The sequence below is a fragment of the Mesorhizobium sp. P3_A2 genome, assembly GCF_056403115.1.
In genome coordinates, this window is sequence record NZ_JBFUGC010000005.1 from 228,011 (window position 1) to 284,720 (window position 56,710).

The following is a 56,710-nucleotide window of genomic DNA, read 5'->3' on the forward strand; positions in this document are numbered from 1 at the left end:
CCGCTGTCGAACAGGCTCTTGACATCGGAAGGCTTCACCGGCCCGTAAGCGACACGGCCCTCGGCGGTCGCGACCTCGACCATCGGTTCGAGGAAATAGGCGCCGCGCGAGCCGTTGCGCACGATCTTGGCCTCGATGCCACGTTCGGCCAGTTCAGCGCGAATCGCCTTGGCGACCTTTTCGGCGCCGAGCGCCAGCGCGCCGGAGTCACCTGGAACGTAGATGCGCGGGATCATGAGCGTACCTCCGCGACGATCTCTTCGATCTTCTCGTCATCGAGCCGCCCGATCACCTCACCATCCAGCATCGCCGACGGTGAACAGGCGCAAAGCCCGAGGCAATAGACAGGTTCCAGTGTAACCGATCCGTCACGGGTGGTCTCGTGGAAACCGATGCCGAGCAGTTGCTTGATCTTGGCGGCAACCGCATCCGAGCCCATCGACTGGCAAGCCTCCGCCTGGCAGAGCTTGAGCACGTGCCGGCCGGCCGGGCGAGCGCGAAAATCATGATAGAAGGTGACGACACCGTGCACCTCGGCCCTGGAGAGGTTCAGCCCATCGGCGATAACCGGGAGTGCTGCCTGCGGCACATGGCCGAACTCTTCCTGGATCTCGTGCAGGATCGGCAGCAGTGGACCCTCGAGGTCCTTCAGCTCCTGGATGATCGCGGCCGTGCGCGACTGGATCTCGGTACTTGCAGGCTGCATCGTCATGCAGCGCCCTCCCTGGTCGATAGCGGTCTCGCGCTAAGTGCTTACGAAATCAGAGGAAACCCCCGAGATCAATAAAGCTGATCCGTTGCTTGATAGAAATTTTCTATCGAAACCCGTCAGCCTGCATTGTCTAGCCTAGCGGCGGTTGCGGAAATCGTCTGCCAGCGCCATCGCCTCGTCCAGCAGCGCCTGCACCAGCGGCGTGTGCGGCTCGCGCGGTGCGGCCACCAGCCCGACGGTGTGGCTGGCATCCGGCTCGACGATCGGGATGGCCCGGATCGGCTCGGAAAAGCCGAATGTTTCCGCAAGGTTGAGCGGCATGATCGACGACCATTTGCCGGTCCTTATATGCGAGAACAGCACGATCATTGAATTGGATTCCAGCGTCGGTCGCATCTCGACGCCGGCCTCGGCCAGATGCTGGTCGATGATGCGGCGGTTCTGCATGTCCGGCGTCAGCAGGCAGAGCGGCAGCTGGCTGAGTTCGGCCCACGTCACTTTGTCGCGGTCGGAGTACGGATTTCCGACAGCGGTGATCAGCTGGTAGCGCTCGTCATAGAGCGGCACGCTGGTGACGCGGCCGAGCGGCTCGTTGTCGAGGTAGGTGATGCCGGCATCGACGTCGAAATTGCCAAGCAGCGACAGCACTTCGATCGAGGTGCGCGACAGGATGGAGAAGGTGACGCCGGGGTGCTTTGCCCGGAATGGCGTCGTCAGCCGCGCCACCATCGCTAAAGCGGTGGGGATCGCCGCGATGCGGATGCGCCCCGAAAGGCCGTGGCGCGCCGCCCGCATCTCTTCCTTCATGGCACGGCTGTCGCCGACGATGCGGCGCGCCCACGCCAGCACCTGCTTTCCTTCCGGCGTCAGCCCCTGAAAGCGCGAGCCGCGCAGCACCAGCATGACGCCGAGCTGCTCCTCCAGCTGCTTGATCGCCGCCGAAAGCGTCGGCTGGGTGACGCCGCACACCTCCGCCGCCCGGCCGAAATGCTCCTCCTTGGCCAGCGCGATGAAAAATTCCAGCTTGTCGATCATTGGCGCAAGCTAACCGGCGCCGGGCGGCGACGCCAGACGCAGTTGGGCACCTCAGCCATTCCGTCGATTTCCGGGCAGAGCACGCCGGCTGTTGCGCCACGACTTGGTTCTGCCGGGAAACTGCATTATCTCAGGCGCAAGCTTGCATAAGGAAGACCTGATGTCCGTCACCAAGGAAATCGTCACCGAGCGTCTGAAGACGGTCAATGGGCCGGACTTCACCGGCAACATCGTTGACCTCGGCATGGTTTCGGAGATTTTCATCGCCGATTCGAAAGTATTCTTCTCGATCACCGTTCCCGCTGCCCGCGCGCAGGAGATGGAACCGTTGCGCGCCGCCGCCGAGCGCGTCGTCAAGGCGATTCCCGGCGTCGCCGGCGCCGTCGTCGCGCTGACGGCGGAAAAGAAGGGTGGTGGCATGGAAGCGCCGGTTCCGGCGCGCCCCGCACCCAGACCGGCACCACCGGCTCGGCCAGCCGCGCCGCGTCCCGCACCACACGCCCCGGCCTCGCAAAGCTCGGGCAAGCGTGGCGTGCCCGGCATCGAGGCGATCATTGCGGTTGCATCAGGCAAGGGCGGCGTCGGCAAGTCGACCACCGCCGTCAACATCGCGCTTGGTCTCGCCGCCAATGGCCTGCGGGTCGGCGTGCTCGATGCCGACATTTACGGGCCGTCCATGCCAAGGCTGCTCAACATCCATGGCCGGCCGCAGACGGTCGACGGCAAGATCCTGAAACCGATGGAGAATTACGGCCTCAAGGTGATGTCGATGGGCTTCCTCGTCGACGAGGAGACGCCGATGATCTGGCGCGGTCCGATGGTGATGTCGGCGCTGACGCAGATGCTGCGCGAAGTAGAATGGGGCCGGCTCGACGTGCTCGTCGTCGACATGCCGCCCGGCACCGGCGACGCCCAGCTGACCATGGCCCAGCAGGTGCCGCTGGCCGGCGCCGTCATCGTCTCGACGCCGCAGGATCTGGCGCTGATCGACGCCCGCAAGGGGTTGAACATGTTCAAGAAAGTAGACGTGCCGCTGCTCGGAATCGTCGAGAACATGAGCTATTTCGTCGCCCCGGACACCGGCAAGCGCTACGACATTTTCGGCCATGGCGGCGCCCGGCGCGAAGCCGAACGTCTCGGCGTGACCTTCCTTGGCGAAGTGCCGCTGGAAATGGGCATCCGCGAAAGCTCGGATGAAGGCGCACCGGTGGTGGCATCCAAGCCCGATAGCCCCGAGGCGAAGATTTATCGCAATATCGCTTCGAAGGTTTGGGAGCGGGTCAACGAAGAGCGCGGCGCGGCGGAAGCGGCAGTGCCGAGCATTGTGTTTGAGTAGTGCGGATACCCCTCCCCCTCGAGGGGAGGGTGCCGCGCGAAGCGCGGCGGTGGGGTCGCCTCAGCTGCCTCAACCTGCGTCGAGTTGCCTCGACCTTGTGAAGAAGTAATGCCGAGCGCGCCACCGCGGACCCCACCCGGCCCTTCGGGCCAGCCTCCCCTCAAGGGGGAGGGGAACCCACCTTTTCCCCAAACGTCGAGAAAAACTGCCCAGCAAGTTTCTTCGACGTCGATTCGATCAGACGGCTGCCGAGCTGGGCGATCTTCCCGCCGACATCGGCCTTGGCGGCGTATTTCAGCACCGTCGCATCCGGCCCGTCCGCCGTCAGCGTGACATCGGCGCCGCCCTTGGCGAAGCCGGCAATGCCGCCCTTGCCTTCGCCCTGGATGGTGTAGGCATGCGGCGGCTTCAAATTCTTCAGCGTCACTTCGCCATTGAAGGTCGCCTTGATCGGCCCGATCTTCACCACCACCGTCGCCGCCATTTCGGTCGGCGATTTCATCTCCAGGTTCTGGCAGCCGGGAATGCTTTCCCGCAGCACGTCAGGATCGTTCAGCGCTTCCCAGACTTTCTGCAGGGGGGCGGCAATGCGTTCCTCGCCTTCGATCACCAAAGCCATCGATACCCTCCCGCGTTGCTCCGAAAAGGCCTAACGCAGGGTCCGACACCTGTCTATCGCACCAAAGTCTGGGTGCGCTTGTGTGACCTCTTGCCTGCCAAGGCGCGTTGCCATATCGATTTGTCTTACAAATACGGAGACCACGATGGCAGGCGCCCCCACCAGAAAAAAGAAATTTCGCTCGCAGGAGTGGTTCGACAATCCCGACAATCCGGGCATGACCGCGCTCTATCTCGAGCGCTACCTGAATTACGGGCTGACGCGGGCCGAACTGATGTCCGGCAAGCCGCTGATCGGCATCGCCCAGACCGGTTCGGATCTGTCACCCTGTAATCGCCACCATATCGAACTGGCCAGGCGCGTGCGCGAAGGCATCGTCTCGATGGGCGGCATCCCCTTCGAATTCCCTTGCCATCCGATCCAGGAAACCGGCAAGCGCCCGACCGCAGCACTCGACCGCAACCTTGCCTATCTCAGCCTCGTAGAGGTTCTCTACGGCTACCCGCTCGACGGCGTCGTGCTAACCATCGGTTGCGACAAGACCACGCCGGCGCTTTTGATGGCGGCGGCCACCGTCAACATCCCGGCCATCGCGCTCTCGGTTGGCCCGATGCTCAATGGCTGGCACAAGGGCAAGCGGACCGGGTCCGGCACCATCGTCTGGGAATCGCGCCAGCGGCTGTCGGCCGGCGAGATCGACTATGACGAGTTCATGGACATCGTTGCCTCCTCGGCGCCGTCCACCGGCTATTGCAACACCATGGGCACCGCCACCACGATGAACTCGCTGGCCGAGGCGCTCGGCATGCAACTGCCGGGCTCGGCCGCCATCCCCGCACCCTACCGCGAGCGTGGCCAGATTTCCTACGAGACGGGCAGGCGCATCGTCGAGATGGTGCATGAGGATCTGAAGCCGTCCGACATCATGACCCGCAAAGCCTTCGAGAACGCCATTGTCGTCAATTCGGCGATCGGCGGCTCGACCAACGCGCCGATCCATCTCAATGCGATCGCCCGCCATCTCGGCGTGCCGCTCAACAATGACGACTGGCAGACAATCGGTCTCAACGTGCCGCTGCTCGTCAATCTGCAGCCGACCGGCGAGTATCTCGGCGAGGACTACCACCATGCCGGTGGCGTGCCGGCAGTGGTGGCCGAGCTTTTGAAGGCCGGGCTTTTGCCGCATCCCGACACCGTGACCGTGAATGGCAAATCGATCGGCGACAATTGCCGCGGCGTGGCCAACGAGAACCAGGATGTCATCCGCAGCGTCGACAAGCCGCTCAAGGTCAATGCCGGCTTCATCAACCTCAGCGGCAATCTGTTCGATTCGGCGATCATGAAGACCAGCGGCATCTCGCCGGAATTCCGCGAACGCTATCTGTCCAACCCGAAGGACCCGGAAGCCTTTGAAGGCAATGCCATGGTCTTCGACGGACCGGAAGACTATCACGCCCGCATCGACGATCCGGCGCAAGGCATCGACGAGCATACCATCCTGTTCATGCGTGGCGCCGGTCCCATCGGCTATCCCGGTGGCGCCGAGGTCGTCAACATGCAGCCGCCTGCCTATCTCATCAAGAAGGGCATCCACGCGCTGGCCTGCATCGGCGACGGCCGCCAGTCAGGCACGTCGGGCTCGCCGTCGATCCTCAACGCCTCGCCCGAAGCCGCCGTTGGCGGCGGCCTGGCGCTGCTCAAGACCGGCGATCGTGTGCGCATAGACTTACGCAAAGGCACCGCCAACATCCTCGTCAGCGACGACGAGATCGCCAAGCGGCGCGCCGCGCTGCAGGGCAATGGCGGCTATCACTATCCCCAGCACCAGACGCCGTGGCAGGAGATCCAGCGCTCCATGGTCGATCAGTTCTCGGAAGGCATGGTGCTGAAGCCGGCGGTGAAGTATCAGGACGTCGCGCACACCAGAGGCGTGCCGAGGGACAATCACTGAGCGACAGTGCTTGGCAAAATCAAAGGCGGCTTGCCATCGGGCAGGCCGCCTTTTCTCTTGGCGGCGCTCTTGTATCGGTCGGGCCGGACCTACAGATACGTCATCTCGAAGCGTCCTGCACAAGGGACACCATCATGGCGAAACGGCGCTCTTCCCTCGGTTTCCTCGGCATGTTCGGCCGCTCGGGTGATTTGCGGGAACTCGACAACGCGCTACGCGGTGCCGACCTTCATCCGGCGCTTGTTCCCGAGGGCGTCAAGCTCACCATCGTCAATCTGATGAAAGACCATTGGCCGGACGAACCGCCGCCGGAGGCCTATCGGTCCGTGGCGCAGCTGTTCGGCTATTGTATCGCCGGGCGGCAAACGTTCGAGCAGGCCAACGGCCCGGAGCGACGGCTGGACGCGGAGCGTCGCATCGAAGCAGCGCTTGAAACCGGCGACAGTCTGGATGCGCAGATCGTGCTGATGGCGCTGCATGGCAAATTGATCAGCGCCGAGGTCGTCGAGCGATTTGGGCTAAGCGCGGACTGACTTCGTAAGGTTAGGCTTACCCACCCATGCCGCTGCGCGGCAGCTTGATCATCTCGCCGAAGCGAGCGCGCAGTTTGTCGTCGAGCAGCTTCGGCACATGGCGGGGGAAACGCTCGGCAAGCACGCGCTTCTTCTCGATGATCGCCCGCTGCAAGATGTCGGGCCGACCCTTCTCGTTCCATTCCTTCGGCGAAAAGCGGTCGCCGACGGCCGGATAGAAATATTCGGTCTGCATCAGCCGCAGCGTCTGCTCATTGCCGAGATAATGGCCGGGGCCATTCATGCAGACTTCGGTGATGGTGTCGATGGAAAGCGCTTCATCGGTCACCTCGATGCCGCGCACGCAGCGCAGGCAATGGCCCAGCATGTCGTTGTCGATGATCAGGCTTTCCAGGCAGAAGCCGAGCAGCGAGGCATGCATCCCCGCCGATTCATAGACGAGGTTGAGGCCGGCCAGGCCAGCCATCACATCGGTGATGCCCTTTTCATAGCCGGACTGGATGTCGGGCAGTTTCGAATCCGTCATGCCGGCGGCCGAACCGCCCGGCAGATCGTAGAATTGCGCCATCTGCGCGCAGGCCGAAGTCAGCACCGCCTGCTCGGCCGAGCCGCCCGACATGGCACCGGTCCTGAGGTCGGAGACGAATGGCCAAGTGCCGAAGATCGCCGGATGCCCCGGCTTGATGGCGTTGACATAGATGAGACCGACGAGCACTTCGGCCACAGCCTGGACCACTGCGCCGGCAATCGCCGCCGGGGCGGTGGCGCCGGCCTGGCCGGCTGACAGGAGCAGGATCGGAATGCCGCCTTCGACACAGGCTTCGAGCACGCCGCAGGCGTCCTCGGCAAACTTCATCGGCGGCACGACAAAGCAGTTGGAGTTGGAGACGAAGGGCCGGGCGCGGAAATTCTCCTCGCCGCCGGCGATCGCATAAAGCATTTCCAGCGCCGGCTGCACGTTCTCGCGCACCGTGAACGAGGTGCCGACATGCTTCGACGTTCCCATCACGCAGGCGTAGAGCGTGTTGAAGTCCATTTCGAGCGGATCGGGAATGTCGCGCGGTACCATCGGCCGCTGGAAGAAATGGATGTTGTCGAGCCCTTCGACGAGGCGGGCGGCGTCGTAAATGTCCTGCACCAGCGACTCGCGGTATTCGCGCTTTTCGACATCGACCAGATGCACCGCGGCGCCAGCCGTGCCGTAATGCACGCGTTTGCCCTGGATCAGCATGTCATGCTTCGGGTCCTGGCCGTGCAGCGTAAAATTCCGCGCGGCTTTCTTGATCGTGTCCAGCACCAGGCCCCGCGGGAAGCGGATGCGGCCGTCGTCGCCATAGACGGCGCCGACCCCGGTCAGCGCTTCGATACAGGAGGGAATGGCATTGGCGAAGCCGACGGTCTCCAGCAGCGTCAGCACCGCTTCGTGGATGCGCTCCTGGTCGTTCCTGTTGAGCGGCCCGTAGCTGCCGCCTTCGAGGCCGGCGCGCACCGGCCTGATATCGTCCGCCAGCGGTGCTGCCCGCATGGCGCGGCGCGCTTCGCGCCCGCCGGATCGCCGCGAACGCTGATCGGCCGATGTATCCTTAAGAGCCGCATCCTGCTTCTCAAGAGCCACTGACATGGGAGGCACTCCACCTTTAGCTTGCGAAACCGGACGCGGTGATTGGTCCACCGTCGGCCTGCTTCGTCCCCTTTATCCGCCGACTATGCCGCCGGCATTGGCACAGCCTATGGGCCAGTGGACCCCGTCGCATATGCCAGGGAACTAAAGAACAGTGCTGGGAAGTATGTCGGGGACCGGGGCCCTTCAGGGCCCCGGCACGAGGAAATCAGGCGGCTGCCGGCCTGCGGCCGGCCGCGGTCGCCAGCTCGCGGATGCCCGGCTCGATGTGCTGCAGCGCGATCGAGGAAATGCCCAAGCGCATGAAACGCGAAGGCTTTTCGGTGCGGTCGAAGAAGCGGTCGCCGGGCTCGATGATGACGCTGCGCGACGCGGCGGCCTCGGCCAGTCCGCGCGAATCGGTGCCGCGCGGCCCTTCCAGCCAGAGCGATGTGCCGCCGGCTGAATCGGTCGAGCGCCATTCCGGCAGGAATGCGGAAATCGCATGGACCAGACGCTTGCGCCGCTCGTCGAAAGCAGACGACAGCCGCCGCACCAGGGCCTCGTGATGGCCGAGCGACAGGAACAGCGCGACGGCGCGCTGGTTGTTGGCCGGCGGGTGACGCAGCATGAAGCGGCGCAGCGCCCGGAGCTCAGCGATTAGTCCAGCAGAAGCCACGATGTAGCCAAGCCGCAGGCCCGGAGCCAGCGTCTTCGACATCGAGCCGACATAGATGACGCGTCCCGAGCGGTCGAGGCTCTTCAGCGCCTGCTGCGGCGCCTCGTCGAGAAGCTGGCTGTCATAGCCGTCCTCGATGATGATCTGGTTGTGGCGGTTTGCGCGCGCCAGAAGATCCTGCCGCCGCTCCGCCGACAGCGGCACCATGGTCGGGCAATGATGGCTGGGCGTGACGAACACGAAGCCGGAATCATTGGGAATGGAAGAGGTTACGATGCCGGACTGGTCGACCGGAACCGGCTGGATGTCGGCGCCCGCAAGCCTGAAGATCGAGCGTGCGTCGGGGTAGCCGGGATCTTCCATCGCCACCTTCGAGCCCTTGGTCATCAGCAGCGTCGCCAGCATATAGAGCGCGTTCTGCGCGCCGAGCGTCACGATGATCTCATCCGGATTGGCGAAGATGCCGCGCCGCGGCAGCAGTCGCGCCTGGATCTGCTCGATCAAGAGCGGATCGTCGCGATCGACCATGTCGGAGGCCCAGTTACGGATCTCGAGCACTGCCAGCGCCATGCGGTTGCACTCGCGCCATTCGGCGGTCGGGAACAGCGCCGGGTCGAACTGGCCGTAGACGAAGGGGTAGGACGACTTGATCCAGTTGTCGTGCTTGGCCGGAGGCGGCATGTCGCTGGCGGCGATCTGCCGGCGTGCCTTCCAGTCGATCTCGTTCTGCTGGTCCGGCGCCTTCTGGTGCGGCTTGGCGGGGGTGGCCAGCACATCGGGATTGACGAAATGGCCACGACGTTCGCGCGCCACCAGGAAACCCTGGTCGACCAGTTGCTGGAACGCCAGCACCACGGTGCCGCGCGCAACGCCGAGTTTTTCGGCCAGGATTCGGCAGGACGGAAGCGGCATCGAAGCGGCGATCTGCCGGTCGAGGATGGCGGCGACGATCGCCTGGCGAATCTGCGCCTGCAGGGTCTGGCCCGATTCCGCCGAAATCCGGAACAGGCCGGACCATATGGCCGTGTCGTTACGCTGTGGCATGGGAGATGTTCCTCGATGGCCAAACTTTTTTGCTTGGCTGGACCAGCGGAAGGTAACCGTGGCACAAGGGGTTGCGCCAATCAATTTTTCTGATCGCTGGGATTTATGCCAGTGATCCTTCGCGCGACGCGCAGCGTCGTCGCGTTATGCTGCACCACCGCAATACTGCGCCACACGGCCGCTATGTTGCACTGCGTCATCCCCACGCATTGAAAGAAATGGAATTCGGCTCAATAACTCCAGCGCGACACGCGCCGGAAACATCCGGTCTGATAAGATGTCATGAAAAAGTATCAGGAGCCGGCAGTGGATCATTCCTCCTTCGACAAACAGCTTGTCGCCTTGCGTGCTGCGCGCGCGGCGGCATCGGGCACGATGCGCGAGGCTTTTGCCGCCGACCCCAAGCGCTTCGAGACGTTCTCGGCCAGCGACGACGACCTTCTGCTCGACTGGTCGAAATGCGCGGTCGACCAGCACACCATGGAGCTGCTCGAAAAGCTCGCCGGTGCGGCCGACCTCGAAGGGCGCCGCGCAGCAATGTTTTCCGGCAAGAAGATCAACATCACCGAGGACCGCGCCGTGCTGCACACGGCGCTGCGCAACCTCTCGGGCAAGGGCGTCACCGTCGACGGCCAGGACGTCAAGGCGGATGTGCTTGCCGTGCTCGACGCCATGGGCGCCTTTGCCGACGCCATTCGCTCGGGTAAGGCCGCCGGCGCCACCGGCAAGAAGATCACCGACATCGTCAACATCGGCATTGGCGGCTCCGATCTCGGCCCGGCCATGGCGACGCTGGCGCTGGCGCCCTATCACGACGGCCCGCGCGCGCACTACGTCTCCAACATCGACGGCGCCCATATCCATGACACGCTGAAGGGCCTATCCGCCGAAACCACCCTCTTCATCATCGCCTCGAAGACCTTCACCACGGTCGAGACGATGACCAATGCCGAGACGGCGCGCAAATGGGTGCAGAAGGCGCTCGGCAAGGAAGCTGTCGGCAAGCATTTCGCCGCCGTCTCGACCGCACTCGACCTGGTCGCAAAGTTCGGCATTGAGGCCGATCGCGTGTTCGGCTTCTGGGACTGGGTCGGCGGCCGCTATTCGCTGTGGGGCGCCATCGGCCTGCCGGTGATGATCGCCATCGGCCCGCGCAACTTCCGCGCCTTCCTCGACGGCGCGCACGAGATGGACGAGCACTTCCGCTCAGCCCCCCTGCAGAGGAACCTGCCGGCGCTGCTGGGACTGGTCGGATGGTGGCATCGCGTTATCTGCGGTTATCCCGCGCGCGCCGTCATCCCTTATGATCAGCGCCTGTCCAGGCTGCCGGCCTATCTCCAGCAGCTCGACATGGAATCGAATGGCAAGGGCGTCACCCTTGACGGCACGCCGGTGACGACGCCAACCGGACCGCTGGTCTGGGGCGAGCCCGGCACCAACGGCCAGCACGCCTTCTTCCAGCTGTTGCACCAGGGCACCGATTTCATCCCGGTCGAGTTCCTTGCCGCCGCCGTCGGCCATGAGCCTGACCTCAAGCATCAGCACGATCTGCTGCTCGCCAATTGCCTGGCGCAATCGGAAGCGTTGATGAAGGGCCGCACGCTTGAAGAGGCGCGCGCGCAGATGCTGGCCAAGGGCATGAAGCCAGCCGATGTCGACAGAATAGCCCCGCACCGCGTCTTCTCCGGCAATCGTCCATCGGTGACCATCCTCTATCGCAAGCTCGACCCGCGCACTTTCGGCCGGTTGATTGCGCTCTATGAGCATCGCGTCTTCGTCGAAGGCACCTTGTTCAACATCAATTCCTTCGACCAGTGGGGCGTCGAACTCGGCAAGGAACTGGCGACCGGCCTGTTGCCTGTTGTGGAAGGCAAGGAGAGCGCCGCCAAGCGCGACGCATCGACCGCCGGGCTGGTGGCGCGCATCCAGCAGCTGCGGGGTGCGGCATGAAAAACCCGGCCGACATCAAGGGCATATTGTTCGACAAGGATGGCACGCTCGTCGATTTCAACGCGACCTGGCTCAGCATCGCCGATTTCATGGCCATGGATGCTGCCGAGGGCGATCGCTGGAAGGCCGACCGGCTGCTGTCGGCGGCAGGCTTCGATTTCGTCAACAAACGTTTCAAGCCGGATTCCATCTTCGCCTCCGGCACCAACATGGATGTTGTCGAACTGTGGTTCCCGCGCCTGTCCGACGAGGACCAGATGCTGGCCGTCGCCCGCTTCAACGAGATCACCTCCGTGCAGGGCTCGTCGATGGCGGTGGCGCTGCCGGGCATCGTCGGGGCGCTGACGGCATTGCACAAACGATCCTACCGACTCGGCGTCGCCACCAACGATTCCACCGCCGGTGCGGAGAAGACCATGGTCACGCTCGGCGTCGCCCAGCTCTTCGACGCCGCCTATGGCTATGACGCGGTTGCCAATCCGAAACCGGCGCCCGACACCATCCTCGCCTTTTGCGACCTGACCGGGCTGAGGCCGGCCGAGATCGCCATGGTCGGCGACAACCGTCACGATTTGGAGATGGCACGCGCCGGCGGCTGTGGGCTGGCGATCGGCGTGCTCTCCGGCACCGGCACGCGTGAATCGCTATCGACGATCGCCGATTTCGTGCTGGATTCGGTTGCCGACTTGCCGGACTTTCTGTCGGCACGGGTCAAGGAGACGATCTGACGGGAAGTTTGGGGGCAAAACGGCACTTTGCCGCCAACGGGGCCGAGAGCGGAATGGCGGCTTTTGGCGTCGGAAGAACGATAGCCGACGCAACTGTCAGAAGGACTGATGCCTTGGCCTGACCTAAGCGGTCATTCCGGCAAGCCCGCTTTGCGCATGCCTTCAGCTAGATGCTGGCGGTCTTCGATGCGAAACAGCGGCTCCTTGGCCACGTACCTAGCAGTGGAGAATTCGGGGATCCGGCGCAGCAAACCAGCAACGCAATCTCTCGCAAGATCGGGCTTGCCAGCCATTGCGTAGCTTGCGGCGAACCAAACCTGTTTCGAGAACGACAAAGAACTTGATCGGCGCATGTTGGCAATGGCGTCGTCATAGCGGCGCGCGTTGAAGTAGACGGCGGCGAGTTCGCCCCAATACCAAGAAGGGTTGAAGAATGGGTCGAGGCGCTTCGCTTCCAGCATCCCCTCAATGGCTCTCTCGGTTTCGCCGCGATAGTTATAGAACATCGCCAAGTCGGTGTGATTGACCGGATGGTTTGGATTTAGCGAAATGGCCTTGGCGAAATGCTGTTCACCCACTTCGTAGGCGCCGCGATCGACTTGTGCCCAAGCCATTACTAGTTGGCAAAGATGGTCGTTTTCATCGAGCGCGACGGCTTTCCGCGCCATCTCGAACGCCTCGTCGCGCAAGCGGTTCGAATCACTCATATCGAGAAACCACTCTCGCTCGATAGCTGACGACAATAATGCGTAGGCACGAGCGTAGCTGGGGTCGAGTTCGATGGCCCTTTCGAAGTAATGCCGTGCCTCTGCCTCGATCTCCGGCGTACCCATTGGCAACGCATCGCCGCGCAGGACACATTCATAGGCCGCCAGGCTGGCTGGCGGCTTGCGCAGGACCAAGTCGGTGCGTGCGGCCGTCATTCGTCCTACAAGTGTTCCGACGATAATGCGAACGACGCGATCCTGGACATCGAATATCTCGTCTTGCGCACTGTCATAACGCTCTGCCCAGACGTGATTGCCCGTCGTGGCATCGATCAATTGGGCCGTTATCCGGATGCGCGTTCCCATACGGCGGACACTGCCCTCGACGAGGTACTGCACGCTGAGTTCGCGTCCTGCTCGTATCATGTCAACGTCGGCTCCGCGGAAACGGGAGGACGAATTGCGCGACGCAACCTGCATCTGCCGGAAGCGTGAAAGCTCCGTGATCAGGTCCTCTGTAAGCCCGTCGCAGAGGTATTGCTGCTCGACATCGCCACTCATGTTCTGGAAGGGGAGGACGGCGATCGAAGGCTTGTCTTGGTGGACTAGTCTCCCTCGTGCGACTTCCGGTTCCCTCGATGCGGCACCGGACAGCATGTGATAGGCGCGCACTGGCCTGGCGATGTTTTTCAAGGTTTGCTCGCCCAGATCGACAAACTGTTCCTTGAGCTTTTCACGCACCTGCTCGTAGGCCGAACCCGACAAGCAGATTCCGTTCGGCTGCGCCAAGCCTTCCAGGCGGGCGGCGATGTTTATTCCGTCACCCATCAGGTCTCCGTCACTCTCCTCGACGACATCGCCGACGTGGATGCCGATGCGGAATTCAATGCGCTCATCGTGAGGCAGTCCTGTGTTCCATTCGACCATGCCTTCCTGCATCTCAGCAGCGCAACGCACGGCCTCGACAACGCTGCGGAACTCCACGAGAGCGCCGTCTCCAGTACGCTTGACCACTCGTCCATCGTGTGCGGCGATCGTCGGATCGAGCAAGTCGTTCCGCAGAACCCGCAGCCGCGCAAGTGTCCGATCCTCATCCACTTCTGCGAGGCGGCTATAGCCAACCACATCCGCGACCAGAATCGCTGCGATCTTCCGCATTTGGTTCATCACCTCACTTCGAACAAGAAAGATAGCATGTAACTCGATTTTTGGGCGTAGCTCACGTCTCAGGAATTGTGCTGCAATGGAGCGGCGAGCCAATGTCAGCTTATGGCGCAAAGCTGCCTGTGGCCTCTGCAATAGCGATGACCGCTTTTGGTGAATGGACGGGATCGCAGGAACGACTGCCATGAGGCGCAAAGCAGTCGTTCACGTCAGACCGGCGCAAATCAGCGTTGAGTCGAACCTGGCCATTCAGCGATCGGGCTTGCCGCGTCAGCGATCTTCCAGCTTAAACGAAAACACCCCGCTCGGCTTGGTCGCAACGCCCTTTGCGTCGCCGAAGTCCGGCACCTGATATTCGGCGAGCAACCGCAGCCGCGACAGTGGTAGGTCGGCGCGACGGGGATCGCCGATCAGCACCTCGATGCCGGCTGCCAGGCAGCGGTCGAGGAACGGGATAACCCGCAAAGCAACCTCGCGGCCGTAGAACACGTCGCCTGCAAGCACGAGGTCGATCGCCGGCGGCGGGCCTGTGGTGATATCCTGGTCGAGAATGGTGATCGTGACGCCGTTGGCTGCGGCGTTGAGGCCGATTGCGACGACGCCGTTGCGGTCGATCTCGGCCGCGATCACCGCGCTGGCGCCGGCTTTCGCGGCCGCGATGGCGACGAGGCCCGAGCCGGCGCCGAGGTCGAGCACGCGGCGGCCGGCCACGCTTTGCGGATGGTCGAGTATATGGCGCGCAAGCACCGCGCCGCCGGCCCAGGCATAGGCCCAGTAGGGTGGCTGCGTTTCGGGCACATCGTCGTCCGGCTCTACCGCATCGTCGTCCGCGCTTTGATGCGGATCGACCAGCCGCCTCAGGCCACTGCCGGGATGAGCCGTATAGAGCTGGATTTCAGGAAGCGCGGGGACCGGCACAAGCCGCAGGTTCGCCTTAATAAACATCGCCGGATCGGGACGTCGATTGTCCTCCGCGATCCCGGCGCAACCTGTGCCCTTGGTCAATCGCGCCTATTCCCGCAATGCCCGGCGCAAAATCTTGCCCACTGGTGTCTTCGGCAATTCGGTCCGGAACTCGATGTATTTCGGCCGCTTGTAGCCGGTCAAGTTCTCGCGACAATAGGCGGTCAGTGCCTCGACGGTCAGCGCCGGGTCCTTCTTGACCACGAACAATTTTGGTACTTCGCCCGAATGCTCGTCCGGCACGCCGATTGCCGCCACTTCCAGCACGCCCGGATGCTGGGCGACGACTTCCTCGAGTTCGTTCGGATAGACGTTGAAGCCTGAGACCAGGATCATGTCCTTCTTGCGGTCGACGATCTTGGTGTAGCCGCGCTCGTCCATGAAGCCCATGTCGCCGGACTTGAAGAAGCCGTCCTTGGTCATCACCTTGGCGGTCTCATCCGGCCGGTTCCAATAACCGGCCATCACTTGCGGCCCGCGGATGCAGATCTCGCCGACCTCGCCCAGCGGCAGATTGTTGCCGTCGTCGTCGCGGATGGCGATCTCGGTCGACGGCAGCGGCAGGCCGATCGTGCCGGTGAAATTGCTGTCGCTGAACTTGTTGGCGGTGGCCACGGGCGAGGTCTCCGACAGCCCGTAGCCCTCGGTGATCGAGTTGCCGGTCAACGCCTTCCAGCGCTCGGCAACGCCCTTCTGCACCGCCATGCCGCCGCCCAGCGTCATGATCAGCGGTTTGAAGTCGAGCTTGCGGAAGTCCTCATTGTTGAGCAGCGCGTTGAACAGCGTGTTGAGACCGGGGAAAATGTGCGCCGGGTATTTCTGCAATTCCTTGACGAAAGCCGGAATATCGCGCGGGTTGGGAATGAGCACGTTCTGGGCGCCTTGCTGCATGCCCATCAGCGCGTTCACCGTCAGCGCGAAGATATGGTAGAGCGGCAGCGCGCAAATGAAGTTGAGATGCGCCGGCTTCGGCTTGATCGCGTAGGCGTCCTGCAGCCACAGCGTGTTCTGCGCCACATTGGACAGCACATTGGAGTGCAGCAGCACAGCACCTTTGGAAATCCCCGTGGTGCCGCCGGTATATTGCAGAAAGGCGACGTCGCTTGCTTCCATCTTGGCTGGCTTGAAGGCGATACCGGCGCCGGCCTTCACGGCCGCATTGAACTTGACATGGCCGGGCAGCGACCAGGCCGGCACCATCTTCTTCACCCGCCGCACGACGAGGTTGACGATCGTGCCCTTGAGGCCGCCGAGCATGTCGCCCATCGCCGCGACCACCACATGCTTGACATCAGTCCTGGCGATCACCGCGTCCAGGGTGCTTGCAAAATTCTCCAGAATGACGATCGCCTGCGCGCCGGAATCCTTGAGCTGGTGTTCGAGCTCGCGTGGCGTGTAGAGCGGATTGATGTTCACCACGACATAGCCGGCGCGAAGCACGGCCATCATCGCCACCGGATATTGCAGCACATTCGGCATCATCAGCGCCACGCGGGCGCCCTTCTGCAGGCCCTTCGATTGCAGATAGGCGCCAAAGGCGGTCGAGTGCCGCTCGAGCTCGGCATAGGAGATCGACTTGCCCATGCACACGAATGCCGGCTGGCCGGAAAACTGTTTGCAGGCGCCGACCAGGAAGTCGCCGATCGAACTGTAGGGCAGGGTGCCGATCTCGGCCGGCACGACTTTCGAATAGCTCTTGAGCCACGGCTTTTCAGGCAAGCCTGCGGCAAGCGCTGTCAGCGTCTTCGGCAGTTTTTTGGCCGGGCTCGGCGCCGGTTTTGAGGCCGGCTTTGCCGCCGCCGTTTTCGCTGCGGGGCTGGCGGCGGGCTTTGCAAAAGGTGCTGTCTTCGCGGCCGCGGGCTTGGTCGCAGGTTTCGCTGCCGGCCTGGCGCTTGCCTTCGCCGGCGCGCTGGCTGCCTTAGGCTTGGCGGCGGTCTTGGCCGGTGGCGCTTTCGGCTTGGCGGCAGCGGCGGCGGGTTTTGAAGCGGTTGCCGCTTTTGCTTTCGCCGGGGCCGTTGTCTTTGTTGCTTTTGCCACCTCTAGCCTCCCTCAGTCGTTCGTTGCCTGCTCCATGCTGCACCGCCTCTCTATGGTGAGGCGTCCTCCGCTGCAGCGATGTCGCGTATTCCCGGGAAATCCGGCGTGTCATCTATCTATTGCGACTATCGGCGGCCGTGCAAGTCTTGCCCCAGCGGCAGGACGGCAAAGATTTGCCGTCAAAATCTGTCCCGCGCTGCTGTCTTAGGCACCAGCTCGTCGCGATGGCCTTGAGGGACCCGGGCCCATGGATCATTGTTCCAGCGATATCGGTTATCAATGAAAAAATGCGGTCGTTAACAATCCCGTGATTAGCAGATTTTGCTATTTCTTTCTGAAATCGAGCAAAAGCCGAGAAATATTTTCTGCTTACGGTGGGGTAGGCAAACAGGGTGTTCCAAAGCCGGAAAAACGGTGCTTATATGCGCGCTTCGCGAGCCTGATAGAGGGGCTTGGAAGAACATCAGGGAGTGCTCAATGAAAAAGAAACTGACTTTTGCAGCCGCGTTGCTGGCTGCAAGCGTCCTCGGCGGCGTGGCCAATGCCAAGACGCTGGTCTACTGCTCGGAGGCCTCGCCGGCCAACTTCGACCCGGGTACCACGACGGGCGGCAACGACTTCGACGCCTCGTCGCGTACCGTTTATTCGCGCCTGGTCGAATTCAAGCATGGCGGCACCGAGATCGAGCCCGGCCTCGCCGATAAATGGGAAATCTCCGACGACGGCCTGGTCTATACTTTCCATCTGCATCCGGGTGTGAAGTTCCAAACCACCGACTATTTCAAGCCGACCCGTGACTTCAATGCGGACGACGTCGTCTTCTCCTTCGATCGCCAGTTCAACAAGGAAAACCCCTGGAACGGCGAAAAGTACCTGCCGAACCTGACCTGGGATTACTACACCGGCATGGATATGCCGAAATATGTCGCCAAGTGGGAAAAGGTCGACGACCTGACCGTGAAGCTGACGCTGACCGAGCCGAACGCGCCGATGCTGGCCAATCTCGGCATGGACTTCGCCTCGATCGTGTCGAAGGAATATGCCGACCAGCTCGAGAAGGAAGGCAAGATGGCCGACTTCTCGACCAAGCCGATCGGCACCGGTCCGTTCCAGTTCGTCGACTATCAGCTGGATTCGGTGATCCGCTATGCGGCCAACCCGGATTACTTCAAGGGCAAGGAAAAGATCGACGATCTCGTCTTCGCCATCACCCCTGACGCGACCGCACGCATCCAGAAGGTGCTCGCCGGCGAATGCGACATCGCGCCCTATCCGAATCCTGCCGACATCGGCACGATCAAGGCCAACGCCGACGTGACCCTGATGGATCAGGCCGGCCTGAACATCGGCTATATGAGCTACAACACCACCATCCCGCCGCTCGACAAGCCTGAAGTGCGCCACGCACTCAACCAGGCGATCGACCGGGCGTCGCTCATCAAGTCGCTGTTCCAGGATGCCGGCGCCACGCCGGCCGAAAACCTGATCCCGCCGACCATGTGGTCATGGAACAAGGACGTGAAGTCCGACGCCTATGATCCGGAAGCGGCCAAGAAGGTGCTGGCCGATGCCGGGCTGAAGGAGATCCAGCTCTGGGCCTCCGATCGCGTTCGTCCCTACAACCCGAACTTCCAGCGTGCCGCCGAGCTGATCCAGGCTGACTGGGCCAAGGTCGGCGTCAAGGCGGAGATCGTCAGCTACGAGTGGACGAAGTATCGCGAGGAAGGCAAGAAGAAGGAACGCCCCGGCGCCTTCCAGATCGGCTGGACCGGTGACAATGGCGATCCGGACAACTTCTTCGCCACGCTGTTCGCTTGCTCCGCCATCGGCGTGTCGAACTACTCCAGCTGGTGCGACAAGGACTTCGAGGACCTGATCCAGAAGGCCAAGAAGACCAGCGACCAGGCCGAACGCACCAAGCTCTATGAACAGGCGCAGGTTGTCTTTGCCAAGCAGGCTCCGGCCTTCCTCATGGCACACAGCCAAGTCTACTCCGTCGTGCGCAAGAATGTCAGCGGTTACATGATGGATCCGCTTGGCATTCATCGCTTCGACGGCGTCGACAAGGCCGAATAGAACTGTTAGGCGGGCGGCGCGCAATCAAGCGCCGCCCCCTTTTCAAGATGCTCCGATATCTCCTCAACAAAATCGTCTTGGTGCTTCCGACGCTGATCGGCATCACCATCTGTGCCTTCGCTTTTGTCAGGCTGCTGCCCGGCGATCCCATCCTTGCCATGGCCGGCGAGCATGGCGTGTCGCCCGAGCGCTACGCGGAACTGAAGGAACAGTTCGGCTACAATCTGCCGATCTGGGAGCAATACGCGCATTATGTCCGCGATGCCGCGACCGGTAATTTCGGCGTGTCGATCTCGTCCAAGCGCCCGGTCATCGAAGATTTCATGACGCTCTTCCCGGCAACCATCGAGCTCTCTGTCTTCGCCATGATCTTCGCCATGCTGCTGGGCATTCCCGCGGGCATCTTCGCTGCGGTCAAGCGCGGCTCCTGGTTCGACCAGGGGCTGATGGGCACAGCCCTTGTCGGCTATTCCATGCCGATCTTTTGGTGGGGCCTGCTGCTGATTATCTTTTTCTCCGGCTATCTCGGCTGGACCCCGGTTTCCGGCCGCATCGGCCTGCAGTTCTTCATCAAGCCTATCACCGGCTTCCTGACCCTCGACAGCCTGCTTTACGGCAAATGGGATGCTTTCCGCTCGGCATTGAGCCATCTGGTGCTGCCTACAATTGTGCTCGGCACCATCCCGCTGGCGGTGATCGCCCGCCAGACGCGTTCGGCCATGCTCGAAGTGCTGGGCGAGGACTATGTCCGGACCGCCCGCGCCAAGGGGCTGTCGTCGTCCCGCGTCATCGGCGTGCACGCGCTGCGCAATGCGCTCATCCCGGTGGTCACCACCATCGGCCTGCAGGTCAGTACGCTCCTCGCCGGCGCCATTCTCACCGAAACCATCTTCGCCTGGCCGGGCATCGGCAAGTGGATGGTCGATTCCATATCCAAGCGCGACTATGTCGTCGTGCAGTCGGGCTTGCTCTTGATCGCCCTTATCGTCATGGCCGTGAACCTGATCGTCGACGTGCTTTACGCCGTCATCAACCCGCGCATCAGGGCAGCGTGATGAGCCAGTCGACCGAAATCGCCCCGATGGCCGCCGGCAATCCTGATCGCCTGACCGGCTTCAGGACCTTCTGGCACTATTTCTCGGTGAACCGCGGCGCCGTCATCGGCCTGTTCGTATTCATCCTGCTGGTGCTGGCAGCGCTGTTTGCGCCGCTGCTGGCGCCCTATGCGCCCGACATCCAGGACAAGACCGCGTTCCTGCGGCCGCCGGCATGGCAGGCGGGCGGCAGCGCCGAATATCTGCTCGGCACCGACGCGGTCGGCCGCGACATGCTCTCGCGCCTGCTCTATGGCGCGCGTTTCTCGCTGCTGATCGGCGCCGTCGTCGTCACGCTGGCACTTACCGGCGGCATCATGCTTGGCCTGCTGGCCGGCTATTTCCGCGGCTGGGTCGACGTGGCGATCATGCGCGTCATGGATTTGATCCTGTCCTTCCCGTCGCTGCTTTTGGCGCTGGTTCTGGTCACCATCCTCGGCCCCGGCCTGTTCAACGCCATGCTGGCCATTGCGCTTGTCCTGCAGCCGCATTTCGCGCGCCTGGTGCGCGCTGCTGTCATGGCCGAAAAGAGCCGTGAATATGTGGTCGCCGCCAAGGTCGCCGGCGCGGGACATATAAGGCTGATGCTGCGCACCATCCTGCCCAACTGCTTGGCGCCGCTGATCGTCCAAGGCACGCTGTCCTTCTCCAACGCCATCCTCGAGGCGGCCGCTCTCGGCTTCCTCGGCCTCGGCGCCCAGCCGCCCACGCCGGAATGGGGAACCATGCTCGCCTCGGCGCGTGAATTCATCCTGCGCGCCTGGTGGGTGGTGACCTTCCCTGGCCTCGCCATCCTCATCACCGTTCTGGCCATCAACCTGGTCGGCGACGGCCTGCGCGATGCGCTCGATCCGAAGCTGCGGAGGTCGTGATGGCGCTGCTCAACATCCGCAATCTCGTCGTCGAGTTCCAGACCGCATCCGGCCCGTTCCGCGCGGTCGACGGCGTCTCGCTGCATGTCAACGAACGTGAAGTGCTGGCCATCGTCGGCGAATCCGGCTCCGGCAAATCGGTGTCGATGCTGGCGGTGATGGGCCTTTTGCCGTGGACCGCGACGGTCACTGCCGACGAGATGAGCTTCAATGGCCGCGACCTCCTGAAGCTGAGCCCGGCCGAGCGGCGCAAGATCGTCGGTAAGGACATGTCGATGATCTTCCAGGAGCCGATGGCCAGCCTCAATCCGTGCTTCACGGTCGGCTTCCAGATCGAGGAAGTGCTGCGCTTCCATATGGGCATGGACAAGGCCCAGCGCCGCGAGCGCGCCATCGAGCTTTTGACGCAGGTCGGCATTGCCGAGCCGGCTGAACGGCTTAACTCGTTCCCGCACCAGATGTCGGGCGGCCAGTGCCAGCGCGTCATGATCGCCATTGCCATCGCCTGCAATCCGAAGCTCCTGATCGCCGACGAACCGACCACCGCGCTCGACGTCACCATCCAGAAACAGATCCTCGACCTGCTGGTCTCGCTGCAGGTCAAATACGGCATGGGCCTGATCATGATCACCCACAATATGGGCGTCGTCGCCGAGACCGCCGACCGCGTCATCGTTCAGTACAAGGGCCGCAAGATGGAAGAGGCCGACGTGCTGTCGCTGTTTGAATCGCCGAAGAGCAATTACACCCGCGCGCTTTTGTCGGCGCTGCCGGACAACGCCGTCGGCGACAGGCTGCCGACCGTCTCCGACATGCTGTTCGAACCGGCCGCCGGAGTCGCCTGATGAGCATCAAGGTCGTCGAAGGCAAGAACATCAAGCGCGACTATCACGTCGGCGGCGGCCTGTTTCGCGGCGCGCGCACCGTGCATGCGGTCAAGGGCGTTTCGTTCAGTGTCGACAAGGGCAAGACGCTGGCCATCGTCGGTGAAAGCGGCTGCGGCAAGTCCACGCTGGCCCGCATCATCACGCTGATCGATCCGGCGACGTCCGGCGAACTGTTCATCGACGGCAACAAGGTCGACATCGCCCGGAACGGCCTGACCAAGGAAATGCGCCGCAAGGTGCAGATCGTCTTCCAGAATCCTTACGGCTCGCTCAATCCGCGCCAGAAGATCGGCGACGTGTTGGGTGAACCGCTGCTCATCAACACCGACAAGCCGGCCGAAGAGCGGCGCGACCTCGCCATGAAGATGCTGAAGAAGGTCGGCCTTGGAACCGAGCACTACAATCGCTACCCGCATATGTTCTCGGGCGGCCAGCGCCAGCGTATCGCCATCGCGCGCGCGCTGATGCTGAACCCGAGCCTTTTGGTGCTCGACGAACCGGTCTCCGCGCTCGATCTGTCGGTGCAGGCGCAGGTGCTCAATCTGCTCGCCGACCTGCAGGACGAGTTCCAGCTGACCTATGTCTTCATCAGCCACGATCTGTCTGTCGTGCGCTACATCGCCGACGACGTGATGGTGATGTATTTCGGCGAAGCCGTCGAATACGGCTCGCGCGAGGAGGTCTTTGCCGACCCCAAGCACAACTACACCAGGACGCTGTTCGCCGCGACGCCGCGCGCCGATGTCGCCTCGATCAAGGCAAGGCTGGCGAAGAAACAGGCCGCCTGACCTCTCTGGCAATTGCTTTCGCATAATCGGGAATGCGTCGCGGCGTTGGTTTGCCGGCAGGATTCGGGTGCGCCCCGTTACTCACCCGCTCCGTGTTGGTAAAGCTCGTCCATGCTAAGCTTTGCCAGCGTTGCGAAGGGGGCCTGTTTCTTCACCCGGCCGCGGCTCAAGATCACAACGTCGTCGCAGAACGAGATGGTGCTGTGGTGATGGCTGATGACAATGGTGGTGCGGCGGCCGGCCCGCGACTTCAGCGTCTCGACAATAGCGGCTTCCGACAACCCATCCACCGCACTGGTGGCTTCGTCGAGGATGAGGATATCGGGATCGCGCACCAGCGCCCGCGCTAGCGCAATCCTTTGCCTTTGTCCGGCTGACAGATTGACGCCCCGGTATCCGACAAGTGTCGCGTAACCCCGCGGCAGGTGCTCGATGAATTCATGTGCCTCGGCCAGCTTTGCGGCGTGCATGGCATCGCTGGCCGACGCCGTGTCGTGGCCGTAGACAATGTTTTCAAAAATGGTGCCGTCGACCAATTCCAGCTCCTGGCTGGCCAAGGCAATGTTCCGCAGCCACTGCCTTGGGTCGATTTCACCCAGCGGTGCCCCATCGACGAGGATCCTGCCGCTGTCGGGTTCGATGAAGCGGCACAGGAGATTGACGATCGTCGTCTTGCCGGCGCCCGAGCGGCCGATCAGCGCCGTCGAGCGGCCGCTGCGGATGTTGAACACCGCCTGATGCAGCACCGCCTCGCGCGCGTCGGGGCCCGGCAGGGCACCGGAATAAGCGAAGCTCACATCGTCGAAGCTGATCCCTTGGCGCAAACCGTCGAACGGCAGGCTGCCCTGCGGCGCCTCGGGCTTGTCGGAAGGATCGAGCAGCCATTGCACCTCCTCCAGCGAGCCGCTCATGCCTTGCAGCTGACTCCACGACATCTGCAAGGCGCGCATATGCGGCTGCAGCCGGTAGAGCAGGATAAGGAAGGCAACGGTCAGCGGGAAGCTCACATTCGCCAGCCAGGCTCCGATCACCACCGCCAGGAACAGCATCGCGTGCAACACCTCGGTCAGCGGCGGCAAGACGCCCTGGCGGATTGAAAGCGCGAAAGCCGCCCGCCGCACCCCGTCGGACGCTTTGGCGAAAATCGCCTTTTCGCGGCTCTCCTGCCCGAAGATGCGGATCAGGCGCCCAGCATGCACCAGATGCAGCATCTGCGACGCGAGTGCGCTGTTGCGCGAGACGACGCTGCGGCTCGGCGCCTTCAGATTGGACGACAAGATCCCGTGCGCCAGCTGGACAAGCGCCAGCCCCAGCGTCACCAGCAGCGTCATCTGCCAGGACAGGAGCAGGAGGAAGGCGAGCAGGATGACGGCGGCCGAGGCACTGACGATCGCGCCGAGGAGGGCCTGGATAGCGTCGGACGCTCGCCAGGATTCGTTGGAGATGATGTTGAGCAGCCGCCCGGGGCTTTGCTGCAGGAAAAAAGGGTAGCCGACCCTGAGCAACTGCTCCGACAGTGCGCTGCGGATCGAATACCCTGCCTTGCCGTAGATGAAGCTGGTCAGCAGCGTGTTGGCGAAGGCAAAGACATTCTTCAGCACGATCGAACCGAGGATCGCGGCCGAAATGGCGATCAGCCGCTCGCGCTCGCCGAGGTCCGCTCCAACCTGCTGGAGGAGGGCGGAGAAACCGGCCATGCCTGATGTTTCGCCACGCCCCATAATGATGCCGAGCAGCGGAATGATGAGGCCGATACCGAGGCCTTCCAGCGCGGCGCCCGCAAGCCCGAGCCCCACCACGATGGGAACGAGCCGCAACAGCCTGCCACCAAGCGCGCGGCGCAGCATTGGCAGGGCTGACGGAATCCGTGACATTATCGCGCTCTGGCCTCCGCATTGGCTTCGCTGGCTTGCCGGTCCTGGCGCAGCGGCAGCCGTTTTGGCCATCCCATCATGACGAGAAGCGCAAATCTGGCGGCACCTGCCAGATTCATGACGACAATAGGCCAGTGCGACAGATCGAGGTCGCGGTCGAAGCGAGGACGGCCCGCCAGTTCCTTGAATGCGGCCCGCGCCGACCAATAGACATGGCGAAGCAGCCAAGGGGCGTGGCGGACATGTTTCAGGCACAGCGCACCATTACCGAGGCTATAGTCGCGGTGCAGCCTGTCGATCGATTTGCGGTCTCGCCGGCCGTGATGATGCAAGACGATCATGTCGGGCACGTACTCGACCGGCATGCCGAGCAGCATCGCCCGCACGAGATAATCCGTATCCTCAGCCGAGCGTAGCGGGCCGCCAGCGCCGAAGCGTTCGTCGAACGGCCCGATGCGGGCCGCGACGTCGCGGTGCATGGTCATGTTGCAGCCGAGCACGAAGCCGCCCGGGTGGACCGCCGGGGTCAGCCGCTCGCGCGCCTCGCAGCGCTTGATGGTGAAGGGCAGGTCCCGGGCATCACCGAGCTCGACGCGGCCGCCGCGGATCAGCCACTTCTCGCCGTTCCGGTAGTGCCGCTCGAGGTCGCGGAGATAGTCGCGATCGAGCTTGCAGTCATCGTCGATGAAGACCAGCACACGGCCTCGCGCTCGCGCCAATCCGGCATTGCGGGCAGCGGCTAGTCCGGGACGGGGCTCCGAGACGGCTGTGACTGGGATGTCTGACGTTTCGGCGATACCGGCCAGCCGCTTTGACGTGCCGTCCCGTGAACCATTGTCGACCACCACCAACTCAGCCGCGAAGGCGGCGTGCGCCCGGCATGCAGCCTGGATCGAGGCTATGCAGGCCTCCAGCACAGCGGCGCGGTCGCGCGTGCAGACGATGAAGCTGACCTCAAGCGACGGCCGCTCCGATCGGGGAGATGCCGGGACAGGCGCACTCGCAAACGGGTGATCGCGCAGGAGCGGGTGGGGCCTGTCGGTCATACTATTCCCCGCTGATAACGCGCCAGCACCGCTTCGGCCGGCGTAGTTTTGAAGAAGTACTCCACCGCGTCCGCCCGCTTTCCGGCCGCTATCGAGGCCAGGCTGAGCCAGGGCGCCCAGACGCCGGGACGCAGCGCATATTGTTCGCGGCGCCGGATGAAGTTCCATCTCGCTGTCCGCGTCAGCAATTCATGCGTCAGCGGCGGTTCTCTTTCATCGCTGACGAGCTGGTAGAGGAAATAGAACAGGTTCAGCGCGCCGGCCTCGAAGCTTGGCCGTGTGTCGGCCGGCAGCGTGGAAATCCGCTCTTCCAGCGCACGGATGAAATCGGCTGCGCGCGCAACCGTGTCGAAAGAGACGGTCTCGCCGACGTCGCGCAGATCCGCGGTGGCTTCCGCGAGCCCCTCACGTTCGAGATTTTCGGCCACGATGCGCAAATGCGTCCTGCGCATTTCCTTTGCATGCCGCATGGTCACGCTTCCAGCATGGATGCGATAGACGAGCAGGTTCTCGGGTGAGATGGTCGCCGGGAAACGGCGAGCAAGCCGCCTGAAGAGATCGAAATCCTCGGCGTGCCTGTATTCGGGATCGTAATAGAGATCGTCGTTCCCTATGACCTTCCTGTTGTAGACCACCGTCGGATGCATGAATATCGTAAAGAACATCGACAATATGTCGAGCCGGCCGGATCGGAACGCCGGGTCGAGCCTGCCCTTGGCGATACGGCCGTGAAGCAAGGTATCGACGCCGGCGCCGCAGAAGCCGAGCTCGGGCCGCCGCTCGAACAGTGCCACCTGGCGCGAGAGGCGCCGGGGATAGGCGACATCGTCCGCGTCCATTCGCGCAACCAGCTCGCCCTGGGCCAGTCGGAGCCCTTCATTGAGGGTGGCGACGAGGCCGCGGTTTTCACGTGAGATGACAGAAACGCGATTGTCGGCCCGGCGGTATCGTTCGAGGATCTCGAGCGAATTGTCAGTCGACCCGTCATCGATAGCGATGACCTCCAGGCGATCGTAGTCTTGCCGCAGGATGCTCCCCAGCGCAGCGGCGAGATAAGGCCCGGCATTGTAGACCGGCAGCAGGACGGAGACGAGCGGTGCGGCGGTCATCTCTGCGCATCCGTTCGCTGGAGGTCGAGCGCGGCGCGGCCATCGGGGGATCCGCTGGGCGCCCTGCCGAGCCAGCCGGCATCGGCGGCGCGTGCCTGGGAGCGGCGGCGCGCGACATAGGGGAAGCGGCGCTTGAGGCCGTTGAGCGGCCTTTCGAAAACCGTCCACGAGATCGAAGCGACGGCGATCGTGGCGGCGCTCGCGACCAGGAACCTCCCTGGCCCCTGCTCCGAGACATTGAATGGAATCCAGGGCTGTGACTTGACGGCGATCGACAGAAGGATCGGATGGTAGAGATAGACGCCGTAGCTGATGCGGCCCAGTGACAGCAGCGGCGGCAGCTCGAAAACCCTGCCGAGGGCGCCGCCAAGGCCGGCTGAACAGGCGGCGACAACGGCCACCAGCGGCACCAAGGGCAGGATCTGCAGCAGCGCCCAGCGGGCCCATTCCAGCATGGGATCGGCCGGTGCCGGGATAAGCCATTCAATCGCCAGGAAGATGGCCGCAAGGACTGGCCAGCCTAGCCGCATCCATTGCGGCAGGCCAACGCCTCTGGCCCGCCGGCAGGCAAGCAGAGCACCCAAGGCCAGCGCATCCATCGATGCCGGCGGCAGCAGGTCGCGCGCCAGTGCCGGGGTGGCGGTGATCGGCCAGTAGAAGCGATAGGCCAGCGACAACAAGATGACACCGATAGTGATCGCTTCCACGCGCCGGCGCGGTGCGAGAAGCACGACCAGCGGCCAGGCGATGTAGAACTGTTCCTCGATGCTCAGGCTCCAGAAATGGCAGAGTAGCCAGGGCGTCCATTCGTTGCGCAGCGCGTACCAGAAATTCGACAGGTAAAGCGCATGCCAGACGAGCGATCCACTGGACTGCTCCAGATCGGTCAGCCAAACGAACCCGAGCACGGCGAAATAGGGCGGGAATATGCGCAGCGCGCGCCTCATGTAGAAGGATCTCAATGCAGGGCCGGCTTCGAATTCGACCGCAGCGCGGGCTTCGAGCAGCAGTCGGGTGATCAGGAAGCCGCTCAGCACGAAGAACAGCCGCACGCCGATATGGCCCCAAAAGGAGGACCCGTTGGGTGCCAGGAAATGAGAATAGAGAACCATCGTGACAGCGATGGCGCGCAGCGCGTCCAGCTGATTGTCGCGCGCGACCATCAGCCATTTCCGCCGGTCTGAGATCTCCGATGAAGCCGGCGGCCCGCCATTCCGGGTCTCAGGTCTGCCAGCGTTGACAGTGCGCCGACAACAGCAAACCCGCGCCTTGTGCGCGAGGCAGTCTCGAAATCGGTAGTGGCCAGCGAAAAACTCAAGCTGGTCACCTTGGCGGAATCCTCCACGGCGCACGTCCCGGTACTGAATCCCCCCGGGAAATGGTGTAGCCGGGCAATGGTGCGGTGCAACACAATATATCTTCCGAACTGTAATATTTATGTGAGTGAATGCTAAAAATGGATATGTTTGGCAAATGCGCTGTGTCGTCGACGGACTTTCTCGCGCGCCATGCCCGTCGGGCGAGTTGTATCATATCACGAAGACCTGGTTTAATTACATGTCTCGAATCTGCATGGCTTGATGTCTTCAGTAGGCTAACAAAATAGCTTAAGAAGATAGGTGTTGTATTTTATGACTGAAGTTTATATTGCCGAATAATCGGCAAAATGGAAACTATCGATTTTGCGCAACGCAGCATAGTCGATGGCCAAGCGCCTGACGACGCAGTCCTTCCCGATGGCGCGATCAATCCCGGTGCTGGGAGCTGACAACCGGAGACATCCGCAGCTGTGGCGGCGGCCATAGGGCGCATGTCGACGCGGGCCGGAAGTTCCGGCGTTTGCGTAGGGAGTCCGGGCCGGGTTTCCGGGCCCGGACCAAGTGCCCAGTGATCATGCGTGGTCGTCCAGCGATCAATCAGATTACTTTGCAGCCTGGATGATCAACTTTGCCACGACGTCCGGGTGGGACAGCATGACCACGTGGCTCGACGCCACTTCGACTGCTATCGCCTTGAGACGCTTGACCTGGTCGCGCTGTAGCTGTGGCTGGATGATCTTGTCATCGGTAGATACGACCTCGAAGGACGGAATTGTGTGCCAGGCCGCCTGTGTTACAGGCGTCGAGACGGCCTTAACGCCAAACGGCCCCTGTGTCGCTGCGATCAATGCACGCTCATTACGAGGCACATCGGGTGCGAAATAGTTGAAGATACCTTCGTCGGTGAACCTCAGATAGCCGGCGTCATCCTTCTTGATGAATGACCTGCCGGGCGCATCCGGGTATGGCTTTTGCGTGTCAAGCACCGACTGCCCAACCTCCGGGGCGTAAGCGGCGACGTAGACTAGTGAATGCACCTTCGGATTGACGCCCGCCTGCGTAATGACAGCGCCTCCATAGGAGTGTCCCACAAGAACAACCGGACCTACGGCATCGGCAATCGCACGATCGGTGAAAGCAACGTCATTTTCCAAAGTGTCGAGGGGGTTTTGAACGGCCACGACCTTCAGGCCAGCCTTTTGGAGAAGCGGAATGACCTTGTTCCAAGATGACCCGTCGGCGAAGGCGCCGTGGACGAGTACCACGGTTTTGGCGGTGAAGTCCGTGGCCTTGGCCGGCAGGGCAATTGAGATTGCGATCGCAGCACCCGCAGCGGCCGACTTAACTGAGTCGAGGAATTTCATTTCGTACATCCTTTTTGACAATTGTTGTGGAAGGGTCTCTTGCTTGCCCGATGATCAGGCAGGGTATTTCGTTCCGTCGCGGCTAATCGGACGTGCGCTTTTGGCGTCCCGACCCAAACTGAGCTGGGATCGGGCGCTGCTACCGGTCTGGAGCTGAAAGATTGAAGGGGCCGATAGCAGCCTGTTGGGTTTGGGTCAGTGAGGGGGCAAGGTAGATTTCGTCGCCTCCGTCAGTTTGAACCAAGAGCGCGCGTACAGGTAAAGTCGGCATTGACGGTCAGCCACCGCTCGTCGGCGGCTGACGATACTGAATGGTCAAGCGGCCTTGGCTTGTGCCAGTCTCAGGGCGGCGACCAGAGCTTCGGCGGCCTCGCCAGAAGATGCCGGATTCTGACCGCTGATCAGCTGGCCATCCACGACAGTGTGGACGCCCCAGTCCTTTACTTTAGAGAACACTGCCCCCCGGCTGATAAGCTCGTCTTCCACCAGGAAGGGCACGACCTTGGTCAAGCCAACACCTTCCTCTTCAGTGTTGGTGAAGCCGGTGAGGTACCGTCCCTCAACGAATGGCGAGCCGTCGGCATTCTTGACATGGCGCAGCACACCCGGAGCATGGCAGACCAGCGCGATCGTCTTGCCGGCCGCGATGAAGGATTCGATTAGGCGAATGGAATTCGCGTCTTCAGCCAGATCCCACATTGGACCATGGCCGCCGGGATAAAAGACCGTGTCGAAGTCCTTCTGGTCGACGCTGTCGAGGCGTACGGTGTGGGCGAGCTGGGCATTTGCCTCTGCGTCGGTTTTGAAACGAGCTGTCAGCTCGGTCTGGAACATTGGCTCATCACTCTTCGGGTCCAGCGGCGGCTGGCCGCCCTTGGGCGAAGCAAGGGTGATTTCAGCGCCGGCATCCTTGAAGACGTAGTAAGGCGCTGCGAGCTCCTCGAGCCAGAAGCCGGTCTTCCGACCGGTATTGCCGAGAGTGTCGTGCGAGGTGAGTACCATGAGAACTTTCATCGCCGTATCCTTTGATGTCGCGGCCAGTCTGGCCTGAAGTTCGATCAGCCCCGCTGGCTTTTCGATAAGGTGATCATCGCATCCGAATAGATATTTGAGAAATTTACTTATTGGATTTTAGATATTCACATACCATTATATCTGGATGAAATACGATCTGAACCTTCTGCCCGTCTTCTTGGCCCTTATGGAAGAACGAAGTGTCACGCGCGCTGCCAGCCGTCTTGGCATTACGCAGCCTGCACTCTCGAATTCGCTCAACCGTCTTCGCGACATGCTCAAAGATCCACTGTTCATTCGGGAAAGATACGGTATCAGGCCGACACAGCTTGCAGAGGAAATCGCGCCGACGATCGAGGCGGCATTGGCCCAGCTGGACGATCTGGTCGCTCATCAGCAGGATTTCGATCCGTCAAGCGCGGAGCGCCTGTTCATGATCGCGCCGAACAGCTATGTCGAGCTGGTCCTGATGCCCGCGCTGGTTGCCAGGCTTCGCGAGCAGGCACCGGGGATCAAGCTTCGCATGACACCCTTTGGCAATGATCTTGCTGAGACCGGCGTGATTTCGGGAACGACTGCCATGGTGCTGGGAAGGGTCATCGATCCGCCAGACAACCTTATGGTCCAACATCTGATGGACGACGGGCTTGCGTGCATCGTGCGCAGGGACCATCCCGATGTCGGTCACGTCCTGACTCGGGAATTGTACGAAGGCCTGAAACACGTCAACGTGCTGCCTCCCGGCCGAATTCGTGCGGGCGTTTTCCAGGCGTTGGGGCACCAAAATCTCAAGCGCGACGTTGCCGTGTCCGTGACGCACTTTCTGGCAGTTCCGGAAATGATTGCCGTCACCGACTATTGCGCCACGCTCCCGCGCTTGATCTGCCGCAGCCTCGAACGTGATTCTCGTCTGAAGGTCATTCCGGCACCTGTTGATCTCGGTACCTTCCCCGTCGAGATGGCCTGGCATGTCCGATACCGTCATGATCCCGCACATCGTTGGCTCAGGGGCGTGGTGAGCGAACTCGCTAAGGACCTCGTGACCCTATGAAATTGCGCAGAGTTCGCCGCTCCGCTGAGGAGTCCTTTGCCGAATAATGCGCAAGGCGGACCGGGCGAAATCCGCAGTGACCAAGCACGGCGCTAGAAATCCATCGCCAGAACAGGTCTCCTCGAAAGAGCCAGCCGACGATCCGTAGCGAGTTCTGCGTGTAGATCACTCGCGCTGACCGGCCGGTCAGGAGCGGCGTCACATAGGGAAAGCGCGCGCGATAACGCATGGCAAACTCTGGCAGGAAAACGCGATCAACATAGCCCTTCAGCAATGCCGGCACCGCCCACCACCAATTGGGCGACGCCACGACGAGGGTGCTGACACCACCGAATGAACTGCTGCTGTTCAGCGATCTCGGGCTCTAGCGGCTTGGCGCTGTGAAAGCCGCCGCGCAGAACCAGATCAAAGCGCAGCTCTCTCAGTGCGATGCTGCGGTGGCCTGCCGCCCGTGCGCCGTCCACATACGCCGCCGTCACCGCATCACAGAAGCTGCCTTCGTCAGGGTGGGCGTTCAGTACGAGGATGCGCATGAAATCATCCCGAAATTCGCCGCCTCCATGTTAGGCGCCCGTCCGGTAATTGCTGAATGAGCTGAATGATCAGTCCCGCCATACTGAGCAAGCATATCGCATTTTGCACACGGTCTTATGACTCAGGTCAAATACGCCTCACGGCTTTGATGCTTTGATACTGCCATCGCTGGTTCAGGAGCCAATCGATGGCTTGCGAAATCACTACGCTGCGTGGAGTGGTCGATGGCGAATTTGTTTCAGTCTTCAGACATCAGATTCACAATCGGATGAGGTCGCCATGACAAGCCAAAGTCGCAAGGTCATTGTCATTGGCGGCGGCGTCGCCGGGCTGTGCGCGGCCGTCTACGCACGAAAATGCGGCTACGAGGTCGAGCTTCTCGAACAGCACGACGGTCCAGGCGGACTAGCGACCAGTTGGAGACGGGGCGACTACACCTTCGAGACCTGCCTGCACTGGCTGCTCGGCTCCAATCCTGCCGGCACCTTGCACGCGCAATGGCAGGAAGTGTGCGACATCGCCAGCTTACGCTTTGTTTATGCCGAGGAATACCTGCGTTTGGAAGACGAACACGGCGGCAGCATGAGCATCTATACCGATGTCGATCGGCTGGAAGCGGAGCTGCTGAACGCCGCGCCCGGCGATGAAACGGAAATCCGCCACCTGGTCGGGGCCATTCGCCAGCTCGGCGACCTGCCCATGCCGGGCCTGGACGAAGGCTGGTCGCACAAGTTGCTGGGCCTGGTGCGCACCCTGCCCGACCTGCCCTTGCTGTGGCGTCTGTCGCACATCAGTGTCGAAGAGTACGGCCAGCGTTTCAACCACCCCCTGCTGCGGCGCTTTTTCGGGGCGGGAGCTATGGGTCGCCTGTCTGTTCTGGCGCTGATCCTGTCCCTGGGCTGGATGAGCACGGGCAATGCGGGCTACGCCATCGGCGGGGCGCAGGCGCTGATCCGGCTGATTGCCGAAAGGCTCGCGGCCCTGGGAGGGCAGGTGCGTTACGGCGCGAAAGTCGAGAAGATTCTGGTCGAAGACGATGCGGCGGTGGGCGTGCAGCTGGCCGGGGGCGGGATTGTCAAGGCCGACTGGGTCCTTTCCGCCGCCGACGGCCATGCCACCATCTATGAAATGCTTGGCGGCAAGTACAAGGACAAGGCCGTCGACGCCGCCTATGGCAGCTTTGAGACTTTTCCATCCTACCTTCAGGTGTCTTTGGGTGTGGCCCGCGATCTGTCGGATCAGCCCGGCTATGTGACCCGCGTGCTGGATGAACCGCTTCAGATCGACCCAGAGACGGCGCTTCCCGACGTGTCTTTCCGCTTCTTTCACTTCGATCCGACCTTCGCCCCAAAGGGCAAGACCGCCGTCACCTGCTTCCTACCGACACATAATTTTAGCTATTGGGCGGATTTGCGTGACCGTGATCAGAACACCTATCAGGCGGAAAAGCACCGTGTGGCCGACGAAGTCATCGGCATTCTGGAACGCCGGATGCCAGGCATCAGAGCCGACATCGAAGTCACCGACATCTCCTCGCCCGCCTCGGTCATCCGCTTTACCGGCAACTGGAAGGGCAGCATGGAAGGCTGGCTGATGACGCCCGATACCGGCCTCAAGTCCTTGCCGCTGACCTTGCCGGGGCTGCGCAATTTCTTGCGGGCTGGGCAATGGGTGCATCCCGGCGGCGGCCTGCCGACCGGTTTGATGACTGCCCGCGCCGCCATTCAAGCCATGTGCCATCAGGATCACATATCGTTTCCGGTATGAAAGTCCTGGTGGGAGGAAGTCAGGTGACGAACCGAACCCAACCCGTTTCTTTAGGTCTTGATCGATGAACAGGCGGCAAGTGCTGATCGGTGCGGGTGCATTGACGGCAGGCGCCGTTGGCGCGGCGGCATTCAGTTTCTCGCGCACCGGCTCGATGGCCGACTACGCCGCCGCGGCCTCCGCGATGCGGGCGACGCTCTCCGAACGTCCGGAACTCAAAGACCTCGTTCGCTACGCCACATTGGCTGCGAACGGCCACAATACCCAGCCCTGGCGCTTTCACTTTGCCGATGGCCGCATTGCGATCCTTCCGGATTTCGCGCGGCGCACGCCCATGGTGGATCCCGATGACCACCATCTTTTCGTCAGCCTCGGCTGCGCCGCCGAGAACCTCGCGCTCGCCGCCGCTGCGCGCGGCCGCGGCGGCGAATTGCGGTTCGATCCGGCCGGTAACGGCTTCGTGGCCTTCGAGCTTGGCGCCGGGCCGGCGGAACGTTCCACCCTCTTCGAGGCGATCCCTACGCGCCAGTCGACGCGCGCCGATTATGACGGACGGCCGGTCGCCGTCGACGACCTGGAGGTCCTGGCCGCGGCGGCACGCATTCCCCGAGTCGATCTGATTCTGACGACCGATCGGCGGCAGATTGAGCGCGTGCTCGAGTTCGTCATCGCGGGCAACAGCGCGCAGATGGACGATCCCGCCTTCGTGCGCGAGCTGAAGGATTGGCTTCGCTTCAATCCCCGCCAGGCGCTCGAAGCCGGCGACGGCCTCTTCAGCGCGGCGAGCGGCAATCCGACCGCGCCTACTTGGCTCGGCGGTCTGATGTTCGATCTGCTCTTCCGTGCTGGCGCAGAGAATGACAAATACGCCCGGCAGCTGCGCTCCTCCGCTGGGGTTGCGATCTTCGTGTCGGAGCGCGACGACAAGGATCACTGGGTCCGCGCAGGACGCGCCTGCCAGCGCTTCGCCCTGCAGGCAACAACGCTCGGCCTCAAGCACGCCTTCATCAACCAGCCCGTCGAAGTCACGGCCCTGCGGACACAGCTCGCAAGCCTTCTGGGGATGCCCGGGGGTAGGCCTGACATCGTGATGCGCTTCGGCTACGGACCCACCTTGCCGTTCTCGCCGCGCCGGCCGGTGGAAGCGGTCCTGTCGTGACGTCACGCCAAACATGGGCACGGCCGGATAGGCGATATTCGCGAAGCGGGAGTGCCAGATTCCCGATGCGCCGCTAAATTCCGCAACACTGACGAGCGGAATGAACGCGCCCGCCAGCACAGCACCGCCGCTGACAAGTTCAACCAGCGTTGTCAACCATGCTAGCGCTTGAGGCTCTGGGACTCCCAGTGTCTGAAGCACGACGCCAAAGCTTCCCGGCCCTCTGCTGAGTTTGGCATAGCCATGAGCAAGGAAGCCAAAGCCCACGATCAACCTTATCGGTAACGGCGCCCATCCGCTGGCAGAACTTGAAGGGTAGAGTGACGTTTTTGAGAGAAGTCGACTGAAAGACGTGCTGGCGAACTTTCTTTTGGATCCGGTGCGCGAGAGCTCAACATCGTCCGAAGAGGTGAGAGAACTTGCATGAATCCGTATTCGCCGCGCGGCGAGTGCCCGTTACGGTCTCACAGCAACGTGACCGCTGCCGGAATTCTTGGCCATGGCAAGACCGAAGACCGCCACGTCAACCCTTGAGGTGCACCTAGCTCAGGCGGGAACGGCGGCCTGCGACGCTGTGTCCAGTGGGTTGGACTTCATTCGGCTTTCAAAGCATGGGTGAGGATGCACGTCAGGTCAGCCTCCCCGGGGCTGAAATGTTCAGGTTTTGGAGGCCAAAGAGATTCGATCGGCTACATAGTCGAGTGAGAAAACCCCGGCACCACGCGTAAGCACCAGCAACAGCAGCGAGGCCCACAGCAGGTGTTCCGCCCAGTTCTCCGGAAAAACAAAGATCTGGATCACCGAAACGACACCGAGCAGCATCAGCGCGCCGAGACGCGAGAACAGCCCCAGAAAAAGCAGCACCGCCCCGGTGATCTCTGCCGTTGTCGCCAGCGGCGCCGCGATCGACGGATCGATGATTGGTAGATTGTATTCGCTGGCGAACAGCTGCAGCGTCACCGGCCAGGACGCCAGCTTCGATTGTGCGGACTGCCAGAAGACATGCGCAATCGCCACGCGAGCTGCGAGCTGGACCAGCGAAAATGGGATGCGCTCCGGCAACTTGATCACTCGTCGGTAAAGACCAACAAGGCCGGCAGGGCGAGGAGGGGAATATTCCGGTATCGCAGTCATGATCGTTTCCTTCAGTTTGAGAGAGGGTGCACCGGGACGCGCACGTCGGTGACGAGCCTGTCGCGGAACAGACGCACAAGCGCTGAAACCAGGTCGAAGGCCGGGTCGAGCGCCAAGGCGCGGCCAGTGGCATGCTCAAGGCCGAAGCCGTGCTTCAGCGAATGCCAGAAGGCGAAGGTCGCGCGGTCGAGCAGAAAAAGCCGCACGTAGTTCCCCGATCGCCACAGCGCCACCCGTTCGGGGCGCCTTGTCCAGGTGATTTTTTCATCGACCGCAGTCTCCCGCTGATGCTCCATCCATACCGATAGGATCGACCAGTGGGAGACGATCAGTCGCAGTGAGGGCTGGAGCAGGATATCCGGCGACAGCCTAAGGTCGGTGCTGTCGTATTCTGCGAGACTGCGGGCCGGCAGCGAAGCCGTATCGAGTGCTTCGGCAATGGCCCATTCGAGCCGAGCCGTCTCGGCAACGATCGGCACGTCGGACAGGGTGTCGATGGTCTTCAGGAAGCGAGGGAAGCCAGCGCCATAACGCGCCAGGCGTGACTCCGCCGGCGGATGCCGTCGAATGAACTCGCTCGCCATAAAGCGGAAGAAACGTTCGTCGACGAGACGAGCCGTAACGGGGAAGACCGCCATCAGCACAGCAGTCAACGAACTGCGCGTATTGTTCTGGTAGATGCGCAGGCGAGCCAGTGGGTCGGCCTTGCCGGCGGTCAGCATTCTCGCGTCGATCAGAGGCTCTATGGCCAGCACCGAGCGCGTAACGATGGTTTGCAGGTGTTCAAGCGGCAGCATCATATCCTCCCTCGATTGTCGGCAAGGCCATGTGCATGGCCGGTTTGGCTCTGGCAGCGGCAAATGCCGCAAGCACAGGCATGCTGGTCTGAGAGCTTTCGAAAGCCGGTAGCGTGGGCGCCGGCGGGGCCATAGTCGTGGCGATGTGCCGCGCGGCTTGCTTGCGGTTGAACATGACCGAAGCGGTGAGCATGTCGGCCCACATGGCTTCACCAAGCAGAACGTCGAGAACCGGCACATCGGTATCCCATTCGATCAGCGTAGGGCGCGGTCCAAGACTGGTGATGGCATGCTGGTAGAGGTGCCAGACAACTGGCGGCACGCGAGAGCCATGATCGTCGATCAGCACGGTGTCGCCGCCGACCTGATTGGTCGCGTGGCCGGCAAGGTGGATTTCACCGATGGCATCGGCGGGCAAAGCGTCGATGAAGGTCTTGGCATCGTATTGAAGATTGTGCGCCGAAACCTGGACATTGTTGACGTCCAGAAGCAGGCCGCAGCCCGTTTGCGCCACCAGCTCGGCCAGAAATTCAGCTTCATTCATGGAGGAGTCCGCAAACGCGACATAGGCGGACAGGTTCTCGATCAGCACACGCCGCTTCAGCGTATCCTGGATGGTCGCTACATTGCGCGCCACGATCGCCAGCGCCTCTTCGTCATAGCGAAGGGGCAGCAGGTCATTGAGATAGGCTCCGTCGGCAACGCTCCAGGCAAGATGCTCCGAAACAAGATCAGGCTGGAACCGCTCGCAGACCTTGCGCAGCCTTTCCAGATGACTGCGGTCCACGCCTTGTGCGCTGCCCAAAGACAGGCCGACGCCGTGCACCGACAGCGGATATATTTGGCGCAGCCGTTCAAGCGCCTCGACGGCGGCGCCGTCGCCCATATAGTTCTCGGCATGCACTTCGAGCCAGCCAGCGGAGGGTCTGCGGGTCAGCATCTCGCTGATGTGAGGAGAGCGCAGACCGATGCCAGCGGATGCCGGGATCGTGAGGGGCTGAAATGCACGGGACATCGGTCTGCTCCCTTCCAAAGGGGGTTGGCTTGAAGTCTGGGTCGGTCAGGCTTTCGGCTTGTCGCTGCCGCCGGTGATCTTGGCGCAGCTGCCGGCCGGCACGTAGAGCCAGGAGTCCGGCTGGTTGTCGGCGGTCGAGGTGCCGGCGCATGAATGCGTCGCAGTCTGGCAGTCGTTCTGGCCGGCCTTGACGACGCCATAGCACTTCTCGAACGAGAAGCTGGGCTTAGCGGCGGGGCCGCTATATGCTGCAGTTGCAGCAAGCGAGGTGGCGGCCGCGAGGGCCGATCCGATGAGGGTCTTGGTGTTGATCACGGTCGTTTCTCCTGATTGCGTTTCGAGGGAAGACTGACCTGGCGGCCTGTCTGCAAACAGTGTCGTCGAACGTGCGATGAAGCTGAAATGCTGTCTCGGCATGGATTTGATACGCGGTCACTATGTTGAGGAGGATAGCGAGCAAAAGCCCTCCGGCGGGGAACCGGAGGGCTTTGGCGCCTGCACTTCGTGAGCGGAGCGAAGCGGGCGCGGCTAGGCGGAGGGAGGCGCCTAGACGTATCGATTTTTGTTGTCGACGACCGAGCTTTCGCTCAAGGTTGGATGGTCGGCGAGAAGCCAGTCCTCGGCTCGCTGGCGACCGCGGTCACGCATGTCGGTCAATTCGCCCCAGTCGATCCAAGGCCTGGTAAACAAGGCAGCGCTTGTTCTGTGATGGCTGTCGAAGAGGACAGATCCAGAGTTCACGGCATTTGCGGCGAGGCGGTAAGCCGCACAAGGCGTCATGCACCCGGAGGGTTTGCCGCTGACAATGAGCCAATGCCCAGCCTCGATCGGCTGCACTGCTGGCAAGGCCGAAAAATCGCCTTCGCCCCAATACGTATCGCCATCGATTTCCACGGGCGGGAATAGAAATGGGACTGTCGCTCCCGCCAGGATAGCGTCGATCGACAACTGGTCGCCGGAGAAAATCGTCACGGTGTCGGTGCGGGCATTTGAAGTCAGGATGTTGAGCTTCAACTGGCAGCTGTTTTTGTGCAACTCGGCAATGTCGATCGACTGTTCCAGGATTGATTTCAATGGATTGGCTGTCGCGGCCACAGACATCGATGCGTGGCTGACGCGCCGCCAGAAATTGGTAAGCGCCGTCCTTGCCCCACGCCTGCCGCCCAAAGCCAGTCCGTAGGCAAGAACCGCCGCTTCCATGCTCCCGAAACCGGATGCGGTGATGCTGCGGAAGGAAAGACGAGGTTCATCCAGCAAGCGATCGAGCACGCCCCAGACAAATGCGCCGTGTGCATCGCTTGCCAGGGTAATGTCGATCAGCTGGCGGTCTTCCGTCGCGGGTCTCGCACCGGCAATGAAGGCTTGGTCGGTTGCGGCCTGGATTTGCATCTTTTGAGTCTCCTCCCGAAGAACGCCCGGCAAGGCGTTTGATGGAGACACTGCCGCATGATCCTCCATTGGCGAAATGCCAAGGTGGCATGAACTCCATAGGCAGATTGCATTGGCTGCAATCCCTTGCGCGGCGCAAGGTTTTGCCAGCCAGGCGACGATCTTGCTTGGCGCGACGACGGTCGCTGGCAAGCCTTCAGCACAAGGAAGAGCGTGTCATGAGAATACGAACTGTCTGTGTGGGGTGTTCGCCTTCAGTCTTTTGGCCAGACGCGCATCCTGCCGATGCCTTCAGCGACCTGGCGTCGCTGCCATCATTCTATAGCGATGCCGGAATGAAAACGATGAAGCCTATGGCCGGTTTCAAGAAGGCCTGGCTGGCTGTGCCTCGGAAGGATCAGGGCACGATGATGAAGATGTGCAATGACGCAGCCATAAGCAAGCCGCACGCTGCGTTCTGCGCCAATGTATTGGCGCTTGGCGGCGCCAATTGAGCTGCTCCGCCATCCAATTTGAAGGTGGTAGCTGCTGCGCAACACAATTTGTCCGTAGCGAGCGCTGTCACGGCGCCATGACAGACCGCTATCGACTTTATAGCCGCAGTGCATTGGCGCCAAAGCGCGCCTTACGGCAGTCTCCGAAGCACGAACAGCCACGTCTGCAATTCGGGGACAAATCGGCATGGACATTCACCACATCCGCTACTTCCTGGCCGTGTGCGAGACGCGAAACTTCACGCGCGCAGGTGAAAAGTGCAACGTCACTCAGCCGGCGCTATCCCGCGCCATTCAGCAACTTGAGGAGGAGGTCGGAGGGCTACTGTTTCGCCGCGAACGAAGCTTGACCCACCTGACCGACCTAGGTGTGCTGCTTCGCCCACGTTTCCAGCAGATCCTCGACGAACTGACTGGAGTGCGGCAGGAGGCATCAAGGTTCCTGTGCCTGGAAAACGCCAACCTTAAGGTCGGCGTCATGTGTACGATCGGCCCCCGTCGCTTCACCGGCCTGCTGACCGACTTTAACCGGCGTCAGCAGGGCATCCAGCTGCAACTGGTTGAGGGCGTCCCGGCATCACTCTCCCAACTTCTAGAGTCCGGCGAGATCGATGTCGCCATAATGGCGTCAAGCGACAGCTTTCCGGACCGCTTCGACGTCACACCGCTTTATCGCGAGCGCTTTGTCCTCGCCTTTCCAAACGGCCATCGGCTGGCCCGCAATGACAACGTGGCAATCTCCGAACTCGATGGTGAAAATTATCTCAGGCGGCTCAATTGCGAGTATCGCGATCATCTCGCGGGCCTGTGCAACGACCGTGGCGTAAAGCTCAGGATCTCCTATGCGAGCGAGCGCGAGGACTGGATTCAGAACATGGTTTCCGGGGGGCTGGGAATCTGCTTCATCCCGGAATTCAGTGCCGTCATCCCGGGCTTGCAGATCAGGCCGGTGATCGATCCTGAAGTTTGGCGGGAGGTTTCCCTGGTCGTGGTGGCGGGGCGACGCTTCTCGCCTGCTGCATCGGCTTTCGTAAACAGCGTCAAGGCGCATGGCTGGCCTGAGAGCGCAATCGTCCAGGCCATCCAAAAGACCGCTGCCTGAAGCAAATCAAAGAATTAAGGGGTCGCACGTGGCGGTTTGCCGCGTGTGCCCCACATGCATTTGCGATGGTCCACGATAGTTTTCAGGTATCGATTTCAGAGCCAGTCAGCATTTCTCTTTTCGGATCGCTCCCGTCACTCTCCTCGTCATGCCCCGCCTCCCGCGTTTGGGCACCGACAAAGGAGAAATACAAGATGGCTACCAAAAAACTCACCCTTTCGTTTGTGGCAGGTCTGCTTTCGGCAACCGCTACTTTTTCCTCTGCTCCAGCCTTCGCCGGCGACTGCCCCGCCGGCCAGGCCGCAACGACCGATACCCAGGAACATCCCAGCAAGCCGGTCGGCGTGACCGACACCGTTCTTTCGGCGATCGATCTCAGCCCGAAGGGCGAAGCCTGGAAGGGCAACATGCTGCGTCTGCGCAAGCTCGTCGTTCAGCCGGGCGGCGTGGTGCCGTGGCATGAGCACACGGTTCGTCCCGCTAACATTATCGTCGTCGAGGGCTCGATCACTGAATACGCCAGCACCTGCAAGGTCGGGATCGAACATCCGGCCGGCGACGTGACAGCCGAATTCGGCCAGCTCGCCCATTGGTGGAAGAATAATGGCAAGGTGCCCGCGGTGCTCTATTCCGCCGACGTCCTTCCGCCCGCGATGCCCGACGACCACATGATGTGATCCGAACGTTTCGGCGGACAGTTCCCACACTCAGCAACCGAATGCGCGTCCTCAGGTAATCGCCTGGGGACGTCCGGCCACGGAGCCTCGTCATGACAACCAGTGAACAGACAGAAATGACGCCGCTGCACAACGTGGCCGCAGATAGTTGGCGCTTTGGCCTTGTTGCGCTGATCGCATTTCTTACGCTTGTCGATCTGTTCGCCACCCAGGCAATACTGCCGTCACTGGTGATAAAATTCGGCGTCAGCCGTGCAACTATGGGGTTCGCCGTCAACGCCAGCACGTTCGGCATGGCGGTGGCAGGTATCGCTGTTGCCCTCTTCGGGCGCGGCATCGATCGCCGCAACGGCATCTGGATCAGCCTGGCCATATTGGCGATCCCGACAACACTGCTTTCGCAGACCGACAGCATAGTCGTCTTTGCCCTCCTGCGCGTTGCGCAAGGCCTCTGCATGTCGACCGCGTTCACGCTGACGATGGCCTACCTGGCCGAACATTTCTCCGCACGGCAGACGACCAGTGCGCTCGCCGCCTATGTAACGGGCAATGTCGCCAGCAATTTCTTCGGACGACTGATGTCGGCCGCCGTCGCCGACACATTCGGCATCTCCACCAACTTTCTGACCTTCGCGGCTCTCAATTTGTCTGGCGCGGCGCTTGTCTGGTTCACGCTACAAAAGACTTCGGCAGCGATGCGCGTCGATACGGTCGGTCAATCTGCCCGCGCATCCTGGAAAGGCCCTCTGGAGAATGCCGAACTACGTGCTTGTTTCGCGATCGGCTTCCTGATCCTTTTCGTCTTCATAGGCACCTTCACCTATGTGAATTTCCAGCTTGTCGCCCCGCCGCTGTCGCTGTCACCGATGGCACTCGGACTGATCTATTTCGTCTTCCTGCCATCGATGCTGACCACGCCACTCGCCGGACGTGTCACGGCCGGTCTCGGCCCGAGGATTGGTATCGGTGCAACGCTTGCGATGGCAATCGTTGGGCTGCTGCTGTTGCTCACAACCAGCCTGCCGATCGTCCTTGCAGGGATGGCGCTGATCGCCATGGGAACCTTCCTGGCGCAAGCGATAGCTACGGGGCACGTCAGCCGGACCGCCTCGCGCGATCGCACCGCCGCGAGCGGCATCTACTTGGCCTCCTACTATGGGGGCGGGCTCGCTGGCAGCTTCGTCATCGGACAGATTTACGACCGGATCGGGTGGACCGCATGCGTGGCCGTGCTCGCCGCCTTCCTTGCCGGCGCCATCGCGGTGGCGCGCGTGCTGCAACCTCCAAAGACGTGACACCCAAGACCGAAAAATGACCATTCAACAAAGGAGACTGACATGACCAACTACCTCAAGACCATGATTGCTGGAGCCGCCCTACTGATAGTTGCCGCCATCCCAGCCGCCGCTTCTGATGGCGTTGTCACGGTGAAGAGCGACTATTCCGTCACTGAAACCATCGCCCGCATCAAGAAAGATGTCCTCAAGAAAGGCATCAAGTTCTTCGGCGTCATCGACCAGGCAAAGCTGGGCAACAATGCCGGCAACGAAGTCAGGCCGTCGCGACTGGTGATGTTCGGCAACCCGGCCCTCGGGACAACCTTCATCACATCCAATCCCGAAGCCGGTCTCGACTGGCCGGTGCGCGTGCTGGTCTATCAGACTGCGGATGGCGCGGTTTACGCCGCCTATAGCGACTTCGACTGGATCGCCAAGCGTCATGGCATCACGGATCGCGCCCCGCAGTTCAAGATGGCAACCGAGGTCATCCAGTCGGTGACCTCGACAATCAGGAAGAACTGAGCGTGGACATGTGCCGGAGATCCATCACTCTGGCATGGGAAAGAACGTGTTTGCGCGCAGAGGCTATTCAGCGGCGGACAACGCCTTTGCACGCTCGCCGAACCACTTCTTCTGCGTGGCCTCGCGCACGAGTGCGCCAACCGCCGGCGAATGCCTGCGGCCGCGCACCGTGACGAGATTGACCTCGCGCCAGAATTCCGGATCGGTGATCGGCAACGGCACCACTCCGGGGTGCTTGGCGGTATGCTCAGGCATGAATCCGAAACCAAGCCCGGCGGCGATCATTGCGAGTGTCCAATCGTCACGATCGCTCCAGTAAACGGGACTGACGGTGACGCCCTGCGAGGCAAGAATGGCATCGGCATAACCGGCAAATTCACAATTGTTGCGGTGGATGTAGGTCTCATTGCTCATATCCGTCACCCGCACGCTGCGCTGGTTGGCCAGGCGATGGTTCAGATGAACGGCCATCACCATCTGCTCCTGAAACAGCGGCAAGGAATGAACCTCCTCATCGGGCACGTTTGACGGCAACGCGTAAATTGCTGCCTCGAGATCTCCCCCGAGCAGTCGTTTGCGCAAGCTCGGTGCATCGGCATCGCAAAGATGAAGCTCCACGCCCGGATGGTGCGTGCGCACGGACGAAATGAGCTCGATGATTTCATCCGGAGCAATCGTGCTCATGATGCCGACCCGGAGAGGCGTCTTCTTGAGGTGCACATATTGCTCGGCGATCTGCTTGGCCTGCCGGGAGTTTTCGAAAACGCCTTCGAGATAGGTCTCGACCATGCGACCGAGTTCCGTCAGATGAGTGAAGCGTCGCTCACGGTGAAAAAGCGCGCCGCCGAACTCGTCTTCGAGCAGCTTGATTGCGCGCGACAGTGCCGGCTGCGTAACGTTGCACAGCTCGGCCGCCCTGGTGAAATTCAGTTCCTTGGCGACGGCCAAGAAATACCTGACCTGGCTGATCTCCACTGCACGCTCCCCCAGCGGCTGGCACACGGCACGACCCGCGTTGCCCGGTGATCTTACTAGTTGCCCCAACGTCAAACAACCCGATCAGGCGATTCATGTCCCAGACGACAGATCGACGATGTGACCGTGGGCTATCGAAACCATGTCTCAACGGCATTTCCGCCGCCTCCAGCTGCCCGCCATACTTGGCCCAGAAGTCGAGACTGGGCTCCAAGGCCCGTCGCTCGCAGCCGTTTACAGGCCATTTCGGCCCCGGCTTCAACCGAAGGAAACAACGATGCTCAGAGGAAAGACGGCACTGATCACAGGTTCGACCAGCGGCATCGGCCAAGGCATTGCCGAAGCCTTCGCCGCGAAGGGCTGCAACATCGTTCTGAACGGCTTCGGCGATCTCGGTGAGATCGAGTTGCTGAGAGCAAAGCTTGCCGCGGACCATGGTGTGACTGTTCGCTACGACGGCGCGGACATGAGCAAGGGCAGCGCGATCACCGCGATGATGGACAAGGCAATCGCCGAGTTCGGCGCAATAGACATCCTCGTCAACAATGCCGGCATCCAGCATGTCGCGCCGATCGATGACTTTCCGATCGAAAAATTCGAGGCGGTCGTGGCGATCGATCTGATGTCGTCGTTTTACACGATCCGGCGCGCGCTGCAGGCCATGAAAGACCGTAAATGGGGTCGCATCATCAATGTTGCATCTGCCCACGCGCTCGTCGCTTCGCCGTATAAATCCGCTTATGTCGCTGCCAAGCACGGGGTCGCCGGTCTGACCAAGACGGTCGCGCTTGAAGTCGCTGAGCAAGGCATCACCGTCAATGCTGTCTGCCCAGGATACGTCCTCACTCCATTGGTCGAAAAGCAGATTCCCGACACAGCCAAGGCGCGCGGGATCACGGAAGAACAGGTGATCAAGGACGTGCTCCTGGCAGCCCAGCCAACCAAACAGTTCGTGACTGTCGCCCAGGTCGCGGCTCTCTGCCTGTTCCTGGCCTCGAACGATGCGGCTTCGATCACCGGCGCGATCATGCCGATCGAAGGCGGCTGGACTGCCCATTGAATCCGGCAACGAGGAGCTGAACAACCATGAACAAGATCACCAGAAATCCTTCGGCGTCAGAACCTCTGCAAGCGGCCGCGAGTGTGGCCGGTGGTTCGGTCCAGCGGCAGACTGTGCTGGTCCTGCAGGGCGGCGGCGCGCTGGGCGCGTATCAGGCCGGCGTCTACCAGGCGATGGTCGAAGGCGGTATCGAGCCGGACTGGGTGATTGGCACCTCGATCGGCGCGATCAACGCCGCGCTCATTGCCGGGAACGAACCACAAGACCGCCTGCCAAGACTGCGCGAATTCTGGGATGGCGTCGGTCGCAGCAGTCCGCTCGACGAGTTCTTCCGGATGATGGTTCCAAGCAACATTTTTGCCAATATGGGCACGGTGATACATGGCATACCGGGATTCTTCGAGCCCAACCCAAGCGCCATGTTCGGGGTCAATCGCGAAGTGGGTGTGGAGAATGCATCCTACTACACCACCGATCCGCTGAAGCGGACGCTAAACAACCTTATCGACTTCGACTGCCTCAACCGCCGTTACACGCGGCTGACAGTCGGCGCTGTCAACGTCAACACCAGCGAACTCAAATATTTCGATAGCAGCCTGATGCCGTTGTCGGTGGCCCATATCATGGCGTCGGGCGCCTTGCCGCCGGCTTTCCCGGCAGTCTGCATCGACGGCGAGCCCTACTGGGATGGCGGCATCTATTCGAACACGCCCATCGAGGTCGTGCTGGACGAGCGCCCGCGGCGCGACGCGCTGATCTTTGCCGTCAACATGTGGCAACCGCGCGCCACTGAACCGAAATCGATCTGGCAGGTCATGGGCCGGCAGAAGGATCTTCAATACGCCAGCCGCGGACGTAGCCACGTCGCCCGCCAGGAGCAACTGCATCGTTTGCGCCACGTCGTGCGCGAAATGGGAAAGTTGGTCCCTGAAGAGCTGCGCGAGGATCCAATGTTCAAGGAGCTTGCGGCCTACGGCTGTCCGTCGGTCATGCATCTTGTGCGGCTGCTGTCACCGCGCCTCGACGGAGAGGACCACACCAAGGATATCGACTTTACCCGCGCAGGCATTCGCACCCGCTGGGAGGCCGGATACGAGCACGGGCAACGCGTCCTCTTGGAGAAGCCGTGGGAATGCGAAGTCGACCTGCTCCAGGGCATCGTTATTCACGAATCGCAAGTGTGAGTTGTTCCAGCGGCGAGCCCGAGGAAAAGACGGAGACTACCGATGCAGATCATCACTCCTGGGATGCGGCTGGTTCCGGAAGCCGTGCTCGCCAACGACGCCGCGCTTTTCCGCACGATACCGGAGACGCCATCCCACGCCGACAGTTCACGGCATCGCGTAGTCATCGTCGGCGGAGGTGCCGGTGGACTCGAGTTGGCAACACGGCTCGGCAGGAAATTCGGCAAGCGGCGGCTTTCCATAACGCTCGTCGATCGCAATCGCACACATGTCTGGAAGCCACTTCTGCACGAGGTGGCGTCCGGTGCGTTGAATCCGTCGAGCGATGCGGTGGAATACATCGCACATGCCAGCAGGCACCACTATCGCTACCGGATCGGCGAAGTCGTCGGCATTGACCGCGCCAAGCGCCAGGTTTTTGTGGCGCCGAGCTTCGACGACGACGGCCGACGGATCATCCCGCCGCGGGTGTTGGGCTACGACACGCTGGTGCTGGCCGTGGGCAGCGTCAGCAACGATTTCGGGACGCCGGGGGCGGCGCGTCACGCCATCGCGCTCGACACGACCGGTCAGGCCTCCCGTTTCAACAAGCGCATGATCGACGCCTGCCTGCGTGCGAACGCCCAATACGAGAAGCTTTCACCAGGCCAACTCCATTGCGTCATCGTTGGCGCCGGGGCCACCGGCGTTGAACTGGCCGCCGAGTTGCATAAGTCGATGCGAGAAATCGCCTCGCACAATCTCGACAACATCGATTTCGAAAGGCTGATCCGCATCACCATCGTCGAGGCAGGACCGCGCATCCTGCCGGCTTTGCCGGAACACCTTGCGCGCTCTTCCGCGCGCCGGCTTGTTGATCTCGGCGTCCAGATCCGATGCGGCATAAAGGTCACCGAAGTGACAGAAGACGGTATCAGGCTTGGCGAGAAGCTGTTCGTGCCAGCTGAACTCGTCGTATGGTCCGCGGGGATAAAGGCGCCGGATTTTCTGAAGCAACTCGATGGCCTCGATACGGATCGCATCAACCGCCTGGTCGTGGATGAGACGCTGCGGGCCATGGGAGACGAAAACGTGTTTGCGATCGGCGACTGCGCGAGTTGTGTGTTGCCCGGCAGCGAAGATCCCTTGCCGCCGCGCGCCCAGACGGCCCATCAGCAAGCCGATCATATGGTCAAGGTGATTGCGGCACGCCTCGAAGGGCAGGCGGCGCCGGCGTTCCGTTACCGCGACTACGGTTCCCTCGTTTCACTGGCCGACTACGGCACTTTCGGCAGCCTGATCGGCGGACTGAAGGTCGAGGGTCTGCTTGCCCGGTTGATGTATCGCTCGCTCTACAAGATGCACCTCAACGCGGTGCACGGGACCTTCAAGACCATGCGGGATACGATCGTGGGAATCCTGTCGCACCGCACCAAACCGCGGGTCAAATTGCATTGAATCTCGGTGGGCCGGGACGGTGGAAAAATGTGATGTCGCGATCCTCGGTGGCGGTGGTGCAGGGATGGCTGTGACAGTAGCCACACGCGATGCCTGGCTGCCGCTTTCAGACTTCCGCTTCGGAAGTCAGGAAATCTGATGTAACGATTCGAGCCGCAATACCGAACAGAAGATGAACCCGCATAGCTTCGATGCACGCAGGGCATCGACTCCATGCAAGAAAAGCATGGCCGTGCTCGTGGGGCTTCAATGTTAGGCTGCATGGAAATTGCGAAAGTGCAGAAATGGCCGCCGATGACCAGCCAATGACATTTGAACAGTCCGTCCAGGCTGCCATCGAACTCGATGCACCTCTCAACCAGAGGCTGGCGGTGATCGCGAGCGCAGTGCGCCGACTGAACTCGGAGTTCGCTGACGCGGTTGACCGGCTGGTGGCGCGCCTCAGGGAACAGGGAGCTGGTGCAAGTGCTCCCGCCCCCGGCGATGTTATGCCCGCATTCCTGCTGCCTGATGACGAGGGCAGGCTCGTGAGCCTATCTGAAATCCTTAGCCACGGGCCGGCCGTCATTACCTTTCAGCGCGGACATTGGTGTCCCTATTGCCGCTTGAATGCGATCGGCATCGTCGAAGCCCAACTGGAGATTACGACGCTGCGCGGCCAGGTCGTGGTCATCATGCCGGAGCGGCGCAAATTCGCAAAGGCAATGAAGGCCTCGGTTGGTGCTCAGTTTCCTTTCCTGACGGACATGGACAATGGCTACGCTTTGTCCCTCAACCTGGCGATCTGGGTGGGAGCCGAGATGGAGCGGTTGATGGGCCTCGGCCTCGATCTGCCGAACTATCAGGGCAACAGCAGCTGGTTCCTGCCGATCCCTGCTACTTTCGTCGTTGGAACTGATGGCATCATCACAGATCGGTTCGTCGATCCCGACTATCGTCGGCGGATGGACATCGACGACTTGATCGCGGCGCTCAGGCGGGCTCGCTGACGCCAAATGTCGACCAGTCGGTTGATCGCAGGAGGTTGAGGAGCGTCACGGCCACCTGCGAGCGATGTCGGCCCGCGACTGCGTAGACGGCGACGATCCGAGAAACATCCAGATCACGCAGCTTGAGTCTGCGGACGTTGGGCGAGCGGGGTGCGGTCATCGAGACAAAGCCAACGCCTGCATTGGCTTCCAGCAGCGCCAGCAAATCCTGGTCGGTTTCAACCTCATGTGTGGTGCGAGGCGTAATTCCTTTGGCCGAGAGACCGCGCGACAGATCTTCGCTCGTTTCCCAGTCGATCCGACTGAGCACGGGTTCTGCGGCTAACTGGCTCAGCGCTACATCCGCTTCGTTTCGGCGGGCAAGAGGGTGATCGGAGTTCACGACGAGCTCGATCCCCTCCTGGAAAAGCGGCCACGTGTCGAGCCGATCCCAAGCCTGTCCCAGCGGACCGGCAACCGCCAGTTCGACATTGCCGCTCTTGAGGGCTTCGATGACAGCGGTCGGGGAACCGCGACTGATCTTGAGATGCACCCCAGGGTAGGCTCGGAAAAGCTCGGTGAAGGGAGAGACCAGCAGCGCTATGTTGACGCTGTTGGAAATGGTTACGTTGAGTGGGGCGACGTCACTGCTTTGCACGGCCTTTGCGAGAGATTTTGCGGAGGTGGCAGCATCGTAACATTGTTGCAGCAGGGGCAGCATGCGCCGGCCGAGCTCGGTCAGATGGGAATGCTGGCGCTCGCGACGAAGCAACTCACCGCCCAACTCGTCTTCGAGGGTCTTGATTGCGCGAGTCAGAGCCGGCTGCGTGACATTGCACTCTTCCGCTGCTCTGGTAAAATTTAGCGTGTTGGACAGGGCCAGAAAATAGCGGACCTGCTGCATCTCCATGAATTTTCGCCCCCTCAGCGAAATGGTCTATCAGCGTTGGTGCATATTCGAAGATTAGCGCAATAAATCGCTTTCAGCAAAGTGCCTGCACCATGGCCCCCGGCGGCAAGAGTCATATCGAACCGAGCGATTTGCCCAGCAATCGGCGAAGTCCCTGACCCGCTTGCTTGGCTGGCGCTGCCGTGACGCCCGGCCGATGACCGGTTTGTGCTTAACCGGCGAATTGTAATCGCTTTGCGCAGATCAATCATCAACGCAGAATAGGGAGCAGTTGGTGAAAGCCCAACTTCAAAGACCGAGTCGACCGTTCGATCGGCAAGACACATTGTCGAAGCGGATTGAGACAAAGTGCCTACCGATGCTAGCAATCATTTTTTTGCGCTGAGTTTTTCGCTTCAGCGACACGCTTCGCCTCTGTAAACGCCCCTGAGGTTGAGGCCGGAACCGCCATCTCAGCGGTATGATTCCTGCGATCTCCATCCCGCTCCATCGTTTTCCACGTGGCCGATAATAGACGGATATTAGATGAATTTTTCGGGGGCACACCTAAGTGCTTGATTTTGCTGGTACGCCCAAGTGCATCGAACCCCTGTTACCGCCGTGAAAGCGTGGCCGCCCGAAAGAATTGGATTCATCGCTGATCGTCTGCGTGAGTTTGCGGCAGTTTGGTGCCATCATGGTGCCACGGATAGCCGCGCAGCCGTGGAACTAGGGTCACAAAGCACTAGTCGGCTGCTTTTGTTGAAGTTTCTGGTGCCGCTTAGGTGACTCGAACACCTGACCCCATCATTACGAATGATGTGCTCTACCAACTGAGCTAAAGCGGCCCGGGAAGCGCAGGGCTTCCAAGATCGGCTGGGTGATAGACTCAACCGGCCGCTAATTCAAGATGGGCAACCGCGATTTCAAGGCGGCATCCGGCAAATCGTCCCGGCATTTTCCGTTTGCGCTGGAAGGAGCCACGTCTCGTTTCGTTTTTCGATCGCATGGGAATATCTCGGCGGTCTGCGCGTAAATTGTCCGGGAGGTGGCGAAACAGGCTGATTTTATTGTTAAAAACCCTGGAAATTGGCTTTCAACGCCCCGCCGAGGCAGAATGCGGACGCTCGCCCGTTGATTGATTGGTCGCCTGCGGCTAACGATCATGGCAATGTGAGCGAACGGACAGGGGAAATTCGCTTGGACGCGATCGAAAAAGCGATCCGCAACGCCTTCGAGAAAGGCAATGCCGAGGACCGGGCGTTTCGCGAGAGGGTCTATCGATCGGCCTTCGCGGCGCTCGACCGCGTCCTTCAGGCCAATCCCGGCGTGACGGTGGAAGCCGCCATCAAGCGCCGCAAGGCGGTGCAGGAAAAGATCACCGAGATCGAATCGGAATTCCTGCCGGCGGTCCCCGATGTCGCCGCGCAGACGCAAGACGCTGCGCAGACGCAAGGCGCCGCTCAGGCCCAAGATACTGCGGAGACGCAAGGCGCCGCCGAAGCGCCTGCGGTCGATGCCCCGACAGGCGTCGCGGCCGGCCCGTCGCCGGCGATCGTCGTTGATGGGCCGGTTCAGCCCGATGCATCCGACGCGCCGCGCTCGCGCGTGCTGCCGGTCGTCCCCGACATCATGCCCGATGCCGCGTTGCCCGGCGCCCCGGCGATCGACATGGCCGATTCCGCGCCGGCCGAGACCGCGACGGAAGTGGCGCCTGACCGCGACGAAAGGCGGATAAGAGGCCGCCGCCTGCCGCTGACGGCGATCTTCTTTGGCGTCACTTTGCTCGCCGCCGCAGGCATCGGCCTCTATTTCGCCGTCCAGACCGGCGTCTTCAAGACGCCGGCGCAGCTCGACACGGCCCCGCCCGAGGCGCCGCCGACGGTCGACGATGACGATTTCACGCCGCCCGCCGATACAAACGCGCCGCAGCAGCCTGGCGCGGCCGAACAGGCGCGTGACTGGATCAACGTGTTTACACCCACCGATCCGACTCATGTGGCGACGCCCTCCGACGCCAAGGCCGATGTCGTGCAGGACGATACCGGCTCCTTCCTGCGCATCCGCTCCGGCGCGTCCGGCTCGGCTATCAGCTTCGATGTCGGGCAAGGCGTGCTGGAGAAGCTTGCCGGCAAACATGCCGTCTTCGACATCATCGCCCGCGCCGAGGACGGCAAGGACACGCAGATCTCCGTCGACTGCAATTTCGGCGATCTCGGCGACTGCGGTCGCAAGCGCTATGCCGTCGGACAGCAGCGCAACGAATATCTGTTCGACGTGAAGTTCCCCGACAAGCCCCCGGGCGCGGCCGGCAGCATCGCCATCAACTCCGATTTCGACAAGCAGGGCAAGGCGGTCGATATCTACGAGATCCGCGTCTCGATCGAGCCGTAAACTACGCCTATCAATCCAACAGTGCCTGCAACGTCTCGATGCGGTCGGCTTCGGCCGTCGGCTTGTCCCAGCGCAGCCGCGAAATACGGGGAAAGCGCATCGCGACGCCGGATTTGTGTCGGGTCGATCGGTTGAGACCTTCGAACGCCACCTCCAGCACCAGCCCCTGCTTGCGGTCGGCGCGCACCGAGCGTACCGGGCCGAAACGCTCGACCGTGTTGTCGCGGACATATTTGTCGATCTGCTTCAGCTCCTCGTCGGTGAAACCGAAATAGGCCTTGCCGACCGGCACCAGTTCTTCCGCGCCTTCCGGCCCCGACCAGACGCCGAACGTATAGTCGGAATAGAAGCTGGAGCGCTTGCCGTGGCCGCGCTGCGCATACATCAGCACCGCATCGACCGTGTGCGGATCGCGCTTCCATTTGAACCACGGGCCTTTCGGCCGTCCCGCGAGATAGGGCGAATCCCAGCGCTTCAGCATGACGCCTTCGATGATCGGGTGCGGCGGTGCCCGGCGCAGTTCCTCCAGCGACGGCCAATCTGAAAATTCGACGAAGGGCGAAAGATCGAAGCGCTGCGGGTCGAGCGTTTTGATGAAGGTTTCAAGCCGCTTCCGCCGATCGGCGAAAGGCAGCGCGCGCAGATCCTCGCCATCGATCTGCAGCGCATCGTAGCAGCGCATGAAGGCCGGATACTGTTGCTGTATTCTCGGCGTCACGCTCTTGCGGTTCAGCCGCTGCTGCAGGTCCGAAAACGTACCGGTCGCCGAGGGATCGCCGACCAGCAATTCGCCGTCGAGCGCGGCGGAAAAATTCATTGCTTCGGCGAGATCCGGAAAGGCGCCGGATACATCGTCGCCGGTGCGCGAATAGAGCCGGCGCACGCCGCCCTCACACACTGCCTGGACGCGGATGCCGTCCCATTTCCATTCGGCGGCATAGTCGGCCGGATCGAGCTTTTCGAGATCGCCGTCGCCGACCGGGTTCGACAGCATCACCGGGCTGAACAGGGCGAGCGCCGTCCGCTGCGGCTTTCCGGCTTTGCCTTCCAGCCAGGCGAACAACGAGATGTAAGGCGGTGTCAGCCCGTGCCACAGCTCCTCGATCTCGGCGACATCGACATTGCCGAAATCGGCCAGCGCCTGTTTGGCCAGCCGCGCCGAAACGCCGATGCGCAGGCCGCCGGTGACCAGCTTGATGATGGCAAAGCGCGCCGAAATGCCGGCGCTGTCGAGCAGCCCGGCCAGCACCTTGGGCCCGTCGGAGCGGCTTGCCGCCTGCAGTTTCGCCACGACATCGCCAAGCGTCGGCTGTCGGTTCGGAATATGCCCCGGCGTTTGCGGCCAGACCAGTGAGACCGTTTCGGCGAGGTCGCCGACGTAGTCGTAGGAATAGCCGAACAGCACCGGGTCCATGCGCTCGGTGACCAGCGTGCGCAGCATGGCCGGCTTGACCGCCGCAATGTTGAGGTCGCCGGTAATCGCCGCCAGCGCCAGGCCGCGGTCGGGATCCTCGACGCTGCGGAAATAGTCGACCAGCAGCGTCAGCTTGCCGTTGCGCGACGGCGTCAGCACCAGGCGGTCGAGAAGTTCGGCGAAGCGGTTCAACTAATCGCCCTCGTCCTCATAGCCGACCAGATGCAGCGGCCGCGCGGCGATGCCTTCCAGCTCACACCAGCGCACCAGCGCTTCCTCGCGGCCATGCGTCACCCAGATTTCGCCGGCGCCCGTCTCCTTGATGGTGGCGATCAGCTCGTCCCAGTCGGCATGGTCGGAGATGATGAGCGGCAGTTCGACGCCGCCTTGCTTGGCGCGCTGGCGGATACGCATCCAGCCGGAGGCAAAGCACGAGATCGGGTCGGGAAAGCGCCGTGCCCAGCGGTCGGCAAAGGCCGATGGCGGGCCGACGACGATGGCGCCGGTGAAATCCTGCTTGCCGCCGCTGTCCACCGTTGCCGGCTCCAGCGTGCCCAAGTCGATGCCCTGGCTCTGATAATACTCGCTGAGCTTGGCCAGCGCGCCGTGGATATAGATCGGCCTGTCATAGCCGGCATCGCGCAGCAGCCGCATCACCCGCTGCGCCTTGCCCAGCGCATAGGCGCCAACCAGATGCGAGCGCTCGGGAAACTGCGCCGACGATTTGAGGAGACGAGCGATCTCTTCCGTGTCGGGCGGATGGCGAAACACCGGCAGGCCGAAAGTCGCTTCGGTGATGAACACGTCGCATTTCACCGGCTCGAAGGGAGCGCAGGTCGCATCCTTCTGACGCTTGTAATCGCCGGAGGCGACGATGCGCCTGCCCTTGTGCTCGACCGCGATCTGCGCCGAGCCCAGCACATGGCCGGCCGGATGAAAGGTGACGCTGACGTCGTTCAGCGCAATCGCCGCGCCGAGCGTCGCCACCTGCGTCGTCCCGGCAAAGTCCTCGCCATAGCGCAGCCCCATAATGTCGAGCGTTTGTTGCGTGGCCAGCACCGAGCGGTGGCCGGAGCGGGCATGGTCGGAATGGCCGTGGGTGATCAAGGCCCGGTTGACCGGCCGCACCGGGTCGATGAAGAAATCGCCGGGCGGGCAATAGAGGCCTTCAGGCCGGGGATGAAGCAGGTCACTCGCACGCATCCCGTCAAGATAGTGGCTAATTCCGGTGCGGGAAGCCTGTTGCAAGAGACTGCTGACTCGTCCTACAGCCAGCCACCGGCCGCATCAGCCGGCGGACCCATCGCCATGCAAACGCTGAAAACCTCGTCCGGCGACCTGACCGCCGACCGCCGTGCCGACTATGCCGAGATGCTTTTCGGCTCGGGCGACCCTGCGGCAGCAGCGGAATTGCTGCTCGGCGCGCTGGAACTGGCGCCGCAATGGGCGGCGGGCTGGTTCCGCCTCGGCGAGATGCAGGAGACAAGCGAGCAGTTCGACCTGGCGGCGCAGGCCTGGGCGATGGCACTGAAACTCGACCCGGAGGATCGCCTCGGGGCTGCGCTGAAGCTGCAACTGATCGGCAAGGCGCCTGCTGCCGCGGCGCCACCCAGCGCCTTCGTCGAAACGCTGTTCGACCATTATGCCGAAAGCTTCGAGGGCGAGCTGGTCAACAAGCTCGGCTACCGGCTGCCTGAGTTCCTCGATCGTGCCATTCGAGCGGCAAGGCCGGGCGGCTTTTCGCTGGCTCTCGACCTCGGCTGCGGCACCGGCCTGATGGGCGAAAGACTGCGGCCGATCGCCGATCGGCTCGAGGGCTACGACATCTCCGCCGCCATGCTGAAGAAAGCGCGCGCCAAAGGCGTCTACGACCTGCTCGCCAAGGCCGACCTGCAGCATTTCGCCTATGTAGGTCCGAAAGCCGATCTTGTGGTGGCGGCCGACGTGTTCATCTATGTCGGTGCGCTCGACGGCGTGGTGAAGGCCGTCGCCGGCATTCTGGCCGCCAATGGCCTGTTTGCCTTTTCCGTCGAGACGCCAGGCGAAGGCGAGGCGGCCGGCGAAGCCGGTTTTGCGCTTCGGCCATCGCGTCGCTATGCCCATTCTCAAGCCTATGTCGAGCGGGTGCTTACCGCCAGCGGCCTGTCGGTCCTGTCCATGCAGCCCACGGTCATCCGCTGGGATCGCCGCCAGCCGGTCGATGGGCTGGCCGTGCTGGCGACACTATCGTCCGGCTGATGTCTCGTCCTGTTCGAAAATGTGAATAGGATTTTTGCGGCTGGCGCGGCATCAGATAGGATATCTGCCGAGACAAGGTCCGCTCGGTTTGGCATTGAGGAGAAACGGATGCGCTGGAACATGATGGCCGTGGCGTCTTGCCTGGCGATGACCGGCTGCATGGGCAGTTCGATGTCCGAACGGCAGGATCAGGACGTGCAATCGTCACTGCAGTACGACAGCGTGCCTTGCGATCAATTGCTGGCGCAGCGCAATGGGCTGGCGCAGCAATATCATCTATCGACGGATGCAAAACCGAGCTTCTCCAATCCGGCGATGGGCTTCGGCCCGTTCACACCGGATATGCGCTCCAAAGGCAAACGCGACACCGACCTGGCAAGCGGCAAGATCGACGCCATGAACCGCTCGCTGGAACGCCGCGACTGCGGCAAACCCAACAAGCAGAAGAAGTTCGCTCTGCCGAGCTGAACCTGGACTTTCTCAGTACCCCGCCTTGCGGTCGACCAGATTGTCGAGCTGTTCGCCGCGCTCGAAGGCATCCATCTGGCGAAGCATGATCGGCGCCAGATGGACGGGGTCCGAGGTTGCCGCCGCATGCGGCGTCACGAACACTTTCGGATGGCTCCACAGCGGGCTGGTTTTCGGCAGCGGCTCGACCTCGAACACGTCGAGGCTCGCCTCCTTCAACGTGCCATCATCCAAGGCGCGCAAAATGTCGGCATCCTTCTG

At 61.9% G+C, this 56,710-nt stretch carries 52 protein-coding genes, 1 tRNA gene and 1 pseudogene (2 of these 54 cut by a window edge); 25 read left to right on the forward strand and 29 right to left on the reverse strand.

Translation table 11 applies throughout. The features are described from left to right. The 3 genes from AC1DXM_RS13965 to AC1DXM_RS13975 form a co-directional block, all read right to left on the reverse strand. A protein-coding gene (locus AC1DXM_RS13965) for a formate dehydrogenase beta subunit (protein WP_477233574.1) crosses the window boundary here: on the reverse strand, positions 1–236 show its beginning. The gene continues 1,321 nt to the left of window position 1, outside the view; the window shows 236 of its 1,557 coding nt (coding positions 1–236); the start codon lies at positions 234–236; its stop codon lies off the left edge, out of view. Beyond that, the gene (locus AC1DXM_RS13970; protein ID WP_477233575.1) at positions 233–712 is read right to left on the reverse strand and encodes a formate dehydrogenase subunit gamma; all 480 of its coding nucleotides are present in this window, start codon (positions 710–712) and stop codon (positions 233–235) included. The genes AC1DXM_RS13965 and AC1DXM_RS13970 overlap by 4 nt, the downstream gene beginning before the upstream one ends. A 135-nt stretch (positions 713–847) precedes the next feature. Continuing rightward, entirely contained in the window at positions 848–1,747 is a 900-nt protein-coding gene (locus AC1DXM_RS13975) for a LysR family transcriptional regulator (protein ID WP_477233576.1), read from the reverse strand. 157 nt (positions 1,748–1,904) lie between these two features. Between AC1DXM_RS13975 and AC1DXM_RS13980 the strand changes: the two genes are divergently transcribed. Further along, positions 1,905–3,083 (forward strand): Mrp/NBP35 family ATP-binding protein, encoded by a 1,179-nt coding sequence (locus AC1DXM_RS13980; protein WP_477233740.1) that lies wholly within the window; start codon positions 1,905–1,907, stop codon positions 3,081–3,083. 160 nt (positions 3,084–3,243) lie between these two features. Here AC1DXM_RS13980 and AC1DXM_RS13985 read toward each other — a convergent pair whose 3' ends face one another. Beyond that, positions 3,244–3,702, reverse strand: coding sequence for an SRPBCC family protein (locus tag AC1DXM_RS13985; protein ID WP_477233577.1), 459 nt, complete (start codon positions 3,700–3,702; stop codon positions 3,244–3,246). A gap of 145 nt (positions 3,703–3,847) precedes the next feature. Between AC1DXM_RS13985 and AC1DXM_RS13990 the strand changes: the two genes are divergently transcribed. Then, complete coding sequence (locus AC1DXM_RS13990; protein ID WP_477233578.1) at positions 3,848–5,653, forward strand: IlvD/Edd family dehydratase; 1,806 nt, start codon at positions 3,848–3,850, stop codon at positions 5,651–5,653. A gap of 134 nt (positions 5,654–5,787) precedes the next feature. After that, complete coding sequence (locus AC1DXM_RS13995; RefSeq protein WP_477233579.1) at positions 5,788–6,186, forward strand: hypothetical protein; 399 nt, start codon at positions 5,788–5,790, stop codon at positions 6,184–6,186. Between the two features lie 16 nt (positions 6,187–6,202). Here AC1DXM_RS13995 and AC1DXM_RS14000 read toward each other — a convergent pair whose 3' ends face one another. Beyond that, a complete protein-coding gene (locus tag AC1DXM_RS14000) occupies positions 6,203–7,807 on the reverse strand; it encodes a trimethylamine methyltransferase family protein (protein ID WP_477233580.1) in 1,605 nt (534 codons plus the stop codon). Between the two features lie 208 nt (positions 7,808–8,015). Continuing rightward, on the reverse strand, positions 8,016–9,509 hold the full coding sequence (gene pdxR / locus AC1DXM_RS14005; protein WP_112560664.1) for a MocR-like pyridoxine biosynthesis transcription factor PdxR: 1,494 nt from the start codon (positions 9,507–9,509) through the stop codon (positions 8,016–8,018). 306 nt (positions 9,510–9,815) lie between these two features. Here pdxR and pgi point away from each other — a divergent pair, with 306 nt between their 5' ends. Together pgi and AC1DXM_RS14015 are read left to right on the forward strand one after the other, a co-directional pair. After that, positions 9,816–11,459, forward strand: a complete 1,644-nt coding sequence (gene pgi / locus AC1DXM_RS14010; RefSeq protein ID WP_477233741.1) for a glucose-6-phosphate isomerase — start codon at positions 9,816–9,818, stop codon at positions 11,457–11,459. Beyond that, positions 11,456–12,187, forward strand: coding sequence for an HAD family hydrolase (locus AC1DXM_RS14015; RefSeq protein WP_477233581.1), 732 nt, complete (start codon positions 11,456–11,458; stop codon positions 12,185–12,187). The genes pgi and AC1DXM_RS14015 overlap by 4 nt, the downstream gene beginning before the upstream one ends. A 131-nt stretch (positions 12,188–12,318) precedes the next feature. Here the strand turns inward: AC1DXM_RS14015 and AC1DXM_RS14020 are convergent, their stop codons facing one another. The 3 genes from AC1DXM_RS14020 to AC1DXM_RS14030 form a co-directional block, all read right to left on the reverse strand. Further along, positions 12,319–14,052 carry an adenylate/guanylate cyclase domain-containing protein gene (locus AC1DXM_RS14020; RefSeq protein WP_477233582.1) on the reverse strand — a complete coding sequence of 578 codons (1,734 nt, stop codon included), beginning with the start codon at positions 14,050–14,052 and terminating at the stop codon, positions 12,319–12,321. Between the two features lie 276 nt (positions 14,053–14,328). After that, positions 14,329–15,003 (reverse strand): class I SAM-dependent methyltransferase, encoded by a 675-nt coding sequence (locus tag AC1DXM_RS14025; RefSeq protein WP_477233742.1) that lies wholly within the window; start codon positions 15,001–15,003, stop codon positions 14,329–14,331. 66 nt (positions 15,004–15,069) lie between these two features. Then, a complete protein-coding gene (locus AC1DXM_RS14030) occupies positions 15,070–17,058 on the reverse strand; it encodes a long-chain-fatty-acid--CoA ligase (protein WP_477233583.1) in 1,989 nt (662 codons plus the stop codon). Between the two features lie 477 nt (positions 17,059–17,535). Between AC1DXM_RS14030 and AC1DXM_RS14035 the strand changes: the two genes are divergently transcribed. From AC1DXM_RS14035 to AC1DXM_RS14055, 5 genes are read left to right on the forward strand one after another with little or no spacing between them, the layout of a single operon-like run. After that, complete coding sequence (locus AC1DXM_RS14035) at positions 17,536–19,134, forward strand: ABC transporter substrate-binding protein (RefSeq protein ID WP_477233584.1); 1,599 nt, start codon at positions 17,536–17,538, stop codon at positions 19,132–19,134. Positions 19,135–19,181: 47 nt separating this feature from the next. After that, positions 19,182–20,189: an ABC transporter permease subunit gene (locus AC1DXM_RS14040; RefSeq protein ID WP_477233585.1), complete on the forward strand. Its 1,008-nt coding sequence runs from the start codon at positions 19,182–19,184 to the stop codon at positions 20,187–20,189. A 26-nt stretch (positions 20,190–20,215) separates the two neighbouring features. Then, positions 20,216–21,100 (forward strand): ABC transporter permease subunit, encoded by an 885-nt coding sequence (locus tag AC1DXM_RS14045; RefSeq protein WP_454588178.1) that lies wholly within the window; start codon positions 20,216–20,218, stop codon positions 21,098–21,100. Next, positions 21,100–21,945, forward strand: coding sequence for an ABC transporter ATP-binding protein (locus AC1DXM_RS14050; protein ID WP_477233586.1), 846 nt, complete (start codon positions 21,100–21,102; stop codon positions 21,943–21,945). Before AC1DXM_RS14045 ends, AC1DXM_RS14050 begins: the two co-directional genes overlap by 1 nt. Next, positions 21,945–22,775, forward strand: coding sequence for a dipeptide ABC transporter ATP-binding protein (locus AC1DXM_RS14055; protein ID WP_477233587.1), 831 nt, complete (start codon positions 21,945–21,947; stop codon positions 22,773–22,775). Before AC1DXM_RS14050 ends, AC1DXM_RS14055 begins: the two co-directional genes overlap by 1 nt. A 77-nt stretch (positions 22,776–22,852) precedes the next feature. On the opposite strand, the gene AC1DXM_RS14060 is transcribed toward AC1DXM_RS14055, so the two are convergent. The 6 genes from AC1DXM_RS14060 to AC1DXM_RS14085 form a co-directional block, all read right to left on the reverse strand. Further along, the gene (locus tag AC1DXM_RS14060) at positions 22,853–24,649 is read right to left on the reverse strand and encodes an ABC transporter ATP-binding protein (RefSeq protein WP_477233588.1); all 1,797 of its coding nucleotides are present in this window, start codon (positions 24,647–24,649) and stop codon (positions 22,853–22,855) included. Beyond that, complete coding sequence (locus tag AC1DXM_RS14065; protein ID WP_477233589.1) at positions 24,649–25,695, reverse strand: glycosyltransferase family 2 protein; 1,047 nt, start codon at positions 25,693–25,695, stop codon at positions 24,649–24,651. The genes AC1DXM_RS14060 and AC1DXM_RS14065 overlap by 1 nt, the downstream gene beginning before the upstream one ends. After that, a complete protein-coding gene (locus tag AC1DXM_RS14070; RefSeq protein WP_477233590.1) occupies positions 25,692–26,804 on the reverse strand; it encodes a glycosyltransferase family 2 protein in 1,113 nt (370 codons plus the stop codon). The genes AC1DXM_RS14065 and AC1DXM_RS14070 overlap by 4 nt, the downstream gene beginning before the upstream one ends. Further along, positions 26,801–27,967 carry an acyltransferase family protein gene (locus AC1DXM_RS14075; RefSeq protein ID WP_477233591.1) on the reverse strand — a complete coding sequence of 389 codons (1,167 nt, stop codon included), beginning with the start codon at positions 27,965–27,967 and terminating at the stop codon, positions 26,801–26,803. Before AC1DXM_RS14075 ends, AC1DXM_RS14070 begins: the two co-directional genes overlap by 4 nt. Positions 27,968–28,725: 758 nt before the next feature. Further along, positions 28,726–29,487, reverse strand: a complete 762-nt coding sequence (locus AC1DXM_RS14080; RefSeq protein ID WP_477233592.1) for an alpha/beta fold hydrolase — start codon at positions 29,485–29,487, stop codon at positions 28,726–28,728. Positions 29,488–29,802: 315 nt separating this feature from the next. Then, positions 29,803–30,501: a type 1 glutamine amidotransferase domain-containing protein gene (locus tag AC1DXM_RS14085; RefSeq protein ID WP_477233593.1), complete on the reverse strand. Its 699-nt coding sequence runs from the start codon at positions 30,499–30,501 to the stop codon at positions 29,803–29,805. Between the two features lie 145 nt (positions 30,502–30,646). Here AC1DXM_RS14085 and AC1DXM_RS14090 point away from each other — a divergent pair, with 145 nt between their 5' ends. Further along, on the forward strand, positions 30,647–31,552 hold the full coding sequence (locus AC1DXM_RS14090) for a LysR family transcriptional regulator (protein WP_477233594.1): 906 nt from the start codon (positions 30,647–30,649) through the stop codon (positions 31,550–31,552). Here the strand turns inward: AC1DXM_RS14090 and AC1DXM_RS14095 are convergent. Next, positions 31,530–31,862: an NAD(P)H-dependent oxidoreductase gene (locus AC1DXM_RS14095; RefSeq protein ID WP_477233595.1), complete on the reverse strand. Its 333-nt coding sequence runs from the start codon at positions 31,860–31,862 to the stop codon at positions 31,530–31,532. The genes AC1DXM_RS14090 and AC1DXM_RS14095 overlap by 23 nt on opposite strands. Next, positions 31,807–32,085: an NAD(P)H-dependent oxidoreductase gene (locus AC1DXM_RS14100; RefSeq protein ID WP_477233596.1), complete on the reverse strand. Its 279-nt coding sequence runs from the start codon at positions 32,083–32,085 to the stop codon at positions 31,807–31,809. The genes AC1DXM_RS14095 and AC1DXM_RS14100 overlap by 56 nt, the downstream gene beginning before the upstream one ends. A 280-nt stretch (positions 32,086–32,365) precedes the next feature. On the opposite strand from AC1DXM_RS14100, the gene AC1DXM_RS14105 reads away from it, so the two are divergent. Next, positions 32,366–33,853, forward strand: a complete 1,488-nt coding sequence (locus AC1DXM_RS14105; RefSeq protein ID WP_477233597.1) for a phytoene desaturase family protein — start codon at positions 32,366–32,368, stop codon at positions 33,851–33,853. Positions 33,854–33,917: 64 nt separating this feature from the next. Next, on the forward strand, positions 33,918–35,012 hold the full coding sequence (locus AC1DXM_RS14110; RefSeq protein ID WP_477233598.1) for an Acg family FMN-binding oxidoreductase: 1,095 nt from the start codon (positions 33,918–33,920) through the stop codon (positions 35,010–35,012). A gap of 93 nt (positions 35,013–35,105) precedes the next feature. Here AC1DXM_RS14110 and AC1DXM_RS14115 read toward each other — a convergent pair. From AC1DXM_RS14115 to AC1DXM_RS14140, 6 genes and pseudogenes are all read right to left on the reverse strand, one after another. Then, positions 35,106–35,447: pseudogene (locus AC1DXM_RS14115) on the reverse strand (DoxX family protein); the annotation flags it as partial. A gap of 222 nt (positions 35,448–35,669) precedes the next feature. Continuing rightward, on the reverse strand, positions 35,670–36,146 hold the full coding sequence (locus tag AC1DXM_RS14120; RefSeq protein ID WP_477233599.1) for a DoxX family protein: 477 nt from the start codon (positions 36,144–36,146) through the stop codon (positions 35,670–35,672). An 11-nt stretch (positions 36,147–36,157) separates the two neighbouring features. Beyond that, a complete protein-coding gene (locus AC1DXM_RS14125; protein ID WP_477233600.1) occupies positions 36,158–36,943 on the reverse strand; it encodes an HvfC/BufC family peptide modification chaperone in 786 nt (261 codons plus the stop codon). Further along, positions 36,930–37,958 (reverse strand): MNIO family bufferin maturase, encoded by a 1,029-nt coding sequence (bufB, locus tag AC1DXM_RS14130; RefSeq protein ID WP_477233601.1) that lies wholly within the window; start codon positions 37,956–37,958, stop codon positions 36,930–36,932. Before bufB ends, AC1DXM_RS14125 begins: the two co-directional genes overlap by 14 nt. Positions 37,959–38,003: 45 nt before the next feature. Next, on the reverse strand, positions 38,004–38,273 hold the full coding sequence (locus AC1DXM_RS14135; RefSeq protein ID WP_192247663.1) for a BufA1 family periplasmic bufferin-type metallophore: 270 nt from the start codon (positions 38,271–38,273) through the stop codon (positions 38,004–38,006). Positions 38,274–38,504: 231 nt separating this feature from the next. Beyond that, positions 38,505–39,347, reverse strand: a complete 843-nt coding sequence (locus AC1DXM_RS14140) for a patatin-like phospholipase family protein (protein ID WP_477233602.1) — start codon at positions 39,345–39,347, stop codon at positions 38,505–38,507. Between the two features lie 41 nt (positions 39,348–39,388). Between AC1DXM_RS14140 and AC1DXM_RS14145 the strand changes: the two genes are divergently transcribed. The 5 genes from AC1DXM_RS14145 (at position 39,389) to AC1DXM_RS14165 (ending at position 43,422) form a co-directional block, all read left to right on the forward strand. Next, positions 39,389–39,841 carry a hypothetical protein gene (locus AC1DXM_RS14145; protein WP_477233603.1) on the forward strand — a complete coding sequence of 151 codons (453 nt, stop codon included), beginning with the start codon at positions 39,389–39,391 and terminating at the stop codon, positions 39,839–39,841. 187 nt (positions 39,842–40,028) lie between these two features. Continuing rightward, positions 40,029–40,943 (forward strand): LysR family transcriptional regulator, encoded by a 915-nt coding sequence (locus AC1DXM_RS14150; RefSeq protein ID WP_477233604.1) that lies wholly within the window; start codon positions 40,029–40,031, stop codon positions 40,941–40,943. Between the two features lie 194 nt (positions 40,944–41,137). Next, on the forward strand, positions 41,138–41,620 hold the full coding sequence (locus AC1DXM_RS14155) for a cupin domain-containing protein (protein ID WP_477233605.1): 483 nt from the start codon (positions 41,138–41,140) through the stop codon (positions 41,618–41,620). Positions 41,621–41,712: 92 nt separating this feature from the next. Next, positions 41,713–42,915, forward strand: a complete 1,203-nt coding sequence (locus tag AC1DXM_RS14160; RefSeq protein WP_192247655.1) for an MFS transporter — start codon at positions 41,713–41,715, stop codon at positions 42,913–42,915. 42 nt (positions 42,916–42,957) lie between these two features. Next, a complete protein-coding gene (locus AC1DXM_RS14165; protein WP_192247652.1) occupies positions 42,958–43,422 on the forward strand; it encodes a DUF302 domain-containing protein in 465 nt (154 codons plus the stop codon). A 63-nt stretch (positions 43,423–43,485) separates the two neighbouring features. On the opposite strand, the gene AC1DXM_RS14170 is transcribed toward AC1DXM_RS14165, so the two are convergent. Further along, entirely contained in the window at positions 43,486–44,472 is a 987-nt protein-coding gene (locus AC1DXM_RS14170) for a LysR family transcriptional regulator (RefSeq protein ID WP_477233606.1), read from the reverse strand. A gap of 202 nt (positions 44,473–44,674) precedes the next feature. Between AC1DXM_RS14170 and AC1DXM_RS14175 the strand changes: the two genes are divergently transcribed. The 4 genes from AC1DXM_RS14175 (at position 44,675) to AC1DXM_RS14190 (ending at position 49,067) form a co-directional block, all read left to right on the forward strand. Further along, positions 44,675–45,457: a 3-hydroxybutyrate dehydrogenase gene (locus AC1DXM_RS14175; RefSeq protein ID WP_477233607.1), complete on the forward strand. Its 783-nt coding sequence runs from the start codon at positions 44,675–44,677 to the stop codon at positions 45,455–45,457. A gap of 26 nt (positions 45,458–45,483) precedes the next feature. Beyond that, positions 45,484–46,641 carry a patatin-like phospholipase family protein gene (locus tag AC1DXM_RS14180; protein ID WP_477233608.1) on the forward strand — a complete coding sequence of 386 codons (1,158 nt, stop codon included), beginning with the start codon at positions 45,484–45,486 and terminating at the stop codon, positions 46,639–46,641. Between the two features lie 42 nt (positions 46,642–46,683). Next, positions 46,684–48,078 carry an NAD(P)/FAD-dependent oxidoreductase gene (locus tag AC1DXM_RS14185; protein WP_477233609.1) on the forward strand — a complete coding sequence of 465 codons (1,395 nt, stop codon included), beginning with the start codon at positions 46,684–46,686 and terminating at the stop codon, positions 48,076–48,078. A 284-nt stretch (positions 48,079–48,362) separates the two neighbouring features. Then, positions 48,363–49,067: a peroxiredoxin-like family protein gene (locus AC1DXM_RS14190; RefSeq protein ID WP_477233610.1), complete on the forward strand. Its 705-nt coding sequence runs from the start codon at positions 48,363–48,365 to the stop codon at positions 49,065–49,067. Here AC1DXM_RS14190 and AC1DXM_RS14195 read toward each other — a convergent pair. Together AC1DXM_RS14195 and AC1DXM_RS14200 are read right to left on the reverse strand one after the other, a co-directional pair. Continuing rightward, entirely contained in the window at positions 49,051–49,956 is a 906-nt protein-coding gene (locus AC1DXM_RS14195; protein WP_477233611.1) for a LysR family transcriptional regulator, read from the reverse strand. The genes AC1DXM_RS14190 and AC1DXM_RS14195 overlap by 17 nt on opposite strands. Before the next feature lie 751 nt (positions 49,957–50,707). Continuing rightward, a tRNA-Thr gene (locus AC1DXM_RS14200) sits at positions 50,708–50,783 on the reverse strand. A gap of 352 nt (positions 50,784–51,135) precedes the next feature. Between AC1DXM_RS14200 and AC1DXM_RS14205 the strand changes: the two genes are divergently transcribed. Next, positions 51,136–52,329 carry a hypothetical protein gene (locus AC1DXM_RS14205; RefSeq protein ID WP_477233612.1) on the forward strand — a complete coding sequence of 398 codons (1,194 nt, stop codon included), beginning with the start codon at positions 51,136–51,138 and terminating at the stop codon, positions 52,327–52,329. A 10-nt stretch (positions 52,330–52,339) separates the two neighbouring features. On the opposite strand, the gene AC1DXM_RS14210 is transcribed toward AC1DXM_RS14205, so the two are convergent. Beyond that, positions 52,340–53,935: a cisplatin damage response ATP-dependent DNA ligase gene (locus AC1DXM_RS14210; RefSeq protein WP_477233613.1), complete on the reverse strand. Its 1,596-nt coding sequence runs from the start codon at positions 53,933–53,935 to the stop codon at positions 52,340–52,342. Continuing rightward, on the reverse strand, positions 53,936–54,946 hold the full coding sequence (locus AC1DXM_RS14215; RefSeq protein WP_477233614.1) for a ligase-associated DNA damage response exonuclease: 1,011 nt from the start codon (positions 54,944–54,946) through the stop codon (positions 53,936–53,938). It abuts the gene before it with no gap. A 105-nt stretch (positions 54,947–55,051) separates the two neighbouring features. Here AC1DXM_RS14215 and AC1DXM_RS14220 point away from each other — a divergent pair, with 105 nt between their 5' ends. Together AC1DXM_RS14220 and AC1DXM_RS14225 are read left to right on the forward strand one after the other, a co-directional pair. Next, positions 55,052–55,981, forward strand: a complete 930-nt coding sequence (locus AC1DXM_RS14220) for a methyltransferase domain-containing protein (protein WP_477233615.1) — start codon at positions 55,052–55,054, stop codon at positions 55,979–55,981. A 108-nt stretch (positions 55,982–56,089) separates the two neighbouring features. Continuing rightward, complete coding sequence (locus tag AC1DXM_RS14225; RefSeq protein WP_477233616.1) at positions 56,090–56,449, forward strand: hypothetical protein; 360 nt, start codon at positions 56,090–56,092, stop codon at positions 56,447–56,449. Between the two features lie 12 nt (positions 56,450–56,461). Here AC1DXM_RS14225 and AC1DXM_RS14230 read toward each other — a convergent pair whose 3' ends face one another. Next, positions 56,462–56,710: the 3' portion of a 2-hydroxyacid dehydrogenase gene (locus AC1DXM_RS14230; protein WP_477233617.1), read on the reverse strand. The gene runs 693 nt beyond the window's last position; the window shows 249 of its 942 coding nt (coding positions 694–942); the start codon falls outside the window, past its right edge; its stop codon occupies positions 56,462–56,464.

Coding starts and splice junctions, on each gene's coding strand:
- AC1DXM_RS13970 (WP_477233575.1), bottom strand. CDS start 712: ATGACGATGCAGCCTGCAAGTACCGAGATCCAGTCGCGCACGGCCGCG.
- AC1DXM_RS13975 (WP_477233576.1), bottom strand. CDS start 1,747: ATGATCGACAAGCTGGAATTTTTCATCGCGCTGGCCAAGGAGGAGCAT.
- AC1DXM_RS13985 (WP_477233577.1), bottom strand. CDS start 3,702: ATGGCTTTGGTGATCGAAGGCGAGGAACGCATTGCCGCCCCCCTGCAG.
- AC1DXM_RS13990 (WP_477233578.1), top strand. CDS start 3,848: ATGGCAGGCGCCCCCACCAGAAAAAAGAAATTTCGCTCGCAGGAGTGG.
- AC1DXM_RS13995 (WP_477233579.1), top strand. CDS start 5,788: ATGGCGAAACGGCGCTCTTCCCTCGGTTTCCTCGGCATGTTCGGCCGC.
- AC1DXM_RS14000 (WP_477233580.1), bottom strand. CDS start 7,807: ATGTCAGTGGCTCTTGAGAAGCAGGATGCGGCTCTTAAGGATACATCG.
- pdxR (WP_112560664.1), bottom strand. CDS start 9,509: ATGCCACAGCGTAACGACACGGCCATATGGTCCGGCCTGTTCCGGATT.
- AC1DXM_RS14015 (WP_477233581.1), top strand. CDS start 11,456: ATGAAAAACCCGGCCGACATCAAGGGCATATTGTTCGACAAGGATGGC.
- AC1DXM_RS14020 (WP_477233582.1), bottom strand. CDS start 14,052: ATGCGGAAGATCGCAGCGATTCTGGTCGCGGATGTGGTTGGCTATAGC.
- AC1DXM_RS14025 (WP_477233742.1), bottom strand. CDS start 15,003: ATGTTTATTAAGGCGAACCTGCGGCTTGTGCCGGTCCCCGCGCTTCCT.
- AC1DXM_RS14035 (WP_477233584.1), top strand. CDS start 17,536: ATGAAAAAGAAACTGACTTTTGCAGCCGCGTTGCTGGCTGCAAGCGTC.
- AC1DXM_RS14040 (WP_477233585.1), top strand. CDS start 19,182: ATGCTCCGATATCTCCTCAACAAAATCGTCTTGGTGCTTCCGACGCTG.
- AC1DXM_RS14045 (WP_454588178.1), top strand. CDS start 20,216: ATGGCCGCCGGCAATCCTGATCGCCTGACCGGCTTCAGGACCTTCTGG.
- AC1DXM_RS14050 (WP_477233586.1), top strand. CDS start 21,100: ATGGCGCTGCTCAACATCCGCAATCTCGTCGTCGAGTTCCAGACCGCA.
- AC1DXM_RS14055 (WP_477233587.1), top strand. CDS start 21,945: ATGAGCATCAAGGTCGTCGAAGGCAAGAACATCAAGCGCGACTATCAC.
- AC1DXM_RS14060 (WP_477233588.1), bottom strand. CDS start 24,649: ATGTCACGGATTCCGTCAGCCCTGCCAATGCTGCGCCGCGCGCTTGGT.
- AC1DXM_RS14065 (WP_477233589.1), bottom strand. CDS start 25,695: ATGACCGACAGGCCCCACCCGCTCCTGCGCGATCACCCGTTTGCGAGT.
- AC1DXM_RS14070 (WP_477233590.1), bottom strand. CDS start 26,804: ATGACCGCCGCACCGCTCGTCTCCGTCCTGCTGCCGGTCTACAATGCC.
- AC1DXM_RS14075 (WP_477233591.1), bottom strand. CDS start 27,967: ATGGTCGCGCGCGACAATCAGCTGGACGCGCTGCGCGCCATCGCTGTC.
- AC1DXM_RS14080 (WP_477233592.1), bottom strand. CDS start 29,487: ATGAAATTCCTCGACTCAGTTAAGTCGGCCGCTGCGGGTGCTGCGATC.
- AC1DXM_RS14085 (WP_477233593.1), bottom strand. CDS start 30,501: ATGAAAGTTCTCATGGTACTCACCTCGCACGACACTCTCGGCAATACC.
- AC1DXM_RS14090 (WP_477233594.1), top strand. CDS start 30,647: ATGAAATACGATCTGAACCTTCTGCCCGTCTTCTTGGCCCTTATGGAA.
- AC1DXM_RS14100 (WP_477233596.1), bottom strand. CDS start 32,085: ATGCGCATCCTCGTACTGAACGCCCACCCTGACGAAGGCAGCTTCTGT.
- AC1DXM_RS14105 (WP_477233597.1), top strand. CDS start 32,366: ATGACAAGCCAAAGTCGCAAGGTCATTGTCATTGGCGGCGGCGTCGCC.
- AC1DXM_RS14110 (WP_477233598.1), top strand. CDS start 33,918: ATGAACAGGCGGCAAGTGCTGATCGGTGCGGGTGCATTGACGGCAGGC.
- AC1DXM_RS14120 (WP_477233599.1), bottom strand. CDS start 36,146: ATGACTGCGATACCGGAATATTCCCCTCCTCGCCCTGCCGGCCTTGTT.
- AC1DXM_RS14125 (WP_477233600.1), bottom strand. CDS start 36,943: ATGCTGCCGCTTGAACACCTGCAAACCATCGTTACGCGCTCGGTGCTG.
- bufB (WP_477233601.1), bottom strand. CDS start 37,958: ATGTCCCGTGCATTTCAGCCCCTCACGATCCCGGCATCCGCTGGCATC.
- AC1DXM_RS14140 (WP_477233602.1), bottom strand. CDS start 39,347: ATGCAAATCCAGGCCGCAACCGACCAAGCCTTCATTGCCGGTGCGAGA.
- AC1DXM_RS14145 (WP_477233603.1), top strand. CDS start 39,389: ATGGAGACACTGCCGCATGATCCTCCATTGGCGAAATGCCAAGGTGGC.
- AC1DXM_RS14150 (WP_477233604.1), top strand. CDS start 40,029: ATGGACATTCACCACATCCGCTACTTCCTGGCCGTGTGCGAGACGCGA.
- AC1DXM_RS14155 (WP_477233605.1), top strand. CDS start 41,138: ATGGCTACCAAAAAACTCACCCTTTCGTTTGTGGCAGGTCTGCTTTCG.
- AC1DXM_RS14160 (WP_192247655.1), top strand. CDS start 41,713: ATGACAACCAGTGAACAGACAGAAATGACGCCGCTGCACAACGTGGCC.
- AC1DXM_RS14165 (WP_192247652.1), top strand. CDS start 42,958: ATGACCAACTACCTCAAGACCATGATTGCTGGAGCCGCCCTACTGATA.
- AC1DXM_RS14175 (WP_477233607.1), top strand. CDS start 44,675: ATGCTCAGAGGAAAGACGGCACTGATCACAGGTTCGACCAGCGGCATC.
- AC1DXM_RS14180 (WP_477233608.1), top strand. CDS start 45,484: ATGAACAAGATCACCAGAAATCCTTCGGCGTCAGAACCTCTGCAAGCG.
- AC1DXM_RS14185 (WP_477233609.1), top strand. CDS start 46,684: ATGCAGATCATCACTCCTGGGATGCGGCTGGTTCCGGAAGCCGTGCTC.
- AC1DXM_RS14190 (WP_477233610.1), top strand. CDS start 48,363: ATGGCCGCCGATGACCAGCCAATGACATTTGAACAGTCCGTCCAGGCT.
- AC1DXM_RS14195 (WP_477233611.1), bottom strand. CDS start 49,956: ATGGAGATGCAGCAGGTCCGCTATTTTCTGGCCCTGTCCAACACGCTA.
- AC1DXM_RS14215 (WP_477233614.1), bottom strand. CDS start 54,946: ATGCGTGCGAGTGACCTGCTTCATCCCCGGCCTGAAGGCCTCTATTGC.
- AC1DXM_RS14220 (WP_477233615.1), top strand. CDS start 55,052: ATGCAAACGCTGAAAACCTCGTCCGGCGACCTGACCGCCGACCGCCGT.
- AC1DXM_RS14225 (WP_477233616.1), top strand. CDS start 56,090: ATGCGCTGGAACATGATGGCCGTGGCGTCTTGCCTGGCGATGACCGGC.